At 70.7% G+C, this 53044-nt stretch carries 59 protein-coding genes and 7 pseudogenes (2 of these 66 cut by a window edge); 29 read left to right on the top strand and 37 right to left on the bottom strand.

Translation table 11 applies throughout. From position 1 onward, the window contains the following. Positions 1–45: the 3' portion of a DEAD/DEAH box helicase gene (locus AC0VX2_RS10810; RefSeq protein WP_020626546.1), read on the top strand. 3387 nt of this gene lie to the left of the window's left edge; the window shows 45 of its 3432 coding nt (coding positions 3388–3432); its start codon lies off the left edge, out of view; its stop codon occupies positions 43–45. 156 nt (positions 46–201) lie between these two features. Further along, complete coding sequence (locus tag AC0VX2_RS10805; RefSeq protein WP_134416922.1) at positions 202–1434, top strand: aminotransferase class I/II-fold pyridoxal phosphate-dependent enzyme; 1233 nt, start codon at positions 202–204, stop codon at positions 1432–1434. Between the two features lie 43 nt (positions 1435–1477). On the opposite strand, the pseudogene AC0VX2_RS10800 reads toward AC0VX2_RS10805, so the two are convergent. Further along, positions 1478–1648, bottom strand: a pseudogene (locus AC0VX2_RS10800) (acyl-CoA dehydrogenase family protein); the annotation flags it as partial. A 143-nt stretch (positions 1649–1791) separates the two neighbouring features. Between AC0VX2_RS10800 and AC0VX2_RS10795 the strand changes: the two are divergent. Beyond that, positions 1792–3273: an outer membrane protein assembly factor BamB family protein gene (locus tag AC0VX2_RS10795; protein ID WP_136940232.1), complete on the top strand. Its 1482-nt coding sequence runs from the start codon at positions 1792–1794 to the stop codon at positions 3271–3273. A 238-nt stretch (positions 3274–3511) separates the two neighbouring features. Here the strand turns inward: AC0VX2_RS10795 and AC0VX2_RS10790 are convergent, their stop codons facing one another. Beyond that, positions 3512–3958, bottom strand: coding sequence for a hypothetical protein (locus tag AC0VX2_RS10790; protein ID WP_098094159.1), 447 nt, complete (start codon positions 3956–3958; stop codon positions 3512–3514). Positions 3959–4466: 508 nt separating this feature from the next. Next, entirely contained in the window at positions 4467–5138 is a 672-nt protein-coding gene (locus tag AC0VX2_RS10785; RefSeq protein ID WP_010080009.1) for an SGNH/GDSL hydrolase family protein, read from the bottom strand. Positions 5139–5220: 82 nt separating this feature from the next. Between AC0VX2_RS10785 and AC0VX2_RS10780 the strand changes: the two genes are divergently transcribed. Further along, complete coding sequence (locus AC0VX2_RS10780; protein ID WP_036341245.1) at positions 5221–5682, top strand: DUF805 domain-containing protein; 462 nt, start codon at positions 5221–5223, stop codon at positions 5680–5682. On the opposite strand, the gene AC0VX2_RS10775 is transcribed toward AC0VX2_RS10780, so the two are convergent. Further along, on the bottom strand, positions 5664–6092 hold the full coding sequence (locus AC0VX2_RS10775) for an organic hydroperoxide resistance protein (RefSeq protein WP_036341242.1): 429 nt from the start codon (positions 6090–6092) through the stop codon (positions 5664–5666). The two genes, AC0VX2_RS10780 and AC0VX2_RS10775, sit on opposite strands and share 19 nt — an antisense overlap. Before the next feature lie 121 nt (positions 6093–6213). Here AC0VX2_RS10775 and AC0VX2_RS10770 point away from each other — a divergent pair, with 121 nt between their 5' ends. After that, positions 6214–6645, top strand: coding sequence for a MarR family winged helix-turn-helix transcriptional regulator (locus AC0VX2_RS10770; RefSeq protein ID WP_098094163.1), 432 nt, complete (start codon positions 6214–6216; stop codon positions 6643–6645). 97 nt (positions 6646–6742) lie between these two features. On the opposite strand, the gene AC0VX2_RS10765 is transcribed toward AC0VX2_RS10770, so the two are convergent. Further along, the gene (locus tag AC0VX2_RS10765) at positions 6743–7576 is read right to left on the bottom strand and encodes a cytochrome c oxidase assembly protein (RefSeq protein ID WP_010080013.1); all 834 of its coding nucleotides are present in this window, start codon (positions 7574–7576) and stop codon (positions 6743–6745) included. Beyond that, positions 7569–8105 (bottom strand): DUF2243 domain-containing protein, encoded by a 537-nt coding sequence (locus AC0VX2_RS10760; RefSeq protein WP_010080014.1) that lies wholly within the window; start codon positions 8103–8105, stop codon positions 7569–7571. The genes AC0VX2_RS10765 and AC0VX2_RS10760 overlap by 8 nt, the downstream gene beginning before the upstream one ends. A 99-nt stretch (positions 8106–8204) precedes the next feature. Here AC0VX2_RS10760 and AC0VX2_RS10755 point away from each other — a divergent pair, with 99 nt between their 5' ends. Next, a complete protein-coding gene (locus tag AC0VX2_RS10755; protein ID WP_136940231.1) occupies positions 8205–8669 on the top strand; it encodes an NUDIX hydrolase in 465 nt (154 codons plus the stop codon). Positions 8670–8700: 31 nt separating this feature from the next. Here AC0VX2_RS10755 and AC0VX2_RS10750 read toward each other — a convergent pair whose 3' ends face one another. The 3 genes and pseudogenes from AC0VX2_RS10750 to AC0VX2_RS10740 all read right to left on the bottom strand — a co-directional run bounded on the left by AC0VX2_RS10750 (position 8701) and on the right by AC0VX2_RS10740 (position 10048). Continuing rightward, on the bottom strand, positions 8701–8895 hold the full coding sequence (locus AC0VX2_RS10750) for a hypothetical protein (RefSeq protein WP_240756450.1): 195 nt from the start codon (positions 8893–8895) through the stop codon (positions 8701–8703). Between the two features lie 146 nt (positions 8896–9041). Then, positions 9042–9473, bottom strand: a pseudogene (locus AC0VX2_RS10745) (class I SAM-dependent methyltransferase); the annotation flags it as partial. Next, the gene (locus AC0VX2_RS10740) at positions 9470–10048 is read right to left on the bottom strand and encodes a hypothetical protein (protein ID WP_475432587.1); all 579 of its coding nucleotides are present in this window, start codon (positions 10046–10048) and stop codon (positions 9470–9472) included. The pseudogene AC0VX2_RS10745 and the gene AC0VX2_RS10740, both read right to left, overlap by 4 nt. 98 nt (positions 10049–10146) lie before the next feature. On the opposite strand from AC0VX2_RS10740, the gene AC0VX2_RS10735 reads away from it, so the two are divergent. The 3 genes from AC0VX2_RS10735 to AC0VX2_RS10725 all read left to right on the top strand — a co-directional run bounded on the left by AC0VX2_RS10735 (position 10147) and on the right by AC0VX2_RS10725 (position 11937). Further along, a complete protein-coding gene (locus AC0VX2_RS10735) occupies positions 10147–10716 on the top strand; it encodes a P-loop NTPase family protein (protein ID WP_049145716.1) in 570 nt (189 codons plus the stop codon). Between the two features lie 124 nt (positions 10717–10840). Next, complete coding sequence (locus tag AC0VX2_RS10730; RefSeq protein WP_010080019.1) at positions 10841–11281, top strand: hypothetical protein; 441 nt, start codon at positions 10841–10843, stop codon at positions 11279–11281. A 140-nt stretch (positions 11282–11421) separates the two neighbouring features. Continuing rightward, on the top strand, positions 11422–11937 hold the full coding sequence (locus tag AC0VX2_RS10725) for a GNAT family N-acetyltransferase (protein WP_049145708.1): 516 nt from the start codon (positions 11422–11424) through the stop codon (positions 11935–11937). A 52-nt stretch (positions 11938–11989) separates the two neighbouring features. Here the strand turns inward: AC0VX2_RS10725 and AC0VX2_RS10720 are convergent, their stop codons facing one another. From AC0VX2_RS10720 to AC0VX2_RS10680, 9 genes and pseudogenes are all read right to left on the bottom strand, one after another. Then, positions 11990–12526: a hypothetical protein gene (locus AC0VX2_RS10720; protein WP_136940230.1), complete on the bottom strand. Its 537-nt coding sequence runs from the start codon at positions 12524–12526 to the stop codon at positions 11990–11992. Beyond that, positions 12523–13095 (bottom strand): DUF2812 domain-containing protein, encoded by a 573-nt coding sequence (locus AC0VX2_RS10715; RefSeq protein ID WP_167754990.1) that lies wholly within the window; start codon positions 13093–13095, stop codon positions 12523–12525. The genes AC0VX2_RS10720 and AC0VX2_RS10715 overlap by 4 nt, the downstream gene beginning before the upstream one ends. Positions 13096–13156: 61 nt before the next feature. After that, a complete protein-coding gene (locus AC0VX2_RS10710; RefSeq protein WP_158184041.1) occupies positions 13157–13336 on the bottom strand; it encodes a hypothetical protein in 180 nt (59 codons plus the stop codon). A 121-nt stretch (positions 13337–13457) separates the two neighbouring features. After that, positions 13458–13619: a hypothetical protein gene (locus AC0VX2_RS10705; protein WP_153239435.1), complete on the bottom strand. Its 162-nt coding sequence runs from the start codon at positions 13617–13619 to the stop codon at positions 13458–13460. 286 nt (positions 13620–13905) lie between these two features. Continuing rightward, a pseudogene (locus tag AC0VX2_RS10700) lies at positions 13906–14040 on the bottom strand (GNAT family N-acetyltransferase); the annotation flags it as partial. A gap of 47 nt (positions 14041–14087) precedes the next feature. Then, a complete protein-coding gene (locus tag AC0VX2_RS10695) occupies positions 14088–14501 on the bottom strand; it encodes a VOC family protein (protein WP_136940229.1) in 414 nt (137 codons plus the stop codon). 45 nt (positions 14502–14546) lie between these two features. Beyond that, positions 14547–14834 (bottom strand): hypothetical protein, encoded by a 288-nt coding sequence (locus AC0VX2_RS10690; RefSeq protein ID WP_240756446.1) that lies wholly within the window; start codon positions 14832–14834, stop codon positions 14547–14549. 213 nt (positions 14835–15047) lie between these two features. Further along, the gene (locus AC0VX2_RS10685) at positions 15048–15893 is read right to left on the bottom strand and encodes a TIR domain-containing protein (protein ID WP_221844953.1); all 846 of its coding nucleotides are present in this window, start codon (positions 15891–15893) and stop codon (positions 15048–15050) included. Between the two features lie 608 nt (positions 15894–16501). Continuing rightward, a complete protein-coding gene (locus AC0VX2_RS10680) occupies positions 16502–17509 on the bottom strand; it encodes an IS481 family transposase (protein ID WP_043279157.1) in 1008 nt (335 codons plus the stop codon). A gap of 480 nt (positions 17510–17989) precedes the next feature. Here AC0VX2_RS10680 and AC0VX2_RS10675 point away from each other — a divergent pair, with 480 nt between their 5' ends. Next, complete coding sequence (locus tag AC0VX2_RS10675; protein WP_475432586.1) at positions 17990–18997, top strand: IS481 family transposase; 1008 nt, start codon at positions 17990–17992, stop codon at positions 18995–18997. 232 nt (positions 18998–19229) lie between these two features. On the opposite strand, the gene AC0VX2_RS10670 is transcribed toward AC0VX2_RS10675, so the two are convergent. Further along, entirely contained in the window at positions 19230–19958 is a 729-nt protein-coding gene (locus AC0VX2_RS10670) for a class I SAM-dependent methyltransferase (RefSeq protein WP_136940251.1), read from the bottom strand. A gap of 295 nt (positions 19959–20253) precedes the next feature. Here AC0VX2_RS10670 and AC0VX2_RS10665 point away from each other — a divergent pair, with 295 nt between their 5' ends. Genes AC0VX2_RS10665 through AC0VX2_RS10650 form a run of 4 tightly spaced genes read left to right on the top strand, consistent with a single transcriptional unit; the run spans position 20254 to position 24986 of the window. After that, the gene (locus AC0VX2_RS10665) at positions 20254–21603 is read left to right on the top strand and encodes an O-acetylhomoserine aminocarboxypropyltransferase/cysteine synthase family protein (RefSeq protein ID WP_144819249.1); all 1350 of its coding nucleotides are present in this window, start codon (positions 20254–20256) and stop codon (positions 21601–21603) included. Position 21604: 1 nt separating this feature from the next. Further along, entirely contained in the window at positions 21605–22915 is a 1311-nt protein-coding gene (locus AC0VX2_RS10660) for a cystathionine gamma-synthase (RefSeq protein ID WP_136940253.1), read from the top strand. Next, positions 22912–23958, top strand: a complete 1047-nt coding sequence (locus AC0VX2_RS10655; protein WP_127435210.1) for a putative oxygenase MesX — start codon at positions 22912–22914, stop codon at positions 23956–23958. The genes AC0VX2_RS10660 and AC0VX2_RS10655 overlap by 4 nt, the downstream gene beginning before the upstream one ends. Further along, the gene (locus tag AC0VX2_RS10650; RefSeq protein WP_127435211.1) at positions 23955–24986 is read left to right on the top strand and encodes a methionine synthase; all 1032 of its coding nucleotides are present in this window, start codon (positions 23955–23957) and stop codon (positions 24984–24986) included. Before AC0VX2_RS10655 ends, AC0VX2_RS10650 begins: the two co-directional genes overlap by 4 nt. A gap of 15 nt (positions 24987–25001) precedes the next feature. Here the strand turns inward: AC0VX2_RS10650 and lysE are convergent, their stop codons facing one another. Beyond that, positions 25002–25616: an L-lysine exporter gene (gene lysE / locus AC0VX2_RS10645; protein ID WP_101963159.1), complete on the bottom strand. Its 615-nt coding sequence runs from the start codon at positions 25614–25616 to the stop codon at positions 25002–25004. Positions 25617–25687: 71 nt separating this feature from the next. Here lysE and AC0VX2_RS10640 point away from each other — a divergent pair, with 71 nt between their 5' ends. Continuing rightward, positions 25688–26563, top strand: coding sequence for an ArgP/LysG family DNA-binding transcriptional regulator (locus tag AC0VX2_RS10640; RefSeq protein WP_036381376.1), 876 nt, complete (start codon positions 25688–25690; stop codon positions 26561–26563). 24 nt (positions 26564–26587) lie between these two features. Here the strand turns inward: AC0VX2_RS10640 and AC0VX2_RS10635 are convergent, their stop codons facing one another. From AC0VX2_RS10635 to AC0VX2_RS10625, 3 genes are all read right to left on the bottom strand, one after another. Beyond that, a complete protein-coding gene (locus AC0VX2_RS10635) occupies positions 26588–27658 on the bottom strand; it encodes a GNAT family N-acetyltransferase (protein ID WP_135101532.1) in 1071 nt (356 codons plus the stop codon). A 429-nt stretch (positions 27659–28087) separates the two neighbouring features. Further along, the gene (locus AC0VX2_RS10630; RefSeq protein WP_251393499.1) at positions 28088–29392 is read right to left on the bottom strand and encodes an MFS transporter; all 1305 of its coding nucleotides are present in this window, start codon (positions 29390–29392) and stop codon (positions 28088–28090) included. A gap of 414 nt (positions 29393–29806) precedes the next feature. Next, complete coding sequence (locus AC0VX2_RS10625) at positions 29807–30172, bottom strand: hypothetical protein (RefSeq protein ID WP_221844790.1); 366 nt, start codon at positions 30170–30172, stop codon at positions 29807–29809. 429 nt (positions 30173–30601) lie between these two features. On the opposite strand from AC0VX2_RS10625, the gene AC0VX2_RS10620 reads away from it, so the two are divergent. Then, positions 30602–31483 (top strand): manganese catalase, encoded by an 882-nt coding sequence (locus AC0VX2_RS10620; protein WP_119217726.1) that lies wholly within the window; start codon positions 30602–30604, stop codon positions 31481–31483. Between the two features lie 484 nt (positions 31484–31967). Here AC0VX2_RS10620 and AC0VX2_RS10615 read toward each other — a convergent pair whose 3' ends face one another. From AC0VX2_RS10615 to cmtR, 3 genes are all read right to left on the bottom strand, one after another. Beyond that, positions 31968–32573 carry a cadmium resistance transporter gene (locus AC0VX2_RS10615; protein ID WP_068398372.1) on the bottom strand — a complete coding sequence of 202 codons (606 nt, stop codon included), beginning with the start codon at positions 32571–32573 and terminating at the stop codon, positions 31968–31970. A gap of 66 nt (positions 32574–32639) precedes the next feature. Beyond that, complete coding sequence (locus AC0VX2_RS10610) at positions 32640–34544, bottom strand: heavy metal translocating P-type ATPase (RefSeq protein WP_475432585.1); 1905 nt, start codon at positions 34542–34544, stop codon at positions 32640–32642. Then, positions 34541–34900: a Cd(II)/Pb(II)-sensing metalloregulatory transcriptional regulator CmtR gene (gene cmtR, locus AC0VX2_RS10605; RefSeq protein ID WP_060774483.1), complete on the bottom strand. Its 360-nt coding sequence runs from the start codon at positions 34898–34900 to the stop codon at positions 34541–34543. Before cmtR ends, AC0VX2_RS10610 begins: the two co-directional genes overlap by 4 nt. An 86-nt stretch (positions 34901–34986) precedes the next feature. On the opposite strand from cmtR, the gene AC0VX2_RS10600 reads away from it, so the two are divergent. From AC0VX2_RS10600 to AC0VX2_RS10590, 3 genes are all read left to right on the top strand, one after another. Continuing rightward, complete coding sequence (locus AC0VX2_RS10600) at positions 34987–35361, top strand: ArsR/SmtB family transcription factor (RefSeq protein WP_041103922.1); 375 nt, start codon at positions 34987–34989, stop codon at positions 35359–35361. After that, positions 35361–36272: a cation diffusion facilitator family transporter gene (locus AC0VX2_RS10595; RefSeq protein WP_475432584.1), complete on the top strand. Its 912-nt coding sequence runs from the start codon at positions 35361–35363 to the stop codon at positions 36270–36272. Before AC0VX2_RS10600 ends, AC0VX2_RS10595 begins: the two co-directional genes overlap by 1 nt. 64 nt (positions 36273–36336) lie before the next feature. Further along, positions 36337–36477, top strand: coding sequence for a hypothetical protein (locus AC0VX2_RS10590; protein WP_165381393.1), 141 nt, complete (start codon positions 36337–36339; stop codon positions 36475–36477). Positions 36478–36748: 271 nt separating this feature from the next. On the opposite strand, the pseudogene AC0VX2_RS10585 reads toward AC0VX2_RS10590, so the two are convergent. Then, a pseudogene (locus AC0VX2_RS10585) lies at positions 36749–37186 on the bottom strand (mercury(II) reductase); the annotation flags it as partial. A 9-nt stretch (positions 37187–37195) separates the two neighbouring features. Here AC0VX2_RS10585 and AC0VX2_RS10580 point away from each other — a divergent pair. Next, a pseudogene (locus AC0VX2_RS10580) lies at positions 37196–37453 on the top strand (MerR family DNA-binding protein); the annotation flags it as partial. A gap of 450 nt (positions 37454–37903) precedes the next feature. Here AC0VX2_RS10580 and AC0VX2_RS10575 read toward each other — a convergent pair. Next, positions 37904–38473, bottom strand: a complete 570-nt coding sequence (locus AC0VX2_RS10575; protein WP_127435544.1) for a TetR/AcrR family transcriptional regulator — start codon at positions 38471–38473, stop codon at positions 37904–37906. Between the two features lie 17 nt (positions 38474–38490). Next, positions 38491–39957 carry an MFS transporter gene (locus AC0VX2_RS10570; RefSeq protein WP_260490940.1) on the bottom strand — a complete coding sequence of 489 codons (1467 nt, stop codon included), beginning with the start codon at positions 39955–39957 and terminating at the stop codon, positions 38491–38493. A gap of 304 nt (positions 39958–40261) precedes the next feature. Between AC0VX2_RS10570 and AC0VX2_RS10565 the strand changes: the two genes are divergently transcribed. Beyond that, entirely contained in the window at positions 40262–41071 is an 810-nt protein-coding gene (locus AC0VX2_RS10565; RefSeq protein WP_475432583.1) for a recombinase family protein, read from the top strand. On the opposite strand, the gene AC0VX2_RS10560 is transcribed toward AC0VX2_RS10565, so the two are convergent. Then, positions 40952–41461 carry a hypothetical protein gene (locus AC0VX2_RS10560; RefSeq protein ID WP_115165736.1) on the bottom strand — a complete coding sequence of 170 codons (510 nt, stop codon included), beginning with the start codon at positions 41459–41461 and terminating at the stop codon, positions 40952–40954. The two genes, AC0VX2_RS10565 and AC0VX2_RS10560, sit on opposite strands and share 120 nt — an antisense overlap. Before the next feature lie 519 nt (positions 41462–41980). Between AC0VX2_RS10560 and AC0VX2_RS10555 the strand changes: the two genes are divergently transcribed. Further along, positions 41981–42145, top strand: a complete 165-nt coding sequence (locus AC0VX2_RS10555) for a hypothetical protein (RefSeq protein WP_167754963.1) — start codon at positions 41981–41983, stop codon at positions 42143–42145. A 289-nt stretch (positions 42146–42434) separates the two neighbouring features. Here the strand turns inward: AC0VX2_RS10555 and AC0VX2_RS10550 are convergent, their stop codons facing one another. Genes AC0VX2_RS10550 through arsB form a run of 3 tightly spaced genes read right to left on the bottom strand, consistent with a single transcriptional unit; the run spans position 42435 to position 45344 of the window. Then, positions 42435–43772: an FAD-dependent oxidoreductase gene (locus tag AC0VX2_RS10550; protein ID WP_186303266.1), complete on the bottom strand. Its 1338-nt coding sequence runs from the start codon at positions 43770–43772 to the stop codon at positions 42435–42437. 28 nt (positions 43773–43800) lie between these two features. After that, on the bottom strand, positions 43801–44229 hold the full coding sequence (locus AC0VX2_RS10545) for an arsenate-mycothiol transferase ArsC (protein WP_002855764.1): 429 nt from the start codon (positions 44227–44229) through the stop codon (positions 43801–43803). A gap of 23 nt (positions 44230–44252) precedes the next feature. Next, positions 44253–45344, bottom strand: a complete 1092-nt coding sequence (arsB, locus tag AC0VX2_RS10540; protein ID WP_095347761.1) for an ACR3 family arsenite efflux transporter — start codon at positions 45342–45344, stop codon at positions 44253–44255. Between the two features lie 82 nt (positions 45345–45426). Between arsB and AC0VX2_RS10535 the strand changes: the two genes are divergently transcribed. Both AC0VX2_RS10535 and AC0VX2_RS10530 read left to right on the top strand, forming a co-directional pair. Next, positions 45427–45792, top strand: coding sequence for an ArsR/SmtB family transcription factor (locus AC0VX2_RS10535; RefSeq protein ID WP_036334534.1), 366 nt, complete (start codon positions 45427–45429; stop codon positions 45790–45792). Between the two features lie 84 nt (positions 45793–45876). After that, positions 45877–46113 (top strand): annotated as a pseudogene (locus AC0VX2_RS10530) (ISL3 family transposase); the annotation flags it as partial. Between the two features lie 97 nt (positions 46114–46210). On the opposite strand, the gene AC0VX2_RS10525 reads toward AC0VX2_RS10530, so the two are convergent. Both AC0VX2_RS10525 and AC0VX2_RS10520 read right to left on the bottom strand, forming a co-directional pair. Continuing rightward, positions 46211–47035: an aldo/keto reductase gene (locus AC0VX2_RS10525; protein ID WP_225348738.1), complete on the bottom strand. Its 825-nt coding sequence runs from the start codon at positions 47033–47035 to the stop codon at positions 46211–46213. Between the two features lie 237 nt (positions 47036–47272). After that, positions 47273–47404, bottom strand: a pseudogene (locus tag AC0VX2_RS10520) (DJ-1/PfpI family protein); the annotation flags it as partial. A 299-nt stretch (positions 47405–47703) separates the two neighbouring features. Between AC0VX2_RS10520 and AC0VX2_RS10515 the strand changes: the two are divergent. Genes AC0VX2_RS10515 through AC0VX2_RS10505 form a run of 3 tightly spaced genes read left to right on the top strand, consistent with a single transcriptional unit; the run spans position 47704 to position 49762 of the window. Further along, complete coding sequence (locus tag AC0VX2_RS10515; protein ID WP_119217728.1) at positions 47704–48369, top strand: biotin transporter BioY; 666 nt, start codon at positions 47704–47706, stop codon at positions 48367–48369. Further along, the gene (locus tag AC0VX2_RS10510; protein ID WP_119217729.1) at positions 48366–49127 is read left to right on the top strand and encodes an energy-coupling factor ABC transporter ATP-binding protein; all 762 of its coding nucleotides are present in this window, start codon (positions 48366–48368) and stop codon (positions 49125–49127) included. Before AC0VX2_RS10515 ends, AC0VX2_RS10510 begins: the two co-directional genes overlap by 4 nt. Further along, positions 49127–49762: an energy-coupling factor transporter transmembrane component T family protein gene (locus AC0VX2_RS10505; protein WP_073117262.1), complete on the top strand. Its 636-nt coding sequence runs from the start codon at positions 49127–49129 to the stop codon at positions 49760–49762. Before AC0VX2_RS10510 ends, AC0VX2_RS10505 begins: the two co-directional genes overlap by 1 nt. A gap of 39 nt (positions 49763–49801) precedes the next feature. Here AC0VX2_RS10505 and AC0VX2_RS10500 read toward each other — a convergent pair whose 3' ends face one another. Further along, positions 49802–50254: an acyl-CoA thioesterase gene (locus AC0VX2_RS10500; protein ID WP_049147545.1), complete on the bottom strand. Its 453-nt coding sequence runs from the start codon at positions 50252–50254 to the stop codon at positions 49802–49804. 125 nt (positions 50255–50379) lie between these two features. On the opposite strand from AC0VX2_RS10500, the gene AC0VX2_RS10495 reads away from it, so the two are divergent. Next, complete coding sequence (locus tag AC0VX2_RS10495) at positions 50380–51216, top strand: hypothetical protein (protein ID WP_144819868.1); 837 nt, start codon at positions 50380–50382, stop codon at positions 51214–51216. Here the strand turns inward: AC0VX2_RS10495 and AC0VX2_RS10490 are convergent. Next, on the bottom strand, positions 51104–52111 hold the full coding sequence (locus AC0VX2_RS10490) for a LysR family transcriptional regulator (RefSeq protein ID WP_119217731.1): 1008 nt from the start codon (positions 52109–52111) through the stop codon (positions 51104–51106). The genes AC0VX2_RS10495 and AC0VX2_RS10490 overlap by 113 nt on opposite strands. 78 nt (positions 52112–52189) lie before the next feature. Here AC0VX2_RS10490 and AC0VX2_RS10485 point away from each other — a divergent pair, with 78 nt between their 5' ends. Further along, positions 52190–53044, top strand: partial view of a cytochrome P450 gene (locus AC0VX2_RS10485; protein ID WP_136940116.1) — the 5' portion only. Its footprint extends 2322 nt past the window's final position; the window shows 855 of its 3177 coding nt (coding positions 1–855); its start codon is at positions 52190–52192; the stop codon falls past the right edge of the window.

Genomic DNA, 53044 nt, shown 5'->3' with positions numbered 1-53044 from the left:
CTCACCGCCGAGGACATCCGGGAGCTGCTCGGCGCCGAGGAGTGAGGGCCGCGCGAGGCGGGCCGGACGTTTTCGTTCACGAAACGGCGGCGTGTCGCGACGTTTTCGTTGATGAAACGGCGTCCCGCCCGCCCGTTTCGTCAACGAAAGTCGTCCCCGGGGCGCCGTTTCCCGAACGAAAGCGGGGGGTAGCCTCGGGCCATGCGTCGCCCGTCCCGTTCCAGCACCACCACCCCCACCTTCGTGCCGTCCGCCCGGTCGCAGGTGCCGCCGTTCACGGTGATGAGCATCCTTGGCCGGGTCGCCGCACTGCGCGCCGCCGGCCACGACGTCGTCAGCCTGTGCGCGGGGGAGCCGGGCGGGGGCGCCCCGCCCGCCGTCGACGCCGCGGCCGCCGCCGTCCACGCCTCCGGCCGTGCCCTCACCTACACCCCGGCGCTGGGCCTGCCGGAGCTGCGGGCCGCCGTCGCCGGCCACTACCGCCGCTGGTACGGGCTCGACGTGCGCCCCGAGCAGGTCGCGATCACCACGGGCTCCTCGGGGGCGTTCATGCTCGGCTTCCTCGCGGCGTTCCCCCCGGGGGACCGCGTGCTCCTGCCGCGCCCCGGCTATCCGGCGTACCGCAACATCCTCACGGCGCTCGGGGTGGAGGTGGTGGACGTGGACGTCGACGCCGGCACCCGCTACCAGCCCACGGTCGCCCACCTGGAGGCGGCGCTCGCGGAGGGCCCGGTCGCGGGGCTCGTGCTCGCCTCCCCGGCCAATCCCACGGGCACGATGGTCAGCGCCGCCGAGCTCGCCGAACTCGCCCGCTGGTGCGAGGAACGCGGTGTGCGGCTCGTCTCGGACGAGATCTACCACGGCATCGTGCACACGGACGGGGAGGGGCTCGGCGCCTGCGCATGGCGCACCTCCCGCACCGCGCTCGTGGTCAGCTCGTTCTCCAAGTACTGGGGCATGCCCGGCTGGCGGCTGGGCTGGATGCTCATGCCGGACGACCTCGCCGCCGCGGTCGACGGCCTCGCCGGCTCGGTCGCCCTCTGCCCGCCCGCCGCGGCCCAGGAGGCGGCCGTCCACGCGTTCAGCGAGGAGTCCTACGCGTTCTGTGCCGAGCAGGCCGGCGGCTTCACGGCGACGCGCGGCGTAGTGCTGGCCGCCCTGCCCCGGCTCGGCTGGGCCGACGCCGCCCCCGCCGACGGCGCCTTCTACCTCTGGGCCCGTCTCGCCCCGGGCATGCTGGCGGAGTTCGGCAGCGCCGTCGGCTACTGCGCCGCCCTGCTGGAGGAGGCCGGCGTCGCGCTGACCCCCGGCGACGACTTCGACGCCGTCCACGGGCCCGAGTCCGTCCGGCTCTCCTTCGCCGCCGGCCCGGACGCCGTCCACGAGGCGCTCGAGCGGATCGCCGCCTGGCATGCGGCGCGCGGCCTGGCCTGACGGGCTCCGCCACTCGCCGCACCGCCCGACGCCTCAGCCGCCCGACCGGCGTGTCCGTGACGGCCCGGTCGCCGAGCAGTCGGGCGCGGTAGATCAGCGGGTTGTGGCTGACCAGCACCCGCGCATTGCGCCCATGCCGGTCCAGCCCGCGTGTGCGCAGGGTCGCGGAGGCCCCGCCCACCTCGAACAGGCGGGTCGCCGCGCGCTCGAGGGCGTCACGTGCCGGTTCCCGCGACGGGGGCGCGCCGTCGGCGCCGCCGGGATGACGGGGTGAGGTCCACCGCAGTATTGCGAACCATCCGCAACAGTCCTTATTGTGAATCAGTCGCATCTTCTCGCCCTCGTGAAAGGCTCCCCGTGTCCCACTTCGCCCCGCAGCGCCGTTCCACGCGCACCGCCACCTTCTCCGCCACCCTCGCCGCCGCGGCCATCGCCCTGACGGCGTGCGGCGCGGACGCCGACCCGTCCGGCCCGACGTCGGCACCCGCCTCCGCCGCGGGCGGCGCCCAGTCGCCGGCGGGTGAGGCGACGGCGGCCTCCTCCGTCTCCGCGGAGGACCGCGTCGACCCGACCCAGACCACCGAGGTCTCCGCGGTGACGCCGCGCATCCTGCTCTCGCACGAGGACGGGCTCACGCTGCTCGACGCCGAGTCCGGTGAGGTGGTGAAGGAGCAGGACATCACGGGCTTCACGCGGCTGAGCAACGCCGGCAACGGCAAGGACGTCCTGGTGACCACCGGGAAGGGCTGGGAGGTGTTCTCCACCGGCATCCAGGCCAAGGCCCACGGCGATCACGTCCACAACTACGAGTCCGCGCCCGGCATGACCGGCGTAACGTTCCCGGGTGAGCATCCCGGCCACGTCGTCACCCACAACGGCAAGACCACCCTCTTCGCGGACGGCACGGGCGCGATCCGGACCTTCGACTCGACCCACCTGGACAAGGCGACCCCGGACCTCATGCCCGTCATGACGGAGGCCGAGACCGAGGACCCGCACCACGGCGTGGCGCTCGAGCTCTCCGACGGCACCCTCTTCACCACGCAGGGCACCGAGGACTCCCGGAACACGCTCCAGGTGATCGACCCGAAGACCGGCGAGGTCACGGCCGAGACCGACGACTGCCCCGGCAGCCACGGCGAGGCCGCGGCCCAGCCGACGGAGGCGGGCGACGTCGTCGTGATGGGCTGCGAGAACGGGCCCGTCGTGTACCGGGACGGCGAGTTCCACAAGGTGGAGGTCGAGACCGAGTACCAGCGCTCCGGGAACCTGTTCGGGTTGCATGACTCACCCATCGTCCTGGGTGATCACAAGGTCGAGGAGGAGCCGAAGGAAGCCGTCGAGCGGCCCACGGGGATCGCCCTCATCGACACCCGCACCGATGAGCTCACCACCGTGGACCTCGGCTCGTCCTACTGGTTCCGCTCGCTCGGCCGCGCTGAGGACGGCTCCGCGGTCGTGCTGACCTACGACGGCGAGGTCACCGTGATCGACGAGGAGACCGGTGAGGTCACCGCCGAGTACCCGGTGATCGAGCCGTGGAAGGAGAAGGACGAGTGGCAGGAGCCCGGTCCGATCCTGAAGGTCGCCGGGAACACCGCCTACGTGACGGACGCGGAGAACCGGAGGCTCGTGGCCGTGGACCTGGAGACCGGTGAGACCGTCCTGGAGAAGGACCTGGAGTTCGCCCCGGTCGAGATGGCCGTGGTCACCGGCCAGCCGGAGTCCGTGAAGCCCGAGGAGGGCGCGCACGGTGACGAGGACCACGACGACGACGGCCACGAGGGCCACGACCACGGCGCCGAGCCCTCGGAGGGCCACGAGGGGCACGACCATTGATCGTGTGACGAGACTCCGGCCGGGCGCCCTTCGTGGGGAGGGGTGCCCGGTCGGCGGCCGGGGGCGTCGTGGGGACGCTGACGGCCAGGGCCGGCACCTGCCGCCGGCCCGTGGATGGAGGAGGGCGGGGTCGCGTCGTGGGGACGCGGCCCCGCCCGCCTGTCCGCAGGCCCCGCTCCGGGAGGGCCTGCCGGATCCAGGAGGGCCTGCCGGAGAGGATGCCCCGGGGATGGTGGGGTCAGTTGGCCACCGGATCGTGGTCCGTGATCACGCTCAGGCGGTACCGGGTGCCCTCGGGGGCCTCGGCGCTCACCACCAGGTCCTCCGCGTCCGACTCCGGCACCATGACGACGTATCCGCCGCAGCGGTCCGACCACCCCAGGGGTTGGTAGGCGGCGAAGCCGTCCGCCCCGAGGATGCCCACCGAGGACGGGCCGGCGTCCGGGTCGTCGCACAGCAGCATCAGGCGCAGGGTGCCCTCGGGGCGTTCGCCGCCCATCGCCGCGCCCCCCTCCCCGGGGGTCTGGAGGCCCTGCAGCTCGGAGGCGATCACGTTGACGTCCGTCGTGGGCGTGCCGGGCAGCTCGACGCCCTCCAGGGCCCGGGCCAGGGGGTCCTCCGTCGGACTGCCCGCCCGGTGCGTGACGGCGGCCTCCGGGAGGGCGGCGAGGAAGCCCTCGCTCAACGGCAGAGCCCCGTTCCTGGCGGGATCGGCGCCCTCGGGCACGAACCCGGCACCGGCGGTGGAGCCGCCGCCCGAACCCTGCGTGGCGCTCCCGGAGGCCGGCGCCGGAGTGCTCGGCGCCGTGGTGCCGGAGGCTGGCCCGCCCGCGGACGGCGTGGTGGTCTCGGACGTGCTCGACGGGGACGGCGTCGTGTCGGAGGACGCCGCAGGGGAGGGTGTGGTGCCGGACGCCGTCGCTGGGCCCCCGCCGCCGGAGCAGCCGGCGAGCGTGAGGGCCAGGGTCAGGGCCGCCGTCGTGGCCGGGAGGGCATGGCGGGCGGAGCGGAGGGAAGGGGGTGAGGGGGTCAAGGCGGACCTCCGTCGGTCGGGGGAGCCCGTGCTCCCGGACGCCGGCCCGACCGGTCGTCGTGCAGTGCGTGAGGGGAGACTATGCATCGCATGGGTCCCCGTCTAGCCCCCGGTGTGAGGGACGCCGGATGTGCGCTTCGCGCGCGGCGGGGAGGAGTCCTCAGGCGGCCGGTGCCTGACCCCGCACCTGCCGCAGCACCTCGGGGGCGACCGCCGCGGCCCAGTCCTCGTAGCCGGCGCCGTTGGGGTGGAACAGGTCCCGGGCCAGGCGGCTGACCTGGTGCCTCAGATTCCGCCGCCACGTGGCCGCGTGCACGTCCGCCACGCCGAGGCCGTGCCGGGCGGCCACCCGCCGCACCACCGTGTTCGCCCGGCGCACGCGAGCCTCGAACGGCGGGATGCGGAACGTCGGGACCAGGCCCAGCGTGGCGCCGGCGGGCAGGGCGCGGGCGATCGCCTCGAGGGGCTCCTCGAAGGCGGCCTCGCGGAACCGCCAAGCCCAGGTGACGTCGTTGCCGCCGACGACGCACGTCACCGCGTCCACCCCGCTCGCCGGCATGAGGGGCAGCTGGTCGGCGAGCACGTCCTTCGCCATGGCCCCGCTGACGGCGAGGTTCACCACCCGCACGGGCCGGCCGGTCTCGGCGGCCACCCGCTCGGCCACCTGGGCCACGTACGTGCGCTCCACGCTCTCGGCCCCGATCCCGACGGCGGCCGAGTCGCCCAGCACCACCCACGTGAGCGCGTCGGGGTCCGCGCGGGCGGCGAGGGCGTGCCAGTGGGCGCGGTAGTCGGCGTCGTGCTGGGCCTGCCAGCCGGAGGGGGAGGGCATGCGCGCCAGGCTACCGGCGCCCTGACGTGCGGACACGCGGGAGGGCCTCGACTCGGGCCACCTCATGGGCCAGGATCCGGCCATGACGTTCCTCCGGGCCGTGGGCCGCTTCTACGGACGCTACGCGCAGTTCGGCGGCCGGGCCGGGCGCGCCGAGTTCTGGTGGGTGGTGCTGTACCTGTCCCTCGCGTCCCTCGGCATCACCCTCCTGTTCGGGGCCCTCGGGGCGGACACGACGACGGCCACCCCCTCCGCCGTCGTGTTCCCCGGCTTCGCGGTCAGCGGTCTCAGCGTCCCCGCCGTCGACTCGATGACCGAGGCCTACCAGGCCTTCTCGGGGGTCTGGGGCCTGCTCCATCTGGTGCCCGCCTGGGCGCTGACGGCCCGGCGCCTGCACGACGCCGGGCTCAGCCGCGCCTGGCTGCTCCTGGCGCTGCTGCCCGTGCTCGGTGCGATCGCCCTGCTGGTGATGGTGCTCCAGCCCTCGGATCCGCGGGTGGCCGCGGAGGCCGCCGCGCCGAGCGGTCAGTCGTCGACGACCTGAACGTCCACGCGGATGTTGCCGCGGGTGGCGTTGGAGTAGGGGCAGACCTGGTGGGCGGCGTCGGCGAGCTGCTGCGCCTCGTCCTGGGGCAGGTCCGGGATGACGACCTCGAGGGTGACGGCCAGGCCGAAGCCCTCGCCGGCCTTGCCGATCGAGACGCGGGCGCCCACGGAGGAGTCGCCGAGCTTCTTCTTGGCCTGGCGGGCGACGCTCTGCAGGGCGGAGTGGAAGCACGCGGCGTAGCCGGCGGCGAAGAGCTGCTCGGGGTTGGCGCCGTCGCCGCTGCCGCCCATCTCGGCGGGGATCGCCAGGTCCATGTCGACGCGGCCGTCCGCGGTCCGGACGTGGCCGTTGCGGCCGCCGCCCGTGGCGATGGCCTCGGTGGTGTAGAGGGGCTCGATCTCGATCACGGTGTGCTCCTTGACGGTGTCTGGCCCGGGGTGCCGGGGGCCGCTCGACGGCGGCCACGGTCCAAGGTAGTCCGCGATCAGGTTGTGTGCAATCCAGTTGTCTGCGGGGTAGGTTGTCCGGGTGGACGTCACCCCCCTCGACCTCGACCGCCAGCTGTGCTTCTCCCTCTACCGCGCCAGCCGGGCGGTGACCCGCGCCTACCGGCCCCTGCTCGAGGAGCTGGGCCTCACCTACCCCCAGTACCTCGTGATGCTGGTGCTCTGGCAGGAGGACGGGCCGGTGGGCGTGAACGACATCGGCGCGCGCCTGGGACTCGACAGCGGCACCCTCACCCCGCTGCTGCGCCGCCTCGACCACGCCGGCCTGCTCACCCGTGCCCGCAGCGCCGACGACGAGCGGCGTCGCCTCATCTCCCTCGCCCCCGCCGGCCGGGACCTGCGCGAGGCCGCCGCCGACATCCCCGCACGCATGGCCGACCTCTACCCCGGGCCGGCCGGACAGCGGGAGGAGCTCAAGGCCTTCCTGGACGAGCTGGCCGCGGGACTCGACTGAGCCGGGGCGCGGGCGGGGGCGCAGGATCCCCGCGACCGCCTGCTGTGCTCAGGACCGCGTCATGAGGACGCGGTCCTGAGCACATCGAGCGGTCTTCTCAGGACGCCGCCCGGGCCACCACACCGCCCCGCCCCGACCGCACCGGCGCGGTGCGGCGGTACCAGTCCAGGCAGAAGACGGCGATCAGCACGAGGTCGATCCAGTCGCCGCCGTAGTACATGAGCTGGGCGCCGGCCTGGGCCTCCGCCACGCCCACGCCCGCCGGCGGATGCGCGTAGACGTGCTTGGAGAGGATCGCGTGCAGCGCGAGGAACGCCACGAGCACACCTGCCCGCAGCGGGTGTCCGTGCGGGTGCGGTGCCGGGTCCACCTGCAGGATCGCGGCGGTGAACACCCACCCGGCCAGCAGCACGTGCACGTGCACCAGCAGATGCCCCACCGCGGAGGCATGCATCCAGGCGTGCAGGGGTGTGGTGTAGAGCAGCCACAGCCCGCCGATGTTCAGCAGCCCCGCCACCACCGGGTGCGAGACCACCCGCACGTACGGCGTGGACAGCACCCGGGACAGCCGCCGCGCCCACGCCACGGGCAGGCCCCGCAGGGCCACGGTCACCGGCGCGGACAGCACCAGCAGCAGCGGGGCGAGCATGCCCAGCAGCAGGTGCCCCCACATGTGGGCCGTGAAGTCGTGGTGGCCGAGCACCCCCAGCGGTCCCACCGCCACGACGCCGGCCACCACCCCCGCGGCCGCGCTCAGGGTGCGCGCGTCGGACCAGGCGCGGCCCCGGCGTCGTCCGGCGCGGACCAGCGCCGCATAGGCGACCAGGAACAGCAGGAGTCCGCCGCCGATGACGACGCCGGCCAGCGGGAACGGGGCGCTCGCCGCCTGGGCGCCGAGCTCCGCCCCGATCCCGCCGGGGTGCTCATGCACGGGCGGCCGCCCGGCGGGAGCCGCGCCGCCACGCCAGGGTGCCGATCACGAGGAAGGCGATCGCAATGGCCATCCACACGAGGTCGTACACGAGGATGTCGTCCACGGGCGCGTACGGGCCGGTGCCCTGCAGCTCCGTGGGGATGACCTCGTACCGGATCTGGTGGATCCTCATGAGCTTGTGCTGGACGGTGCCGTCCCACGCCTGGAACGCGCCCGCGCCGATCAGCACCGCCGGCCACCACCGGCCGACGCCGGGGCCGCCGCGGCGTCGCACGTCCGCGAAGAGGAACAGCCCGGCCACGGCGGCGAACCAGCCGAAGGCGTGGAAGAGTCCGTCGGAGACCAGGCCGACGGCCGCGGTGGACAGGTCGTAGAAGTGGTGCCAGTGCAGGAGCTGGTGCAGGACGACCTCGTCGACGAAGGCGGCCACGCCCACCCCGAAGAGGATCCCGGACAGCAGCAGGCGGCGGTGGAGGTCGGGGGCGGGGCGGCCGACGGGCCGAGCCGTGACGGAGGGGGAGGCCATGGCGCCCACGCTAGCGGCAGTTCCCAGCGAATGCCCAGGTCACGGGCGTCATCCACGCACCGGCCGCAGTGGCGGTCCCGTGAGGCGATGATGGTGCCCATGGCCGCCCACTCCTTCGCCCTCGTGCCCTCCTCCTACGTCCTCTTGCTGCGGGGACGGGAGGTGCTGCTGCAGCGCCGGCATCACACCGGGTACATGGACGGGTTCTGGGTGGCGGGCGCCGCCGGGCACGTGGAGCCGGGGGAGGCGGCCCGGCAGGGGGCGGTCCGGGAGACGGCGGAGGAGCTCGGCGTCGAGATCGAGCCTGCTTCCCTCGAGCTGCTGACCGTCATGCAGCGCACGGACGGCACGGACACCCCGCGCGAGCAGCGCGTGGACTGGTTCTGGGCCTGCCGGTCCTGGGCGGGTGAGCCGCGGATCTGCGAGCCCGGCAAAGCCTCCCACCTGGAGTGGTTCCCCCTGGATTCGTTGCCGAGCCCGATTCCGGACTACGAGCGGCTCGTGCTGGAGGGCCTGCGCGACGGCGACCTCACCCCGGACACGGCGGTCGGGTTCGGGGACTGAGGGGCATAGGGGCTCGCCGTCCACCGCCCGGTCAGTCCCGCACCGCCTCCACCACCATGAGCGGGTGCTCGGCGGGGTCGAAGGCCGTGCGGTGCCAGTCTCCGGAGAGCCGTTCCACCCGCAGCCCCGCTGCGGCCAGGTCCGCGCGCACCTGCTCCGCGGAGCGGAACTGCAGGTGCTGGTCCACCTCGGACACCTCCCCGGAGTCGAGGAACTCGGTGCGCACGCGCATCGTCCCACCCCGTGCCGGTCAGGGGCGGAGGTGCGCTCCGACTCGAGGACCCGCCCGGCCGGCATCGTGCGCTCCGTGGGGTCCTGCTGCCAGCCCTCCCACGCGCGCCGGACGGGGTTGCGCGTCTCGAAGACCAGGCGGCCGCCGGGCACGAGCCCCGCACCGATGCGCCGCAGCGACGCGTGCCAGTCGTCGTCGACCAGGTGCATGGCCACGTTGCCGCTCATCACCACCAGGTCGGCGGAGTCCGGCGCGATCAGCCCCGCATCCCCGTGTCGCCACTCGACGCCGTCCCCGCCCGGGCGCGCGCGGGCCGCCGCGAGCATGGCCTCGGCCGGGTCGATCCCGACAACGTCCCGCCCCGGGCCCGCGAGCGTCACCGTCAGGATGCCGGTGCCGCAGCCGAGGTCGACGATGCGGGTGCTGGCCCGCGCGGCCGAGACCTCGTCCGCGACCCGGCGGAAGAACGCGTGGTCCTCGCCCGCGGGGTTGTCCACGTCGTAGATCGCGGCGAGGCGGGCGTCGTCGTAGGTGCGCCGGTTGGCCTCGGCGCGGGAGGGGGCGTCGGTCATGCGCGCAGTCTGTCACCCGGGGCGGGCGCCCCCTGCCGCAGGGCCTGCCCCGCCACGATCAGCAGCATCGCCGCGCCGGCCGCCGCGGCCCCGGCCGGTCCCGCGGCGGGCACGCGGAGCATCGCCGCCAGGGCGCCGACCAGGCCCAGGACCAGCATCGACCCGCCGATCCACCGGAACACCGGCGCGCCGAACGCGCGCGCGAACGGCAGGAAGTGCGCGCCCACCACGGCCGCCACCAGGGCGATCTGCGCCGTCGGCGCGTCTGCGGCCCGGGCCACCAGACGGGTCACCGGGAACAGCAGCAGCATCACGACGACGGCGGCCCCGTACACCCGCAGCGCCCCGGGCGCCGGGGGCGGCAGGGCGGGCAGGGTCCGGCGGCGGAGCAGGACCGCCGCGAGGGCGAAGACGGCGAGGGCGACCGCCGCACTGCGGAGCATGCTCTGAGCGTCGCCGGGCAACCCGGCGATCCCGGCGAGCAGGAAGGCCATGCCGCCGACCACCCCGATCAGCCCGCCGAAGACCACCGGATGACCCGCCCGGCTGATCCCGCGGACGCGCTGGCCGTCCACGATCTGCCTGTGAGCGTTGCCTGTGTGCACCTGTGTTATCGTTTCCCTCCTGCTGTGTGCGACCGGGGCCATCGTGTCACGGCCGTTAGCCTCCTCCCATGCCCTCCGCCTCGATCGACCACGTGCGGCAGGCCCGCCGCGTCCTGTTCCACGGGGTCACGGGGGCCGGGAAGTCCACCGCGGCCGTGCGGCTCGGCGCTGTGCTCGGCCTGCCGGTCACCCTCGTGGACGAGGAGTTCGGCTGGCTGCCGGGCTGGGTCCCGCGGCCGGAGGCCGAGCAGACCGCCCTGGCGGACTCGGTCACGGCGGGGGAGGCCTGGGTGCTGGACTCCGCCTACGGCTTCTACCGGCCGATGGTCATGAAGCGGACCGACGTCGTCATCGCCCTGGACTACTCGCGGGCCCGGACCTTCACGCGCCTGGTGCGGCGCACGATCCGCCGGGTGGTGGGGCAGGGGGAGATGTGCAACGGCAACCGCGAGTCCTGGCGTCGGGTGCTCGGGGAGGAGTCGATCCTGCGCTGGCACGCCGCCACGTTCGACCGCAAGCGGGCATGGGCCCGGGAGCGGGAGGCCGCGGCGGAGGGGGCGCCGGTGCTGCGCCTGAGCACGCCGCGGCAGTGGGAGTGGGTGCTGGCCCGGCTGGAGGGCAGGCGGCAGGCTCCCTGAAGCACGCTGCTCCTCCGGACCTCACGTCGTGCTCAGGACCGCGTCCTCAGGACACGGTCCTGAGCAGAAGGGGAGGTCCTGCGGCCGCCTCGCCCTTCGTCCCGCGCTCTGACAGGGTGGGGCCATGGACGGGATGGAGCGGGAGAAGGTCTGGCACGTGCGGATCGCCGTCGCGGCGGCGCTCGTGGGATGCGCCGGCGTCGTGTCCGGACTGCGGCACGAGCTGGGGCTGGGATGGGCGGTCGGGCTGCTGACGGCGTGCCTCCTGGGCGTGGCCCTCGCCCTGCGCGACGTGCACCACCGGGTGGACCAGGAGGAGGCGGGGCGTCAGGTGTTCTACGCCGGCCGGGGGAGTACGGCGTGGTTCGCGGTGGTGATGGTGGGGGTCGCGATCGTGCCGGGCATGGTGATCCCCCTGCTCGCGGACGGGGCCGCCACGGCGCTGGGTGTGGGACTCTTCGCCGCCGTGCTGACCGCGGCGGCACACGGCGTGCTCGCGGCCACCACCACCGGGGAGCCTCAGCCCGAACCGGTCCCGGTGCCGTTGCGCCGCGAGGACGGCTGAGAATCCGCTGCGGAAGTGACCCTTCTGAGGGCGGTGGCGGTCGCCAGAAGGGTCAGTTCCGCAGTGGATTCGGCGACGCCGGAGCACTCAGGAGCACGTCGGGCGCCGGGCGTCGGACGCTCCCGTGGCACCATTGGCTCATGCCCGAGCGCCCCGCCCCCACGCCGCCCGCCGCCACACCCGGCCCCGCCCCTGCCGTCCATGCCGCGGGCTTCGACGAGCTCGACCGGACGACGGCCTACCGCCTCTGGCAGCTGCGGTCGCTGGTGTTCGTCGTCGAGCAGGACTGCCCCTACCTGGACCTGGACGGCCGCGACCTCGAGCCGGCCACCGTCCACCTGTGGGTCGAGGACGAGGCGGGCACGCCCGTCGCCACGCTGCGGCTGCTGGACGACGGCGACGTCGCCCGCATCGGCCGCGTCGTCACCCACCCCGACGCGCGGGGCCGGGCCCTGGCCGGGGCGCTGCTGGACGAGGCGGTCGCCCGGATCGGCGGGCGGCCGAGCGTGCTGGACGCCCAGGCCCACCTGGCGCACTGGTACGCCCGCTGGGGCTACGCGCCGGACGGGCCGGAGTTCCTCGAGGACGGCATCCCGCACGTGCCGATGCGGCGGGCGGGGGCGGGTGCGACGGACGGGCGTCGCGCGCACACCTGAGAATCGACTGCGGAAGTGACCCTTCTGGGGGTGTCAGCGGGCGTCAGAGGGGTCACTTCTGCAGTCGATTCCGGACGTCGCCGCCCGACGTCGCCTGCAGCTCCGCGGCCGTCTCTGGATCCGGGGTCACCACAGTGAACCGCTGTCCGTCGTGGGTGGCGAGGACCAGCCCGGCGGGGCCGCCGAGGTCCAGCCGCACGCCGCGGCGGGAGCGGGCCCGCCCCGTCACTGGCCAGTTGATGTAGGCGCCGCCCGGCCCGACGTCGTCCTGGACCTCCACCGTGGCCAGTGAGTCCAGGGGCAGCTCACGGGAGTACAGCGGGGCCCGGAGGCGGAGTACGCCGGCGGCGGGGTCCGCCGCGAGCTCGATGCGGGCGCGCAGGAACGCCACCTGGCTCAGCCACACGACCAGCCCGAGGCTCACCGCGGCGATCACGAGGATGCCCGCCGACCGTAGGGCCGGATCCAGCACGAGCAAGAGGACCAAGGGGAGCTCCGTGACGAACACCAACGCCCACCCCAGCACCGCGTAGCCGGGCGGCGGCTCGACGACGGCGGTGCGCGCCGCCTCGGCCGGCGCGGTGGTCATCGGCGCCGGTCCGGGTCCGACGGGGGCTTCAGCCCGAACCGGACGATGTGGAACGCCAGACCCAGCAGCAAGAGCCCCCAGCCGATGAGTCCTCGCCATTCGAGGTCCGTGAAGGAGAGGACGTAGAGGCCCGCGACGGTGGCGAGCACCGCCGCAAGAGGCCAGTCGGCGGCCGCCATCGCCAGCACCACCAGGAGCACGGCGGCGATCGTCACTGCGGTGTACCGCAGGAACAGGGCGCGGTTGCCGAGCGCCTCCTCGAGTCGTGACTCCGTGCCGGTGTGGACGGGGGTGGTACCGGGGGCGGCCTTGAGGAGGCGGATGTGGCCGTAGGTGAGCGCGGGCGTCCAGCCGGCGGCCCGGAAGAGATCGAAGTGGTGGTCGTCGGGGTCGGTCTCGTAGGACATGTCGAAGACGACGTCCTCGGGCTCGGCGTCCTCGAAGCGCCAGCCGTGGGCGGCCAGGGAGAACCCGGTCAGCCGCTGGCCGCGGCGGGCCGTGTCTTCGAACCTCGCGAGGTCCTTCTCCGGGGTGAAGGCCGGCCCACTGCTCATGCGTGTGGTGCTCATGTCGTCTCCATGATCTGGTCGGCCATCGCCAGGATTCCGCGCCGGCGCTCGATGTCGCTCATCAGGACGCCGCGTCCCCGGGGGTGAGGCGATGGACGCGTCGGGCGTCGTCGCCGTCGAACTCCTCGATGAACCCGGCATCCCTGAGCTTCTTCAACGTGGTGTGGAGATGCGGATCATCGGGGTCCCGCCACTCCCCGAGAATCATTGAGGGATATATCTCTGAGTGACACTCAGTCATCGACTGCCGGTGGGTGCAAGGGGATGGGGCATCGGATGCCGACCTTGACGCCCCCCCGGGCGCGACGACGCCCCGGATGCGCGCGGCACCCGGGGCGTCGTCGGTGGGACGAGGTGGTCGGTCAGTGGCCGTAGCCGCCCTCGTCGTTCTCCTCGGTCTCCTTCTCGGACTGCTCGGCCTTGGCCGCGAGGCCGTCGACCTCGGCGGGCGCCTGCTGCGCGGCCTGGTCCTGGTCGCCGGGGGCGTCGGAGTTCTTCGTCTCGGGGATCTGCTGATCAGCCATGGGTGCCCTCCTCAGGCGTGGTGGGAGGGGCGCCGGGTGAGCGCCCCCTGTCCGACGGCGCCCGGGGTGGGGTGGGCCGACGTCGTCGCAAGTCAACCAAGGGTCAGGCCGACACGCCCACCCCTGGCCCTCCTGCCGGAGGCCCCCGGGTCAGTCCTTGCCGGGCAGCAGGTCGCGGGCGGTCTCGGCGGCGCGCTGGAGCAGGGAGTCGTCCCCGCCGCCGGCCCAGGAGGGGTCGTGGGGCATCGGGCCCATCGGATCGGCCGCGTCCGGGTCGGGTCCACCGCTGCACCTCGTTGCGCGACTTGGCTCGCGGGTAGTAGCGCATGACCTCCGCGTCTCCGAGGAGCCGGCACATGTCGTCGAGGTCAGCGTCGGTCATGCACCGGAACGTGAGTCGATCGGTGGGTTGCGGGATCACCCGACGACCTTACCGACGGCACTGAGCCGTGCCGCGGTCTGCCGCGCTCACCCCACGAAGACGCAGAAGGGGTGGCCGGCCGGGTCCGCGAACACGTACAGGGGCTCGTCCTCGTCGTCGGAGCGGTCCAGGACGAGACGCCCGCCCAGGCGCAGCGCCTGGTCGTGGGCCGCGTCGAGGGAATCGCGGTCCGGCACGATGAAATCCAGGTGCAGCTGCATCGGCACCTCGGGTGACGGCCACGTGCTGGGCTTCAGTTCCTCGGTGCGCTGGAATGTCAGGACGCGGCGGCCGTCGTCGTCCAGCAGCACGAGCCAGTCCGCGCTGTCCGGCTCGCGGCCGTCCGCGAGCTCGTCGCCCGCGCGGTAGTGGAGGCCGAGGACCTCGCGGTAGAACTCCGCGACGGAACGGATGTCGACGGCGTCGACCACCGGCTGCTGGAGCACGGGACGGGTGACCATGGCCACACATTAAGCGACCTCGGTGTCCGCGTCAGCGTCTCGGCCTCAGCCGACGTCGTCGCGCCCCGCGTCCACCCACCGCGCGGCCGGCACGACGGCGGCCAGCGAGACCACCGCCAGGACCTGCCACCCCGCGAGCGCCCAGCCGACCCCGAGCGTCGCCCCGAGCGCACCTCCCGCGAGGCTCGCCAGCGGCACGCAGCCCCGGGTGAGGGTGCGGCGCATCGCGGTGACCCGCCCGAGCGTGCCCTCGGGGCAGGCGCGGGTGGTCACGGCGGCCTGGGTGATGTTCCCGAGCAGGACCATGAACCCCCAGAGGGCGGCGCCGGGCACCCAATGGCCTGAGGAGTCCCGCCGGCGAAGTACTTCGCGACGCGGCACCACAGGGCGCAAGTCCTTACGCTCGACCGAGCAAGAGTAGACGCGGGGCACATATTTCAATCCGGACTGACTCCACCCTCAATTGAATTCGGGGGAGATGCAGCCAGCTAGGTAAATAAAATAGATAGAATAAACGGTCAGGATAGGCTCGCAGCGGCGCGTCCGCTATAGGGCCCTGTCAAGAAACACATCGATTCCCGCTGCCTTCAGTTCACGAGCCAGTTCGATCTGCCAAGACTCTCCTTCAATTCCAATATAAGCGACCCCAGAAAAGTCGGTGGGAATCTCAATGGACGGCTCATTCAAAGCTGCTACGCGGTCTCGACCAAGGATCCCTACAAACATCCCCAGTTCGAAGACCACGTTCTGTCGAGCTCGGGAAGACCGTTCCCCGGAGCCAATCTTTCCGCCTTCGTCGTCAGGCGTAAGGAGGACTACAGCAAATGCGGCCTTCTGTGCATGTTCGAGCAGTTTACCGAGGAGGTCCTGGCCGCGGTTGGGCTGATCTGCCAGCACGACAACGTCGCGATCAGTGACCGTGGTCAGGAAGCGACGAACAACCTCGCGCCGCCCCAGGTCATGGCCATGGACTAGGAAGATTGGGGCATCAAGATCGAGGCGAGAGAGTCTAGTTTCCCCATGTCCATTTTGATATACCTCAAGGCGGTCAAGTATCGCATCAAGCACCCGCAACTTTTCTTGAATGTCCGTAAGGACCTCAGGAAGTCGACCCCAGGGTATTGTGGTGGACGATATTTTAAGATCTAGTAAAGTAACCGCCGTCCCGGAGAACTCTGCTTTCGGGCTGGTAGTCATGAATCCGGAGACGTGGAAAAAATTCTCCAAGATAGCTGAAGTCTTTCCTTCCCATGAGAGGTACCTCGCTCTGAATTCTTGTATCTCCGAGCTATCGGCAGGCTTGTCTTCCAGTAGGCTGACGCCCTCGGCTCGCGCCCTCTCGATAGCGGCACGAGCCTCATTGACGGGGCGCACCAACTCAACCTTGTTCATGATTGCTACTACACGCTCTCAATTACAGCGTCAAGCCACCCCTTGAGGGCCGCGAGTCGGGCATATGCGTTCGCTCCATCCTGGGCTTTCTCGATGACTCCTTGGGGGCCCCTGGCGCTTCCCTTGACCTCCGGTGCGAGACTCTCAACTTCCGAGCGAAGGCCCGCAGGAACAGCGCTGATGACTTGAGTGCGTAATGTGTTATAAGTGGGAGGTAATCCATGCGCGGACTTCTCAGGAACGCAAGCCAGGGTGTTACTAACAGCGGCACGCAGCCGCTTCAGCTTTGCCAAATCGAGATCAGTCATTTTGCCAAATCGAGATCAGTCATGTCTTTAGTGTCGCACAGCACACGGGTGACTGAGTAGGTGTGCAGGGGCGCGACGTTCTCGTTGTGGTTGTCTCTGCGCCGTCTCAGGCCGGCCGTGGGGACCATTATCAGACCTGGCGCGTGCCCCAGAGGGCCCATGAACGGCAGGCTCATGCCCGGCCCGATTGCCCTATCGGCAACCGATCTTCGTACTGTCTTGTGGTGTGTCCACCTGCGGGGCCGTCCTCTGCGACCGTGGCACCGGCGCCAGAACAACATCGTCGCTCCCGTGACAATGCTAGGTGTAGGAGGGCATGACGTTGTTGACTCGGGCCGGTGCCAACGAGGCCGGCGGGGCGTTCCCGCAGGAGGTATGAGGCCGATGGTAGTTGTAGTGGTTCACCCACACGGCCAGCGCCTCACGCCGAGCTGTCTCTGAGGTATACGGGCGGGCGTAGAGGACCTCATCGACCATCAGCCGGTTGTACCTCTCCACCTTCCCGTTATGGCGCGGGGTGTAGGGGCGGATCCGGTGGTGCCGGCCCCCGAGCGAGACCACCTTGGCGGTGAAGTCCGCAGCCCGGTAGTTGTTTCCGTTGTCCGTGATCACCCGGTCCACGGTGATGCCGTGGGCGGCGAAGAACGCCCTCGCCCGGCAGTAGAAGCTCACGGTCGTGGCCGCCCGCTCGTCCTCCAACGCCTCGGTGTAGGCCAGCCGGGTGAACCCGTCGATCGCCGAGTGCAGATAGGTGTACCCGACCCGCCGGCCAGGCCCGCGCTTGGAAGCACGGCCTGCTTCACTTTCACGTCCGTGGGTGCGCCAGCCGCCCCCGTCTGGGATCTTCCCGATCTTCTTCACGTCCAGGTGCACCATGTGCCCCGGCCCTCTCGCGGTGATCTTCTGGGGTCGTTGGCGCAGGTCTTCTCCGGCCGGGGTCAGGTCCCGTAGGCGGGAGATCCCGAGTCGGTGCAGCCACCGTCCCACGGTACGAAGACACACCCGGTGGCCCTCGGAGACGAGGTAGTGATGGATGCGCCGTGCGGACCACTTGCGCTCCCGCCGCAGGGCGTGGATCTGGGCGACCAAGACCGGATCGAGCTGGGCAGGTGAACGGTGCGGCCGGCTGGGCAGGTCCTGAAGGCCGGCTTCTCCCTGGGCGCGGTAGCGGGCGACCCAAGTGGCCACCGTGGGCCGGCTCACCCGGAACTCGGCGGCCACGTGCGCCTGCGGGATCCCGTCGTGCAGGTGGCGGTGGACCATCCTGAGACGGCCGGTGGGAGTCAGGGGTGCGTTAGCGTGAGTCATGAGCGGGTCTCTTCTGGCAGGTCGGTGGTGTAGGAACTTCCATCCTGCGGGAGAGGCCCACTCGTCTCATCTCAGCCCGGTACCCATGTCAAGAACCTCATGACCCACAACAGCTAGGTCGCTGTTCGTTGATCTCACGAGGATCTGGGCGGACACGACGCTAAGAAACAAGTGCGCTGAGTTTAGGGATACGCGCAGCCTGTCACAGGCCAGTTGACGCATGGCGAGTCTGGCTATCTTAAGACTGAGTGTCAACCGCCGGAATGGCATCGCCGAGTCTGGAGAGGGTGCAGTTAGGGCTCGTAGCTGGGCCGCGACCGCAGCGGGGCGGCTAGTTTTGATGTGGACCGGATGAACACCGGCCTAGATGTTGTGGGTCATGAGGTTCTTGCCACGGGGTACGGGCTGAGATGAGACGAGTGGGCCTCTCCCGCAGGATGGAAGTTCCTCAACAACCCACCTGCCCGAAAAGACCCACTCATGACTCACGCTAACGCACCCCTGACCCCGACCGGCCGTCTCAGGATGGTCCACCGCCACCTGCACGACGGGATCCCGCAGGCGCACGTGGCCGCCGAGTTCCGGGTGAGCCGGCCCACGGTGGCCACCTGGGTGGCCCGCTACCGCGCCGAGGGCGAGGCCGGCCTTCAGGACCTGCCCAGCCGGCCGCACCGTTCACCTGCCCAGCTCGATCCGGTCCTGGTCGCCCAGATCCACGCCCTGCGGCGGGAGCGCAAGTGGTCCGCACGGCGCATCCATCACCACCTCGTCTCCGAGGGCCACCGGGTGTGTCTTCGTACCGTGGGACGGTGGCTGCACCGACTCGGGATCTCCCGCCTACGGGACCTGACCCCGGCCGGAGAAGACCTGCGCCAACGACCACAGAAGATCACCGCGAGAGGGCCGGGGCACATGGTGCACCTGGATGTGAAGAAGATCGGGAAGATCCCAGACGGGGGCGGCTGGCGCACCCACGGACGTGAAAGTGAAGCAGGCCGTGCTTCCAAGCGCGGGCCTGGCCGGCGGGTTGGCTACACCTACCTGCACTCGGCGATCGACGGGTTCACCCGGCTGGCCTACACCGAGGCGTTGGAGGACGAGCGGGCGGCCACGACCGTGAGCTTCTACTGCCGGGCGCGGGCGTTCTTCGCCGCCCACGGCATCACCGTGGACCGGGTGATCACGGACAACGGAAACAACTACCGGGCTGCGGACTTCACCGCCAAGGTGGTCTCGCTCGGGGGCCGGCACCACCGGATCCGCCCCTACACCCCGCGCCATAACGGGAAGGTCGAACGCTACAACCGGCTGATGGTCGATGAGGTCCTCTACGCCCGCCCCTACACCTCAGAGCAAGCTCGGCGTGAGGCCCTGCAGGTGTGGGTGAACCACTACAACTACCATCGGCCTCATACCTCCTGCGGAGACGCTCCTCCGGCCTCGTTGGCCCCGGCCCGAGTCAACAACGTCATGCCCTCCTACACCTAGACGAGCTATACGAGTAGTACCAGAAGCAGAAGGGCCGCCATTATCTAGTTCCGGGAGCCTCGCGGGGGCAACTGCAGCCAGAAAGGCAGTACGGCGCTTGGCAACGAGCAGAGGCCCGTGACCGAATGCCGTGTTACCGACGGGCGGATCCACCGCGCCCGTCCTTCCGGCGGCGGGGGCGTCCCAGTGTCAGAGCCGCGGGGGGCAGGCGTCTGACGACGCGGGTCCGTGCTCACCGCCACACGTGGAGCAGGTAGCCGTAGCTCAGTGACGTCGCTGCGGGGTGCTCGGCGAGCCACGCGTCGGCGACCCCTCGCTCGAACTCCAGCCGCAGGACGGCCTCGAGGTCGGCGCGGGAGTCGAAGGTCCACGAGCTCATGACCTCACGGGTCTCGGCCCCGACGCCGGCCCACCACTCGCGGGCGTACGTGTCCTGGCCCTGCGCCGCGGCGTTCGTGCTCGCCCGCAGCAGCTCGGCGAACTGGCCGCGCTCGGTGTCGTTGTCGATCACCACGAGCGCGCCGCCGGGCCGCAGCACCCGGGTGACCTCGTCCAGGACGGGTCGGACGTCCCAGCGCGGGTGCGGGAAGAAGTACGCGAACCGGGCATGCACGACGTCGACGCTCGCCTCCGGCAGCGGGATCTGCTCGGCCGAGCCGTACAGCACGCGCGCCCCGCCGGGGCGGGCGCGAGCGGCCCCCAGCAGGCGCACGTCCGGCTCGACGGCGATCGTCTCGGCCGCGTCGGCGTAGCGGGGCAGCCAGAAGCCGGTGCCCGCACCGAGGTCGAGCAACGTCCGCCCGGCCCAAGGCGCCGCCTCCTGCAGCGCCGCCCAGAGGGCGCCCTCACGGTCCATGGCCGCGTTCTCTATCTCGTACAGCGCCGGGTCCACGCCCTGGTTGCCCGAGGGGCGGAAGTCGGGCAGGCCCGTGGCCGGTCCGCCCGGTGTGCTCTGCGTCATGCCCGGGAGTCTGACACACCCCCCCTCCACGCCGGTCCGTCACACGGGTCCGCCTCGGCCCGCCGCGCCCCGGAGAGGCTCCGGCCGGTCCTGGATGGCGCGGGGGCGGCTCATATGACGCGCGAGCCGGCCGCCCGCTGGACTCTCGGCGGCCCACCGCGTGGGATGGGCTCACCACCCATCCAGAGCGGCTGAGAGATCTGGCTCGACGACGCCGCAGCAACCCGCCCGCCGGACCCGGACCCCCGGGAACGGCAGGCCCGGTGCTACCGCCAGGACCGATGGAGGAGAGCAGATGCCCCGTCATGCCACACAGCAAGTCCACGCCGGCTACGAGCCCGCCGCGCCCCACCGGCCGGTCGTCCCGCCCATCCACCAGACCACGGCGTTCCGTTTCCCGGACCACGCCACGGCGGCATCGATGTTCCGGCTCGAGACCCCCGGCTTCACCTACAGCCGCACGGGCAACCCGACCGTCGCGGTGTTCGAGAACCGCCTCGCCGCGCTGGAGGGCGGCATCGGAGCGATCGCCACGGCCACCGGCCAGGCCGCCGTCGCGCTGTCCCTGCTGGCGCTGCTGCAGGGCGGCAAGCACCTGGTCGCCTCCAGCCAGCTGTACGGGGGCACCGTCGACCTGCTGACGGACACGTTCGCGGACTTCGGCATCGAGGTCACCTTCGCGGACCCGGCGGACCCGCCCGCGTGGGCCGCCGCGGTCCGGCCCGACACCCGCGCGTTCTTCCTCGAGGCCATCACCAACCCGCTCGCCACCCTCCCGGACCTGCCCGCGCTCGCGGACCTCGCCCACGCGGCCGGTGTGCCGGTGGTGGTGGACAGCACCCTCGCGACGCCGGCCCTCTACCGGCCGCTGGAGCACGGCGCCGACGTCGTCGTGCACTCGGCCACCAAGTTCCTCGGCGGACACGGCGCGGTGCTCGGCGGCGCGATCGTGGACGGCGGCACGTTCGACTACGGCGCGGCGCCGGACCGGTGGCCGCAGCTGGCCCGGCCCAAGGCCCGCTACGGCGGGCAGACGCTGGTCGAGCGGCACGGCCGTGGCGCCTACCTGACGCTGGCCCGCAGCAAGTTCCTGCACGACCTCGGCCCCACCCTCGCCCCCGCGAGCGCGGCGCAGTTCATCCAGGGGCTCGAGACGCTCGACCTGCGCGTGGCCCGCCACACCGCCACCGCGCTGGCCGTGGCCCAACACCTGGCCGGGCACCCCGCGGTCGCGCGGGTGCACCACCCCGGTGTGGCCGGGCATCCCAGCGCGGCGCTGGCCGCCCGCGACTTCCCGGACGGCGTCGGCTCGGTGTTCTCCTTCGACCTGGCCTGCGGCCCCGAGGCCGTGGCCCCGTTCCTCGACGCGCTCGAGCTGTTTCAGCTGGTGGTCAACGTCGGCGACGCCCGGTCCCTCGTCTCCCACCCGGCGACCATGACGCACTGTCGCCTGACGCGGCAGCAGCGCGAGGCCGCCGGGATCGCCGAGACCACCGTCCGGCTCTCCATCGGGCTGGAGTGTCCCGACGACCTGATCGCGGACCTGGACCATGCCCTGGCCGTGGTGACCGCCGCCGGGCCGGCCGTCCCCGCCACCACGCCCGCCGTCCCCGAGACCGCCGCCGTCACCCAGGAGGTGCGCTGAGATGACCGCCGTCCACCACACCACCCGCTCCGTCTCCCGTCCCACCGTCCGCGGCTTCACCACCACCGCCGTGCACGCCGGCCAGGAGCCCGACCCGCTGACCGGCGCCGTGGTGCCGCCGATCTACCAGACCAGCACCTTCGTGCAGGACGGCATCAACGTGCTGCGCGCCGGGCATGAGTACAGCCGCGGCTCCAACCCGACCCGGAACGGCTTCGAGACCCAGCTCGCCGCCCTCGAGCACGGCGACCGGGCGTTCGCGTTCGCCTCCGGGCTCGCCGCCGAGGACGCCCTCCTGCGGGCCGTGCTGCGCCCCGGCGACCACATCGTGCTGGGCGGCGACGGCTACGGCGGCACCCACCGCCTCATCACCACCGTCCTCGAGCCGTGGGGCGTGTCCAACACCCCCGTGGACATCACCGACCCGACGGCGGTCGCCGCGGCCGTCCGCCCCGGCCGCACCGCGCTACTGTGGGTGGAGACGCCCTCCAACCCGCTGCTCGGCATCGCGGACCTGGCCGCCTGGGCGCAGATCGCCCACGACGCCGGCGCGCTGCTGGTCGTGGACAACACGTTCGCCTCGCCCTACCTCCAGCGGCCCCTCGACCTCGGCGCGGACGTCGTGGTGCACTCCACCACCAAGTACATCGGCGGGCACTCGGACGTGCTCGGCGGCGCCGTGGTGGTGGCCGACCGCGAGTTCCGCGGCCGGGCGCTGGCCGAGGCGGTGGCCTACCAGCAGTTCGCCGCCGGCGCGGTCGCCGGCCCGCAGGACTCCTACCTCGCCGCCCGCGGCCTCAAGACGCTCGGCCTGCGCATGGACCGGCACGGCGCCAACGCCGCCGCGCTCGCGGGCTGGCTGCAGGGCCGCCCCGAGGTCGCCCAGGTCTTCTACCCCGGGCTGCCCGACCACCCGGGCCATGCACTCGCCGCGCGGCAGATGGACGGCTTCGGCGGGATCGTTTCCATCCGGTTGGCTGGGGGAGAGGCCGCGGCCCGCGCGTTCGCCGAGGCCACCGAGCTGTTCGCGCTCTCGGTCAGCCTCGGCGGGGTCGAATCGCTGCTCTGCTACTCCTCCGAGATGACCCACGCCTCCGTGCGGGGCACGCCCCTGGCCGTCCCCACGGACCTGGTCCGGCTCTCCGTCGGCATCGAGGACGTGGCCGACCTGCAGGCGGACCTCGAGGCCGGCCTCGAGTGCGCCGCACGCGTCGCCGCCGGCCGCGGGGCGCCGTCGTCGTCCGCGGTGCCCCGTCCCGCCCCCGCCCACCACCGCACCACCCACGCCCGCACCCCGGAGAGGACCCGATGAGCCACGCCACCCTTGTCCCGAGCACCGCGCCCACCCGCGTGGACGACCTGACGTTCAGCATCCACACCACGCCGTTCGACGAGGACTACACGCCCGCCGCCAGCACGCGCGCCACCACGAACTTCGCGAACCTCGCCCGCGGTGCGGACCGGCGGGAGAACCTGCGCGCCGCCCTGGCCATGATCGACGGGCGCCTCAACGACCTCGCCCCCTGGGACAACCCGGAGCGGGACCGCTACACGGCACGGATCGAGATCGTCTCGATCGACGTGCACTTCACCGCCGACGACGGCGCGGATGTCGACTTCCCGCTCATGGAGATGCTCGACGTGCGGGTGGTCGAGCGTGCGACGGGCGCTGTGCTCGGCCGCAGTGTGGGGAACAACTTCTCCTCCTACGTCCGCGACCACGACTTCTCCGTGGTGCTGCCCGCGCACGCGGCGACGTCGCCGGGGACCGAGGAGCCCGACGGCTTCGGCGACCTGCACGGGCGGCTGTTCCAGCACCTGCTCGACTCGCAGGCGTACCGGGAGCGGTTCCCGCAGCCGCCCGTGATCTGCATCAGCGTGTCCACGAGCCGCACCTACCGGCGGCTGACGAACGAGCACCCGGTGCTCGGGGTCGAGTACCGCCAGGACGAGCCCTCCCGCACGGACCGCTACTTCGGCCGGATGGGCCTGGGGATCCGGTGCTTCCTGCCGCGCGGGGCCGTGGCGCCGCTGGCGTTCTACTCGCGGGGAGACCTGCTCAACGACCACGCGAACCTCTCCCTGGCCGGGCTGATCGCCACCATGGAGACCTTCCAGCGGATCTACCGGCCGGAGATCTACAACGCGAACGCCGGGGCCGGCGAGGTCTACCGGCCGCGTCTGGACCACGGCGACTTCTCGCAGACCCGGATCGCCTACGACCGCGAGGAGCGGGCCCGCCTCGGCCGGGAGCAGGGGGAGTACACGCAGGCGCACTTCGTGGGCCCGCACCGCGACCTGCTGGAGCGCTGGGCCGCCGCCCACGCCGCACGAGACACCGAGGAGACCCGATGACCACCCTGATCCCCACCACCCTCGTCGGCAGCCTGCCGAAGCCCGGCTGGCTCGCCGAGGAGGAGACGCTCTGGTCGCCCTGGAAGCTCGAGGGGGAGCAGCTGCGCGAGGGCAAGCTCGACGCGCTCGCCCTCGCCGTGGCCGATCAGGAGCGTGCGGGCATCGACATCGTCTGCGACGGCGAGCAGACCCGCCAGCACTTCGTCACCACGTTCATCGAGCACCTCGGCGGTGTGGACTTCGACCGGCGCGAGACGGTGCGGATCCGCGACCGGTACGACGCGAGCGTGCCGACCGTCGTCGGGGAGGTGGGCCGGCCGGCGCCGGTGTTCGTGGACGACGCGAAGGCCCTGCGCGCGCGGACGGACCGGCCCATCAAGTGGACCCTGCCCGGGCCGATGACCATGATCGACACCCTCGCCGACCGCCACTACGGCAGCCGCGAGAAGCTCGCGTGGGAGTTCGCGCGCATCCTCAACGAGGAGGCGCGGGAGCTGGCGGCGGTGGGCGTCGACGTCGTGCAGTTCGACGAGCCCGCGTTCAACGTGTTCTTCGACGACGTCCGCGACTGGGGCGTGGCGACGCTCGAACGTGCGGCCGAGGGCCTGACGTGTGAGACGGCCGTGCACATCTGTTACGGCTACGGGATCAAGGCGAACAACGACTGGAAGGCCACGCTCGGGGAGGAGTGGCGCCAGTACGAGACGTCGTTCCCGCTGTTGCGCGAGTCCACGATCGACACGATCGCCCTGGAGCGGCACCACTCCCGGGTGCCGGCGGAGCTCATCGGCCTGCTGCGCGGCAAGAAGGTGATGGTCGGCGCGATCGACGTGGCGAGCGACGAGATCGAGACGCCCGAGGAGGTCGCGGCGACCCTCCGGGAGACCCTCGAGTTCGTGGACGCGGACAAGCTGATCGCGAGCACCAACTGCGGCATGGCGCCGCTGGCTCGCTCCGTGGCGCGGGACAAGACCGCCGCGCTCGTGGCCGGCGCGCGGATCCTCCGGGAGGAGCTGGGCGGGGAGTGAGGGGGCGGTGTCGGCTCACCCCCACACGCCGGACCCGGCGATGAGCCGGACCGCGAGCACCGCCATGACCACCGCGATCACCACGTCCACCACGCGCCACGCCTTCGGGTCGGCGAGCACCCGGGCCAACAGGCGCGCACCGTAGCCCAGCCCGGTGAACCACAGCACCGAGGCGGCGACGGCGCCGGCGGCGAAGACCCACCGCGCGTCGGGACCGTGCTGGTTGGCGAGGCTGCCCAGCAGCACCACGGTGTCCAGGTAGACGTGCGGGTTGAGCCAGGTCAGCGCGAGCGTGGTGGCGATGACCGAACCCGCGGTGCGCGGCGCCTGCTCGGCGACGAGCCCCTGCGGGCGCAGGGCGGCACGCAGGGAGGAGACCGCGAACCAGAGCAGGTACAGGGCGCCGCCCCAGCGCAGCACCTCGAGCAGCCACGGCACGGCCTGCACGAGCGCGCCCACCCCGGCGGTTCCGGCCAGGATCAGCACGGCGTCCGAGGCCATGCACACCAGCACGACGGCGCCCACATGCTCCCGGCGCACGCCCTGGCGGAGCACGAAGGCGTTCTGGGCGCCGATGGCGACGATGAGGGCGAGCCCGGTGAGCAGGCCGGTGCCGGCGAGGGTCCACATGGGTGAGGACGCTAGAGCCCGGCCGGGCCTGAGCCAAACGAAGAGAACTGCAGGTGCCTCAGCTCTGCTTCATGAACCTGGATCAGCTGCAGGCGCTGCGTGCGATCGCCGACGAGGGCTCGTTCGAAGCGGCCGCGTACGAGCTCGGCGTCAGCGCCTCCGCGGTCAGCCAGCGCATCCGCGCCCTGGAGCGGGAGGTGGGCCAGGTGCTGCTCCGGCGCGGCACACCCTGCGAGCCGACCGAGGCCGGCGTCGGCCTGGTGCGCGTGGCCCGGCACATGCGGGTGCTCGAACAGGAGGCGTGGGCCGGGCTGGGCCGCACGGCGGCCGGGCGCAGCGTCACCTCCCTGGCCGTGCCCGCCGACGTGCTGGGCACGTGGTTCGGGCCCGTCCTGGCCGAGGCCGCCGACTGGGACGACACGGTCCTGGACCTGCACGTCGAGGACCAGGACCACAGCGCCCGGCTGCTGCGCCGGGGCGAGGTGCTGGCCGCCGTCACCACGGAGCCGCAGCCGGTGCAGGGGTGTGCGGCGGAGCCGCTGGGGAGCATGCGCTACGTCCCGCTCGCCTCGCCCGCCCTGCTCGCCCGGCACGCGGCGGGCGACGTCGTCGACCTCGGCGCGATGCCCATGATGCGCTACAACGCGAAGGACGACCTGCAGCGCCTCGCGCTGAGCGGCGCCGGGCTGGACGTCGCCCCGCCCACGCACCTGGCGCCGTCGTTCGACGGGTTCCACCGGTCCGTCCGGGCCGGCCTGGGGTGGGGGATGCTCGTGGACGCCCAGGCCGTCGAGGACGTGCGCGCCGGCCGGCTGGTCCGCGTGCCCGGGCTCGACGACGTCCTCGTGCCCCTGTACTGGCAGGCGGCCACACTGCCCGTGACGCGCCTGGTGCGGCTCACGCGGGCGGTGCGGGAGGCGGCCCAGCGGACGCTCGAGCGGGGGTGAGGCGGCGCCGCGGGTCGCGGGCCGTCAGCGACGTCGCAGCGGTGCCGGCGCTTCCATGGACGCCTCGGCCAGCACGGGCCGGAAGCCCAGCGCCTCGTTGACGTCGAGCATGTGCCGGTTCTCCTCGGCGTTCCACGTGATGATCGCGCGGGCCCCGGGCAGCGCGTCGCGCACGGCGATGAGGTTCGCCGCCTTCACGCGCATGCCGAGGCGGTGGCCGCGGTGCTCGGGCAGCACGATGGTGTCCCACTGGTCGATGAGCCCGTCCGGGCGCGAGCGGGGCGCCACCAGCTCGCTCAGGGCGACGATCCGACCGGTGGCGCGGTGCCGCGCCACCGCGCGGAAGAGGCGCCCGGTCGTGAGGATCTGCTCGTCCATGCGACGCACGCGGGCCGCGTCCCACACCTGCTCCACCACGGTGCGTTCCCCGGAGGGCACGTCCGTGGCCATGCGGGCCTTGAGGACGGCAAGGTCGTCCTGCAGGGACGCGTCGGCCGCGCCCTCCCAGGCGTGGAGCTCGTAGTCCGACGAGACGCGTTCGGCCTCGGCCAGGGCGACGGCGGGGTCGATCCCCGGATCGGCGAAGTCATACCGGCTCACCCGCTCGATCTGGACGAGCGCGAAGCCGTAGGACTGGGCGAGACGCACACCCGGATGCTCGGCGGACACCGCGCCGGCGCCGTTGGGCGGGGTGAGCGTCCGTTTCCCGGCCACCGGCCGCGGCGTCAGCGGCCAGGTCTCGAAACGGGTGAGGCCGGCGGTGTCCTGGACGAGCCGCTCGGCCAGTACGCGGCCGTGGCCGCGTCCGCGGTGCCGCGGGTGGACGTAGACGTTGAGGGCGGCCGCGTCAGGGTCGTCGACGTGGTTGATCAGGACGCGGGCGTAGCCGACCGCCTCGCCGTCGATGTACGCCAGGTAGCGGCGCTGCGTGTGGTCGGTCTCGGCGGCGGCCTGGATGAGCGCGTCCGTGGGGGTCTCGTCCCACTCGGTCGTGCCGATCAGCTCGTGGTTGTACTCGTCTCCGAGGCGGCAGTAGGCCCGCCAGTGGGGGTCGTCCGACGAGGCGGGCAGGGGGAATTCGATGATGTCAGGCATGCGGTGACTGCTTTCTGAAGAAAGGGGTGGGCGCAGAGGCACCCGTCGAGCCGTGCTCGAGACGGGCGCGCCGGGAGGCCGGTGGTGGGTCGTCGGGCCCACGGGGTCACTGCTGCTGCATCATGGGGTGAACTGTGTCACGACGCGGATCGGTGGGCAAGGGCCTTTGTCGTCGAGATGCAGCGCGGATTTCACCTGACGCGCGGGGAACTCTTCGCATATCGGGCGGGATCCGGTCCGGGTGACACTGGGTGTCCAGGTGGGCGCCCCCGCGGGCCCAGGGATCGCCCGAAACGTAGGGGCGGTTGCCGCTCTAGCGGGTTGGTTGTGGCGAGCCGTGCGGCGGGCGGGCGGACAGGGCCGGAGGTGGCGCACACGACGCATGGCGGGACCCCTCGCCACAAACGACCGATTGTGCCCGTGGGTGGGTTACTGGGGGCGGCGCGCGAGACGGGTGGTGGCGATGGAGAAGGCGAGGGAGAGCAGGGCCATCGCCTGCCACCCGGCCAGTACCCATCCCGGGCCGAAGGCCGCGCCGAGCGCGCCGCCGGCCAGCGTGGCAAGGGGCACGGAGCCGCGGGTGAGGGTGCGACGCATCGCGGTGACCCTGCCCAGGGTGCCCTCGGGGCAGGAGCGGGCGAAGATCGCGCCGCTGGTGATATTGCCCAGCACGACCATGAACCCCCACAGGGCGGCGCCGGCCAGCAGCAGGGGTCCGGCGTGGGCGCGGTCGAAGAACGCGGCCAGGTGGAGTGCGACGGCGGCGGCGCAGCCGGCGGCGCCGGCCAGGATGCATCCCTTCTCGCCCAGGGTGTCGATGGCACGGGGGGCGAGGGCGGATACGGTCAGGGCGCCGAGGGCTCCGGCGGTGAGCTGGAAGCCGACGAACTCGGGACCGAGCTGCAGGTCGGTGAGCACCCACACGGCCTCGATGGGGGCGAACAGGGCCATGCCGATGTTGCCGGCCATGGAGTTCAGGGTGAGCAGCCACAGCACGGGGGTGCGTCGCAGGGTGGTCCACCCGTGGGCGGCCTCGCTCCAGAACCGTGACCAGCGGGTGAGGACTACAGCGGCGGCGGGAGTCTCCTCGTCCCGCGTGTCTTCAGTGACGGGGGCGGGGTTCATGCGCACTTTCAATGCGACGAGCGCGGCGGCGGCCAGGAAGGCGGCCGCGATCCCCAGCACGGGCCCGGCCCCGAGGGCGGCGACGAGCAGGCCGGCTGCGGCCGGGACGATCAGGCCCAGAGCCGCGTCGGCGGACTCGAGCCTGGCGGCCAGTCGGCTGACCGTGTCCGGGGCGACCACGCGGGGCACCAGGGTGGCCTGGGTGGTCTCGGCCAGGACCGTGAGCACCCCGAGCAGGGCCATGACCGCGGCGAGGTGGGCGAAGGTGAGCGCGTCCAAGGCCCAGGCGAGCACGAGGGTGCCCAGCAGGGCCGCTTTGGCCAGGCCGGTCGCCACGAGTAGGCGGGGGCCGAGGTGTCGGTCCACGAGGATGCCGATAGGGACCCCGAGGAGCAGGAAGCCCAGCCCCGAGAGGGTCATGAGTACGCCCATCTGGGCTGCGCCGACCCCGAGGACGAGGACGGCGAGCACGTCGATGGCCACGTCGGTGGCCGAGCGGCCGCCAGCGTCGAGCGCGTTGGATGCGACGAGCCAGCGGGCGCGCCCGAGCCTCTTCGCGGGCGCCGCGTTCTCGGGCGCGGTCGTGTCGTCGGTCAGGGGTGAGCTCACCACGGGAGTATCCCCTAGAGGTGAGGTGGATCACGTGAGGCGGGTGAGCTTGGGCGTGTCAGTTGCCGGCGGAAGGTCGAAGCAGCCTGGTGCTGTCCGGGGTGGAAAGGACGTTTGACCGGGTTCCGCCCTGGCGTCGCTGGGGGTAGGAGGCCGCGGGGCGGGAAGGGCTCCTCCACACTTAGCCTCATGGACGCGTGGATTGGACTCGGAGGCGTGGTGCTGGGCGCTTTGATCGCGGGAGGGGCGACGTTCCTGACGGGCAAGCTGGCGGATGATCGTGCTCGACAAGCCAAGAGGAAGGAAGCGGCCACGGCGGGCAGGCCAGCCCGATCGGTCGAGCCGGGCTGGACTGGCCCGGCTCTGCGCTGGCCAGAGTTGTGGCGCGATCAAGGACCGCCACAAACGACCGATTTAGCCGGATGAGCGTGCTTTGAGCGACCGGACATCCTCAACCAGGCGGCTCGCCTGGTCGTGATCGTCCACTACGACGTTGAAGAGCGACCCGTCACGGGTCCGGATCGTGACGCGGGCCCGACCGCCGTTGTTGATGCGGATCCCGTCGGGGGCTGAAGCGCGGCCCGTGACGAACCAGTTGAGGAGTCCGTGGTTCATGCCGTCATCACTGGCTGAAGTGATGTCGGAGATCTCCGAGACGGGAATCGCTCGCCTGTAGAACGGCGCGTGAATCCGCACCTCTGGCGTCGGAACCTCAGAGACGTCGACAGTGATTCGAGCCCCTAGGCTTGCCAAGCGGTTTCCACGGACTGTCACTCTCATGCGCCCACGATCCGGCATGATGCGGTTCCGACACCAGGGCGGAGGGCAACAACTCACCCGCCCCAACTTCTCCAGCTGAGGCTATGCCGGACCGCGATCTCTGCGAGATACCGGACATTCATCGGCGCCAGTCACACCGCCTGGAAGGCGACGTGGGGAGACTGCCGGAGACATCTGGGGCGCGTGCCACAAACGACCGTTTAAACCGCGTGCCGCTGGGAGTCACCTACCCGCCGCATCCGCAGGCGGAGGATGGCGAAAGCGCTCACCCCCGAGTGGGGCTGGCGTCCATGGCCCGGGTGGTGACCGACGCAGTTCTGGCGTGGGTCAGCTCTACGCGGGTCGGTCAGACCCGCGTAGCGTCGATGCTGTTCGGCGCGGCGGCCCCTCGGGCCTCCACGCATCCGACATGATCGAGGGGAGTCCTCCTTGTACATCCACAAGCAGAAGCTTCAGCACGTCTCCAGTCCTGAGAAGCCTGACGCGGTCTACGCCCGCAAGCTGCAGGAGGTGATCGGCGGGCAGTACGGCGAGATCACCGTGGCCATGCAGTACAGCTTCCAGGCATGGAACGCCCACATTCCGGGCAAGTACCGGGACCTGCTCTTCAGCACGGCGGCCGAGGAGTTCGGACACGTCGAGATGCTCGCCACCATGGTGGCCCAGCTGCTGGAGAAGGCCCCGGTGGGGATCACCACCGACGCCATCCAGGATGACCCGGCCGTGGCCGCCGTCATCGGGGGCACCGACCTGCAGCAGGCCATCGTGGCCGGTGCCGGTGCTCGCCCCGTGGACAGCATGGGGAATCCGTGGACGGCGGCCTACGTCACCGCCAGCGGCAACCTGTTGGCGGACATGACCGCCAACCTCAACGCCGAGATGCAGGGCCGCACCCAGGTGGCCCGGCTCTATCACATGACCGATGACCCGGGCATCCGGGAGCTGCTCTCCTTCCTTCTGGCCCGGGACACGATGCACCAGAACCAGTGGGCGGCGGCTGTGAAGGAGCTGCAGGAAGACGGCCTGGAGGAGATGCCGGTGCCGAGCAACTTCCCGCAGAAGAAGGAGGCCACGGAGCACTCGTACACGCACTATGAGTTCTCTGACGGTCAGGCCACTGCGGAGGGTTCGTGGGCTGCAGGCCCCACCCCGGACGGCAAGGGCGAGTTCTCCTACTCGTCCGAGCCGCCGGCGGGGGTCCCCATGCCCCCGCCCACCCACCCGGACTCCCGTTTCTACGGGACCACGGAGGTGCCCAACCGCCTCGAGAAGCTGGCGGGCACGGTGCAGGACAAGCTGCACCGCGAGTGACCCGACCTTCCCGATGAGGGGGTGCACGGGCCCGTCTGCCCCGGCAGGCGGGCCCGTGCCGTCTGTCCCTGTAAGAGGCCGCATCTCCATGGCGCGGATTGTGACGAGAATGCGTCTTACCACTCTTGAGGGGCTGCGGGCGCTTCGGACAGGGCTGCGGGGCGCGCGGGGTGCCCTTGACCCACGTCCACGCGGGTATATCCGACCTTCAGTGGGGACATGCTCCACAGTGTTTCATATAGCGCCCCATCACCGGACACTTCACCGGACGGGTCTTACGGGACGAGCCGCCAGGCGTGCCCGCGGCCGCAGCGCTCGAGCGCGGACGTGTCCGGTGAAGGTTCCACTTACGGGACGGTCAATGCTCATGCCGCAGACCTCCCCCTCCCGCCGCAGAAGAGGTAACAGCGTTTGCTCCCGAGGACCGCGACGTTCTGTCAGTCGTCGTTGAATTTCCAGTGATGTCGGGCGCCGCGGGCGTGAGCTACAAGCCGAAGGCGCCGCCCTCGAGGAGGATGACGATGCCGAGGCCGATGAGGACCAGCGGGAAGAGGATGTGTTCCCAGCGTTCGAGGATCTCGGCGATGGGCCGGCGGGTGGCGACGTACTTGGCTGCGAGGACGAGGAGGCCGACCAGGGCGAGGAAGACGAGGCAGTAGGCGATGATCGCGGTGGTGGACGCGGTGGCGAAGACGGGGACGTAGACCCCGATGTTGTCTCCGCCGTTGGCGAACGTCACGGCGGCCACGGTCAGGACTCCGACCTGCTTGTCGGCGACCTTGGCCTCGTCATCGTCGTCGTCACCGCGGTTGCGCCACGCTCGCCATGCCGCGTAGAGGCCCAGGGCGAGGGGGATGAGCCCGAAGTAGGGCAGGGCGTCCTCGGGCAGGAAGCTGCGGGCCCCGAGGGAGATCACCACGGCGGCGAGCAGGATGCCCCCGAAGCCGAGGTACTGGCCGAGCAGGATCTTGCGGGTGGTGCCCCGCTGGCCGGCGCCGCGGGCGTAGAAGAGGGACAGGACGATGATGTCGTCGATGTTCGTGGCCACGAACAGGCCGATCGCCTGCAGGATCGGGGTGAGCAGTTCCATCGGTGCCTTTCAGGGCGCGCCGGACCGCCGGCGGTGGGTCAGTGGGGCCGCGTTGGTCCGCGGGGGTCAGTGTCCGCGCGTGGGCTGGTGGGTGCGTGCGGCGCGCAGGCCGTTGAGGATGACCAGGACCTCGGCGACTTCGTGGATGAGTACGACGGCGGCCAGGCCCAGGACGCCGGTGATGGCCAGGGGTGGCAGCGCGGCGATGATGAGCAGTGACAGGACGATGTTCTGGTTGACGATGCGCCGTCCGCGTCGGGCGTGGGCGATGGCCTGGGGCAGCAGGCGCAGGTCCTGGCCGGTGAAGGCGATGTCGGCGGACTCGATCGCGGCGTCGGAGCCGGTGGCTCCCATCGCGATCCCGACGTCGGCCGCGGCCAGGGCGGGGGCGTCGTTGATGCCGTCACCGATCATCGCGGTGGGCCGGCGCACGCTGAGCTCGCCCACGGCGGCGGACTTGCCTTCGGGGCGCAGCTCGGCGCGCACGTCGCTGATGCCGGCCTGGGCCGCGAGGGCGCGGGCGGTGCGCTCGTTGTCTCCGGTCAGCATCGTGACGTCGATGCCCTGGCCCGCCAGGGTCGTGATGACCTCGGGGACCTCGGGACGGAGCTCGTCACGCACCCCGATCGCCCCGGCGACCGCGCCGTCGCGGTGGACGACGACGACCGTCATCCCCTGGGCCTCCAGGTCACGGACCCGGTAGGTGAGGTCGCCGGGGTCGACCCAGCGGGGGCTGCCGACCAGCACTACGGCGCCGTCGACGGTGCCGTGGATTCCGTGGCCGGCTTCCTCGGTGGTGCCCTGGGCGGCGGGGATTGTGGGGGCGGCGTGGGTGATGGCGGTGGCGAGGGGGTGGGTGCTGTGCTGCTCGAGCGCGGCGGCCCAGGCCAGGACCTGTTGCTCGGTGACGTCGGCGGCGGGGACGACGGCGGTGACGGTGGGCTGGTTGCGGGTCAGGGTCCCGGTCTTGTCGAAGGCGACGTGCCCGATGTCCCCGAATCGTTCGAAGATGGCACCGCTCTTGATGATGACGCCGAACTTGCTGGCCGAGCCGACCGCGGAGACCACGGTGATCGGCACCGCGATCGCCAGCGCACACGGGGAGGCGGCCACGAGCACCACCAGGGCGCGGGTGATCCAGGTCTGCGGGTCACCGGCGAGTGAGCCGATGAGCGCGACCAGCACGGCCAGGACCAGGACGCCGGGCACGAGCGGACGGGCGATGCGGTCGGCCAGCCGGGCGCGTTGCCCCTTCTCGGCCTGGGCGCGTTCGACCAGGCTCACGATCGTGGTCAGGGAGTTGTCGGTGCCGGGCGCGGTCGCCTCGACCTGCAGGGCTCCGGCGGCGTTGATCGCCCCGGCAGACACCTCATCACCGGGGCCGACCTCGACGGGGATGGACTCACCGGTGATCGCCGAGGTGTCCACGCTGCTGTGCCCGCTGCGGACGATGCCGTTGGTGGCGATGCGCTCACCGGGCCTGATCAGCATGACCTGCCCCGCGGCCAGGTCACGGGCCGGGACGCTCGCGCTATGGCCGTCGGTGAGGACGGTGGCGCTCTGGGGCACGAGCTTGAGCAGCGCGCGCAGCCCGGCACGCGCCCGGTCCATCGCCCGGTCCTCCAAGGCCTCGGCGATGGAGTAGAGGAAGGCCAGGGCCGCGGCCTCCTCCACGTGGCCGAGGATGACCGCGCCGGTGGCGCTCATCGTCATGAGGAGCGCGATGCCGAGCTTGCCCGTGGCGAGCTTGCGCAGCGCACCGGGGACGAACGTGGAGGCCCCGAGCAGCAGACCGACCCAGAACAGCACCAGCGCCGCGCTCTGGGCGCCGGACCACTCACAGGCCAGCCCGGCGACGAACGCGACCCCCGAGGCGATGGGGATCAGGACGGCGCGGTCAGCCCACCACGGGGTCTCGTGCTCGTCGTCGGTCTCGAGCTCCTCGACGGGGGTGTGGGTGGTCGCCCTCATGCCACGGTCCCGCTCGGGCAGCAGCCGGGCACCGTGCAGGTGGCATCCACGCACGGGGCGTTCTCATCGACGGCCAGCGTCACCTCGACCAGCGCGGTCATCGCCGCCCCCAGGTGGGGGTCGGCGATCTCGTACCGCGTCTGGCGCCCCTCGGGCTCGGCCACGACGATGCCGCAGTCCCGCAGGCAGGTGAGGTGGTTCGACACGTTCGACCGGGTCAGGCCTAGGTCGCGGGCGAGTACCGCCGGGTAGCTCGGGCCCTCGAGGAGTGTCATGAGGATGCGGGAGCGGGTCGGGTCGGCCATCGCCCGGCCCAGCCGGTTCATCACGTCCAGCCGCGAAGCAATAGTCAGCATGCGCTGATCATACAGAACCTGCTGACCTCTCGTGTGTGGCTCCCGCTGCTGATATCTGCACATCTGCATAGGTGTATGGTCGTGGCATGAGTGTGACGCCGTTGGATTCGTGTCAGGTCACCGCCGTCCATCCGGAGAAGGTGGCGCTGACCCGGGAGAGGATCCCCGACGAGCGCGAGGCCGGCAGGTTGGCCGGGCTGTTCAAGCTCCTGGGGGACCCGCGCCGTGCCCGGGTGCTGTATGCGTTGCTGGAGGCCGGCGAGCTGTGCGTGTGTGACCTGGCGGCGTCGGTCGATGTCGCGGAGGCGTCGGTGTCCCAGGTGCTGCGGGTGCTGCGTTCCGCTGGGGTGGTCGAGAACCGCCGGGAGGGGCGGATGGTGTACTACCGCCTCGCTGACGGGCATGTGCGGATGCTGCTGGACGTCTCCCGTGAGCACGCCCGCCACGAGGGGCAGGGCTGATGGGGGCGGGACACAGCCATGCCCCGGCGACCGGGCATGCCGGTGGCCGCTACCGTCGGCGGCTGGCGGGGGCGTTCGCCCTGACGGCGGGCTTCTTCCTGATCGAGCTGGTCGCGGGGCTGGTGTCGGGGTCGTTGGCGCTGCTGTCGGATGCCGGGCACATGGCTGCCGATGTGGTGGTGCTGGGTGCGGCGCTGCTGGCGACGCGCATCGCGAGCCGGCCGGACTCCACGGGGCGACGCACCTATGGCTCCTACCGGGCCGAGGTGTTCGCCTCGGCGTTGGCGGTGCTGGCGATGCTCGCGGTCGGGGTGTACGTGGTGGTCGAGGCCATCAGCCGGCTGGGCGACGCGCCGGAGGTGGCCTCCGGCGCCATGCTCGCGGTCGGCTTCGCCGGCCTGGTGATCAACATCATCTCCATGCTGCTGCTGCGCAGCGGGGCCAAGGACAGCCTGAACGTCAAGGGCGCCTACTACGAGGTGATCGCCGACGCCGCCGGGTCGGTGGGTGTCATGGTCGCCGGCGTGCTGATCATTCTCACCGGCCAGCCGATCTGGGACGTCGTGGTCGCGGCGCTCATCGCGGTCTTCGTCATCATCCGGGCGGTGGTTCTGGGCAGGCAGGTGATCGCGGTGCTGGGCCAGCACGCCCCGGAGGGGGTGGACCCGGAGGACGTCGCCGGTGACCTGGACGCGGTCGAGGGGGTGGAGGAGGTCCACGACCTGCACCTGTGGACCCTGACGTTGGGGATGAACGTGGCCACGGCCCACCTGGTCGCTGACCAGGGCGCGGACCACGGCGCCGTGCTTGCCGGCGCGCGCCGGGTGCTGCGCGACCGTTACGGTATCGCCCATGCCACCTTGCAGGTGGAGGGCGCCGGCAGCGACGGCTGTCACGACCTGAGCTGGTAGCACTCGGCACGGAAGCCCGCTCGCGAGAGCCGCACATGCTTGAGCAACGTCTTAGGAGCGCGCGATGGCCGCGAAGCACGGCAAGGGCCCCGGGCCGGACGAGGGCCAGCGGCCGGCCCGGCGCGGGGTGGTGCTCACCCTGCTGGGGATCGGTCTGGTCGCCGCGGCTTACGTGGTGACGATCGTGGTCATGGTGGTGCGGTGACGCGGCCCAAACGGACCGCGGCCTCATGGCGGCGCCGCAAGGCGGTCATCGCGTCGTCCAGTGCTGTCCTCGTCGGGTCGAGCACGTAGAGGTCGTGAAGACGTCCAGATATAGGCCTGGGACGGGAGTTCTTGCATCGACTGAACTCCCCGGTGGTTGCAGGTCCGATACGCAGGGGTGCCAGTAAGTAGGGCTGATCGGCGCCCATTTTCTTGTCTCGCGCCCCGGGGCGAGGCGGTCCCCTATCGGTGTCCCTGTGTGCGGGGCAGGTTCACGCCGCGCAGCAGGAGAGCTTGGCGATGTCGGTGGTGAAGGCCTGCGCGGTGAGCTTGAGGCCTTCGGCCATGGTCAGGTAGGGGCTCCAGAGGTTGGCGACCTGGCTGGTGGTCATGCCGGCCTCGAGCATGTAGACCCCGGCGGCGGCGAGGTCGCCGGCGTCCTGGGCCAGGGCGGTAATGCCGATGATGCGGCCGGTGTCGGCGTCGGTGACCATCTTGATGAACCCGCAGGTGTCGCGGTTGACGATCGCGCGTGGGACGTGCGCGAGTGACAGGACACGGCTGTCGTAGCGGATCCCGGCAGCGGAGGCCTGCCGTTCGGTCATCCCGACGGCGGCCAGGGCGGGGCTGGTGAACACGACCCGGGGCAGGTGGCGGTAGTCGACCTCGAGGCCGGCGCCGGTGAGGGCGTTGTCGGCGACGAGGGCGCCGAGGTGCTCGACCGGCTGGACTTCATCCGCCGGGGGCAAGCGGCCGGGCTGACCCTGGCCCAGATCGGTCAGGTGCTGGACATCCGCGACCGGGGGCAGGCCCCCTGCCGGCACGTCACCGACCTGCTCGACACCCGCCTTGATGTGATCGACCGGCAACTCGCCGAGCTCGCGCAGCTACGCACCACGATCGCCGACCTGCGCGAGGACGCCGCCGCCGGCGACCCGGCCACGTGCTCCCCCGAGGATGTCTGCCGCTACCTGTGACACCGAAGTTCACGGGCCCGTGGCAGCGCATGGCGGCCCACTCTGTTGCGTTGGGGTGTTAGACCTTTCGCAACGGTTCTGTTGCGCGGGGTGCACCCTATCGCGACGCCTATTCCTCCGGCCTGCCGTCGGCCGCTGTCCCGGTGAAGGATCGGCTTGCGGAACGTGAGCCTCACTCGCAGCGCCCTCTTGCCCGCGTGCTTGGAGGCCGCCACTGAGCTCCGACAGAACCCCGCCATATAGCGGCGCAAGCCACACCCTGGCGTCTGTCGGGCGAAGCGCCTCGGCGCTACAGTGTCCAATCAGGTATACCCACTAGGCGCATGTGTCAGAGCCAGTTGGGTGCTGCTGGACAGAGGTGCCAGGGTGCGATCTTGCTTGACAGGGTTGCCCATCATCGCGCTCGACGGATTCGTCGATCCGGCCTTCTCCAACCGCGCGCTGGCTCGCTTACCCGTTGGGCTTGGCCTCGGATTCATGGACGTCATTCTGGAGTAGCGCGATGATCTGCTTTGCGGTTTCACTCCGGTGGTCCTGTGAGATGGGCCTGCTTCCGATCAGGTCGTTGACCCAGAGCCCGTCAGCAGCGAGCAGGGCGAGCGAGGTCATCTGGTCGCGCTCAGCTTCGTCTCGTTCGCTACGTCCGGTCCATCGGGCGATGAGGTCTTCCCAGATCGCCTTGTGCTGGGTGTGCTGGCTGTCGAGAATCATCTGGAACTCGGCGCGGGAGGCGGCTGTCGAACAAGTGAGTATGTAGGCGGTCAGGCGCTCCATCGGCGTTGCCTCAGCGGTTGGCTTTCCACAGGCGATCTCTAACTGCCGCTCCCAGCGATCAGCGAGTCTCTGGTGGATCGCAGCGATCAAGTCGTCTCGTGACGGGAAGTGGTAGATGATCCCGGCCCTGGTGATCCCTGCAGCGGCCGCGACAGAGTCAAACGTGACTGCTGTGATCCCGTCTTCCTCGATCACTTGGATCGCGGCGTCGAGGATCATGGTCTTCTTGCTCTCACGCACCATCATGCGCCCCTCCGATTGGTTCAGTGGTTTTCGGCGTACTCCATTGCCTCGCTGCCGGGCCCGTAAGCGCGGAGCAGCCGATTGGTCAGAGCGGCTCCACTAGCCAGCATGACAGCGAGGACGATCATCGTGACCAAATAGGCCGTGTCGTAGGCGGAGGTGGCGGCTGCGATCACGTCGAGATCTCCGTCGGCGATCCCGAGGGCATCGGCAATGCTCTCCCCCGCTGCGGCGGGAGTGCCATCCGGGAGTCGGACGACTGTGGCGTAGACGAAGGTCAGGAGGCTCCCGAGGAGTGCTACAGCCGAGAGGGAGCCCATCTCATAGGAGACTTCTTCGATCGAGGCCGCCATGCCGGCCTTTCGCGGAGGCGCGTTGCCCATAATGGCGGCGGAAGCGACGGCGAAGGTGCCGCCCAGGCCGAAGCCGGTCACGATGAAGCTGACGACCAGCAGGGGTAGTGATCCGTTCGCAGAGGCCAGCACGGCGAGAGCTAGTCCTAGGGCGGCGATGGCGAGGCTGCCGGAGATAATGATCCGCAGGCCCACGATGTGCAGGATCGCGGCCCCTAGGACACCTGAGGGCAGGGCGCCAAGCGCGCTGGCTGCGACTAGCAGGCCTGCTTGCAGGGGGGTGAAGCCCTCGACGAGCTGGAAGCGCTGTGTGGTCGCGAGCTGGGCGCCAGCGATGGTGAACATCGCGAAGAAGGCTGCCAGAGAGCCGCCAGCGAAGGCGCGGTTGCGGAAGATGGAGAACTCGATGAGTGGTTCTTCCAATCGGCCCTGGCGTCGCACGAAGAGGACGAACCCGATGACTGCTGACGCCAGCGCCCCTGCGATCAGAACCCAGTTCTGTGGAATATGGGCCAGTTCCTTGATGACGAGCACGGTGCCCACCAGCCCGACCATCGCATAGAGGGATGAGACGAGATCCCACTTCTTCGACGGATCGGGATGGTTGTGCGGCGCGATGATTGCGGTCGCCACAAGTGCGATGGCAACAACGGGGACATTGATGAGGAAAACAGATCCCCACCAGAACCGTTCGAGAAGGGCGCCGCCGAGAATGGGTCCGAGCGCTGCCCCCGCGATCGACAGGCTCCCCCAGATGGCGATGGCGATGTTGCGCTCACGAGGATCGTCGAACGCGAGGCGGATCAGAGCAAGCGTGGCGGGCATCATCGCTGCGGCCCCCACAGCGAGGAGTGCCCTGGCGCCGATCAGGAAGGCAGGGTTGGGCGAGAATGCCGCTGCCAGTGATGCGGCACCGAAGATCCACAGGCCGACGACGAACATTCGGCGGTGGCCGATGCGATCGCCCAGTGTGCCTGCTCCCAAGAGGAGGCCAGCCATGACCAGGGGGTAGGCGTTGATGATCCACAGTGTCGAGGATCCGGACGCGCCGAGGTCTGCGGTCAACGTAGGCAAGGCGGTGTAGAGGATCGAATTGTCGAGGGTGATGAGTAGCAGGCCGGCCCCCACGGTCATGAGCAGCCACCACCGCCGCGGCGATGATCCAACGTCGTTCACTGTTGTACCCCTGTCCTCTGCCTGTAGTCGCATCAACGAAACTATACTAACAGGTTAGTAAAGTAAACGTCAACGCTCCGACAGAGGGATGCCTCACAATCCAGCTGGGTGTTCATTGCCCCATCCCGGCGTCAAGCCGGGTATACCCCTTTACACACCCCCCCGCCGCCACGAGAGGATCACGTCAGAGTGGGTCCATTTTGGACCCGTTGGACACATGCGACGGAGGGTCTTAAATGTGGTTGGACAGACTGTGGCCTACGTGCGGGTCAGCTCTGCCGAGCAGAACCTGGAGCGTCAGCTGGAGGCGGTGGGGGAGTGCGACCGCGTCTTCCAGGACAAGATCAGCGGCAGCTCGAGGGCCGAACGGACGGGGTTGGCGGAGCTGATGCGGTACGTGCGGGAGGGGGACCTGGTGAAGGTCGCCTCGATGGACCGGCTCGGCCGGGACACCCGGGACCTGTACGCGATCGTGGACGAACTGACCGACAAGGGGTGTGCGGTGCAGTTCGTGTCGGAGCGGATCACCGTGGACAAGTCCGGCACCTCTCCGGTGGATGGGCTGATGCTGGGCATCTTGGCCGCGTTCGCGGAGTTCGAGCGTCGGCGGATCAAGGAGCGCCAGGCTGAGGGCATCGCGTTGGCCAAGGCTCGGGGGAAGTACGTGCAGGCCCCGAAGATGTCAGATCAGGACGTGGAGCAGGCGCGCGTGATGATCGACATGGGGATCCCGAAGGCTGAGGTGGCGCGCACGTTCGGGGTGAGCCGGCAGACGCTGTACACCTCGTTGAAGCGCGCGGGCGAGGCTGCCAATGCGGGGTGTTTCAGTCAATCTGAAGCGGCCTGGGTTTCGTTCCGAGGTCAGGACGCAGCGGGCGCTGAATGGGACTGGTGCACCCTCACTCGGACGCCCGCTCGGGGAGGCACCTCACGTGGGCCGATCCGACGGGGTTCAGTCTGCTCGGGCCTCGGACACGGACTCCTCGAGCACGGCGAGCTCCGTCTGCGACAACTCTGTGCCCGTGACTGGCAGGACGTCATTTTGCTCGATCGCAAGCACGCCCTCTTGTAGGTTGACCGGCGTCGGGTACCACCCCGCGTCTACAAGGTTGAAGAGATACAGGTCTCCGGCCCCCGCGGTCAGCACCGGAGCGCCGCTCAGCTCGAACTTCTGGCCATCCTTGACCCCGCCTAGGATGCTGAACTCCAGGGTCTCACCCGGCTGCACATCACCCTTGACGACCGTTTCGACCTGCACGGTGTACACGGTTGAGGGAAGGGCCATTGGCTCCGGGTCCTTGGGGTTCGGCACCGCGCCAGGCTCCTTCATGAGGTCCCAGACTTCAACCCGAGATGCGATCACCCGGCCCACAAGCGAGTAGTCCGACGCCTGCTGAACGTCCTCGGCAGTGCTGTAGCTGACGTACCGCGCGTGAAGGGTTTGAGTCTCCTCCGCTGACATCTCTGGTGTGGCGGAGTGGGCCGTTGACTCCTTCCCGGCCTGAACCGAGGCAGTCATTGCAGCAGACGGCACTTGCGCTCCCTCCACCGCCTCCGGGGCACTGCAGCCCGCAAGCAGGAGGCCGGCCGCGACTATGCCTACACCGATGGGAAGGGAGGAACGAGGTGACCTCATCAGAGTGATCCCTTCAGGATGGAGGTGGGAATGGACACCGGGCACTGAGTGGTCGGGCTGCACAGCGACCCGTAATAGCGTCGGACCCCGTCAAAGTCGTATGCGTAGGGGGTCGTCCGGCTCAGACTTGTGGAGTACTTCATGATCGAAGCCGCCGAGGTGGTCGGGTTGTCAGCGAGGCTCAGAGCGTGGCCAAACTCGTGTGTAGCAGTGCCCTTGGCTATGAGATCGACCGCGACGCCGCTGCGAGCCGAGGCCTTTGAGATGGCCGTGCGGTTGACCTGAATGGTAAAGCTACGAGCCGCCCGGGTTCCGCTGGGGGTGTACAAGCCCAGCCAAGGCTGGGTGACCGCGACGTCCTTTGCCTTCTTCACATTCGACGAACTGGTCCTGCTGATCGATGAGACGCTCGACCATGCCGTTCGCCCAAAGTTCAGCCGGGAGGTCCACGTGCTATTTGATCCGATGATCTGCGTGGTGAAGTACGTGGAACCGTTCCCGTATGGATAGTAGTCAGCCGCGGCAGAGGGTGCGTGAGCGAGCACCAGGGCAGCCGCTGCACCGAGGCTAACCAATCCCCTCCGCAGGGTAGAGCGTCGGGTGGGGGCGTTGGACAAGAGCCTGTTCATGTGAACCACCTTGTGTGTGATATAGAACACACTCAACGTATTCCGCCCCTAACCCCCCGACAAGAGGTCGGCAAGATTCGCTAGGTACGAACCGGCCGGTGGCCATGGACGTGTTGTCCTGGTATACCCCAGCGGGACGGCACAGAACGTCGTGCCGTCCCGCTGTTTGCTCATCGGCCGACGGAGAGCTCGATCAGTTGCGGGCTGCTGCAGCAGGCGTCGCCGGCTGGGGCTGGGGCGTCGCAGCTGCCACCGAGGTCGGTGGTGCATACGCCGGTCTCGGGTAGTTCGAGGTGGACTGCGTCGGCTGCTTTGCGGTCGCCGGCCAGGGCTGCTGCGATGGAGCGGACCTGTTCGTAGCCGGTGGCCATGAGGAAGGTGGGGGCGCGGCCGTAGCTCTTCATCCCCACGATGTAGAAGTTCGTCTCCGGGTGGGCGAGGACTCGCTCACCGTGAGGCTCGACGGATCCGCAGGAGTGGAACTCGGGATCGATCAGCGGCTCCAGCTGGGACGGTGCTTCGACGGCCGGGTCCAGGGCCAGGCGGAGTTCGGAGAGCATTCCGAGATCAGGGCGGAACCCGGTGGCGGGCACCAGCACATCGACGCTCACTTCTCGCTCCCCGTCCGGGGTCACAGCGTGGACGGTCAACGTGTCGTCGGCTCTGAAGCGAGTGATGGTGAAGGAGGTGAGGACCGCGATGCGTCCGGAGTCGACCAGCTGGCGCAGTCGCGAGCCGAGCGCTCCTCGGGCTGCGAGTTCGTCCTGGTCGCCGCCCCCGTAGACGCGGGTGAGGTCTGCGGTGCGAGCGGCCCACATGATGGTGGTGTCGGCCTCCAGGTCCGCGAGGTCCAGCAGGGTATTGGCGGCTGAGTGGCCGGCACCGGTCACCATGACTCGCTTGCCGGCGAAGCGGTCACGGTCGCGGCCCTGCACGTCAGGCAGCGGCGCGGTGATGTGGCCCGCGGCGCGGGCCTGCTGCTCGCCGGGAGCAAGGAGCCCGGCCTGTCCGAGGGGGTTGGGCGTGGACCAGGTGCCGGAGGCGTCGATGACCGCGGAGGCGAGCACGTCTTCGCTGTGCCCGTCGGTGGTCTGGATCCGGACGAGGAAGGGGGTCTCCTCGCGGCGTGCGGTGCGGGTCTTGTCGATGCCGGCGCGGGAGACGGCGGTGACCCGCGCCCCGTAGCGGATCGACTCGGCGAGCTGGGGAAGCTGCGCGAGCGGTTCGAGGTAATGCTCGCGCAGTTCGTGACCGGTCGGGAGAACGTCGGCGTCGGGTGCGGTCCAGCCGGCAGCTTCGAGGAGACGCTGTGCGGCGGCGTCGAGGTTGTGCTGCCACGGCGAGAAGAGCCGCGTGTGCCCCCACTCGGCGATCGCGGCTCCTGCCGCGGTCCCGGCCTCGAGGATCAGGAACGGCAGGCCGCGCTCAGAGAGGTGGGCAGCGGCGGCAAGGCCGATGGGGCCAGCGCCGATGACGACAATGGGATGTGAGTTCGTTGCGGTGGTCAAGATGATGAGTCTCCTTGCTGCGGGGCGGTCAGTTCGCGGTGCCGGTGAGGTCGGTCAGGAGCTTGCGGACGTGGGTGTCGATGTCGTCGCGGACCAAGCGCATCCGCTCCATCCCTTCGATGCCGCGCTGAGAGGGCTCATCGGTGTGCCAGGTCGTGACCGGCGCGGTCATGCCCTCGACGGGTTTGATGACGGCTTCGTCGCCGATGACGATCACGTGGTCGACGCTTCGCAGCAGCTCGGGGGTGACCGGCTGCGGGACGGCGGAGGACATGTCCGCGCCGACCTCGGCGATCGCCTCCGCGGACTGGGCGTTGATGGCGGTGCCCGGGCGGGTGCCGGCGGAATGCACGTCGACCTCATCCCCGGCGTGATGGCGCATGAGGGCGGCGGCCATCTGGGACTTGCCGCCGTTCTTCACGCAGACGAACAGGACTGAAGGGCGCTTCGTGGTCATGGCGAGGGGATCCTTCTGTGGGGTCATCGGGTGGGGGCGGTGGTGTCGCCGGGGAACAGGCGCCGCCCCATAGCGAGGGCGACGTAGACGAGGGCGACGAGGACGGGGACTTCGATCAGCGGGCCGACGACGCCGGCGAGGGCCTGGCCGGAGGTGACTCCGAAGGTGCCGATGGCGACGGCGATGGCGAGCTCGAAGTTGTTGCCCGAGGCCGTGAACGCGACGGTCGTGGCCTTCGCGTAGTCGAGGCCGATCGCGCGGCCGAGCAGGAAGGACCCCAGGAACATGACGACGAAGTAGACCAGCAGCGGCAGGGCGATGCGGGCCACGTCCCCCGGTGCGGAGATGATCGCGTCGCCCTGGAGGGCGAACAGCAGCACGATGGTGAACAGCAGCCCGTACAGCGCCCAGGGGCCGATCTTCGGGAGGAACCGCTCCTCGTACCAGGTCCGACCCTTGGCTCGCTCACCGAGGATGCGGGTCAGGAACCCTGCGACCAGCGGGATCCCGAGGAAGATCAGCACGCTGAGGACGATCGCGCCGATCGAGAACTCGGCCGACGTGGTCGGCAGCCCCAGCCAGGATGGCAGCGCCTGGAGGTAGAACCAGCCCAGGGCACCGAAGGCGATCACCTGGAAGACGGAGTTGATCGCGACCAGCACCGCGGCTGCTTCTCGGTCACCGCAGGCGAGGTCGTTCCAGATGAGGACCATCGCGATGCAGCGTGCGAGTCCGACGATGATCAGGCCGGTGCGGTACTCTGGAAGGTCGGCCAGGAAGATCCAGGCCAGGGCGAACATGAGTGCCGGGCCGACGATCCAGTTCAGCACCAGCGAGGTCACCAGCAGGCGTCGGTCCGCGCCGATGCGCCGGGTCTCGTCGTAGCGGACCTTCGCCAGGACCGGGTACATCATCACCAACAGTCCGATCGCAATGGGCAGGGACACGGATCCGATCTTCACCGCTTCCAGCGCGGTGTTCAGGCCGGGGATGAACCGCCCCAGCAGGAGACCCACTGCCATGGCGGCCAGGATCCACACCGGGAGCCAGCGATCAAGGAAGGACATCTTCTTCATCACGCGGGGCTGCTCCACATCCTTGGTGGTCGTACTCATAAGGGGGGCTGAACCTTCCATCGACGGATATCGATGCGAACGCTATGCTTCACATCGATGACTGTCAATGTAAGGTGGGGGCATGTCCACGACGACCGCGATCACAGCTGCCGGGCTCGAGACGATGAACGGCCCTGAGGAGTGCTGCAGGCTCTCAGCGGGGCCCGTCGACAGCGTCGAGGCCGAGAGGATCGCGTTCTTGCTCAAGGCGCTTTCCGATCCGACCCGTCTCCGGCTTCTATCCCATGTCGCTGCTCAGGGCTGCAATTCGGTCTGCGCCTGTGATCTCACCGAGCCGCTGGGCATCAGCCAGCCGACCGTGAGTCACCACATGAAGAAGCTCGTCGACGCTGGCCTGCTCACGCGCGAGCAGAAGGGCCGCTGGGCGCACTACTCCGTTGTGCCGTCGGCCTTCGCCGAGCTCCGTTCCTTCCTCGACATCGCCTGAACCCCCGCCGCCGACTTTGGAGATCCTCCTGACCGCACGGCCCAGTGTCCTGTTCGTCTGCGTCCACGACGCCGGTCGCTCGCAGTCCGGTTAGCCGGCGACGCGTTGGTCCGCTGCCACCGCCGGGTCCAGCAGGACCTGCATGGCCACCGCGGCCGCACGGGCGACCCGCTCTACTCCGCCCGTCGAACCCTGCACGCCGGAACCGGGTTGCTCACCGACAAGCAGAGGGCCCGGCTCGAGGCCACTTGGGGGACCTGCCAGCGGATGATCAGCGCCTACCGCGAACCCGACAAGGCCCGAGGAAAGGAGTTGATGGATGGCGTGCACAGGTTCAGGAGGAGGTGACAGGCAGGTCCTTCGGAGACTTGCGCTGTCCGCACTGCCCGGAACGACCGGGCTGCGCCCTTGGGCAGGGTCACAGCATTTCCAGTGGTCGCGGTCCGCTCGGGGGCGGAAACGCACGGTCCAGAGCATCCAGGTCTTCGCGGGTCAGCTCCACGTCCAGTGCTGTGGCGTTGTCTCGCACGTGCTGCGGGCTGCTCGCCTTGGGGATCGTGCAGAGCGAGTCGCGGCGCAGCACCCAGGCGAGGGCCGCCGCCGCGGGGCTGACGCTGTGACGGGCCGCGACGTCGTTCAGCGTCGTGTCCTGAAGGATGCGGCCCTGCTCGATCGGCGAGTACGCCATGACCGGCAGCTGGTGGTCGGCGCACCACGGCAGCAGGTCGTACTCCGGTCCTCGCCGCGACAGGTTGTACAGCACCTGATCCGTGGCCAGCCCGCCGCTGCCCGGCACGTCCTGCAGGTCGGCGAGGGCCCGGTGGTCGAAGTTGCTGACGCCCCAGTATCGGATTTTCCCGTCCTCGACGAGATGGTGGAAGGCCGCGACGGTGTCCTGCAGCGGGTACCTGCCCTGCCAGTGCAGCAGGTAGAGGTCGATCCGATCGGTGCCCAGGCGTTTCAGGCTGCGTTCGCAGGCCGCGATCGTGCCGGAACGGGAGGCGTGGGACGGCATGACCTTGCTGACCACGAACGCCTCGTCGCGGCGACCCGCCAATGCTTCACCGACCACCTCCTCCGCGCCGCCGTCGGCGTACATCTCGGCGGTGTCGACCAGCGTCATGCCCAGCTCGAGGCCGGCGTGCAGCGCGGCGACCTCGTCGCCGCGGCGGCCGGGGTCCTCACCCCAGCCCCAGGTGCCCTGGCCCAGCACAGGGATGGACTCCCCGCTCGGCAGCGTCATCCGTCGCATCCGGGATCACTTCCTTCTGGTTGTCCTGAGGTGGGACGTGGGCTGAGATCCTCGAAGGGCCGACGCGTCCTCGACCGGTGCCGGCTTATAGGAGGGTGGCGGGTACCGAGGTGCCGGGTGTCGAGCTGGTCGTCAGCCCCGCCTGTGCCATGTGGCGTACCGGGCTGCTCACGAGCGGTTTCCGGCGCTGGTGGGCTGGACAGTACCACCACGGCGGAACAGAAGGCAGAGGTCATCGGGTGAGCGGCTGGTGGCCAGGTTCCCGTCTCGGGCGGCCTCTTGGTCCACCACGTTCACGCCGGCGTTGCGCAGGTCGGTGCGGATGCTGGGGAATGAGGTCAGGGCCCGGCCGGTCACGAGACGTCATGGCCCTGCCCGGACTGCCCGGCCACCCCGCCTTACGCCCCCGCTCGCCAGTACTGGCCGCGGTCCGCGAGATGCTCGGCGGGCCGCAGACCTCGTTCCTGCTGATCGCCGGTCAGCACAACGCCCAAGCCGACCGCTGCCTCGGTGTCGCCCCGGGAACGCACCCCGGCCGCCCACACCCTCGCCCCTGCAGTAGACTCCTGAACACTGTTCAACTCGTCGGGCACTCGCCATGCGCCCCGCGCCTCGGCTGAGCGCCCCCTCGCACTCGCTTCCGCACCAGGAGTCCCTCCATGAGCACTTCCGTGCCCTCGTCCCACGACGGCCACGTCCGCCCCGCGGCCACCACGACGACGGACCGCCCCGCCGACGCCGGCCGCCCCCGTCGCGCTTCCGCCGGCGGCAGCCTCGCGCGCATCGCCGTCATGACCGCGCTGATGGCCGTCCTCGGTCTGGTGCCACCGATCGCGGTCGCCGGTGTGCCCGCCCCGATCGTGCTGCAGAACATCGCCGTGATCCTGGCCGGTGTGATCCTCGGCCCGTGGCGCGGGGCCGCCTCGATGGCGCTGTTCGCCGGCCTCGTGGCCCTCGGCCTGCCGCTGCTCAGTGGCGGCCGCGGCGGCCTGGGCGTGTTCGCCGGCCCGACGGCCGGCTTCATCCTCGGCTGGATCCCGTCCGCGCTGATCGTCGGCCTGATCTTCTGGGCCCTCACCTCCCGGGCCCGCCCCGGCCTCGGCGCCGGACGGGTCGCGCTCGGCGCGGCCGTCGCCGGGCTGATCGGCGGCGTCGTGATGGTCTACTTCTTCGGCGTGCTCGGCTTCGTCGGGATCGCCGGGATGGAGTTCGGCGCCGCCGTCCTCTCCATGGCCCCGTTCGTGCCCGGTGACCTGATCAAGCTCGTCGTGGCCGTCATCCTCATCGTCGGCCTGTGGAAGGCCTACCCCCGCGCCTTCCGATGAGCCCGGACCGTTCCGTCACCCTCACGGGCGTCCGCGTCGAGGCCGACGGCCCCGAGGGCGTCGTCGTGCTCCTCGACGGCGTGGACCTCACCCTCACGGCCCCGCGTGTGGCGGTGATCGGGGAGAACGGCTCCGGCAAGTCCACGCTGGCCCGCGCGATCGCCGGGCTGGCCGACGTCGTCGCCGGGGAGGTGACCGTGCACGGGGTGGACGCCGTCCGGGACGTGAAGGCGCTGCGCCGCACCGTCGGCTTCGTGTTCGCGAACCCGGCCGCGCAGATGGTCATGCCCACCGTCCGGGAGGACGTGGAGCTTACCGTGAAGTCGCTCAGGGGCGACGCCGGCCGCCGCCTGACCAAGGACGACGTCGCCGCGCGCGTGGCCGCGGCGCTCCAGGAGCACCGGCTCACCGCGCTCGCGGACCGGGCGTGCCTGTCCCTGTCCTCGGGGCAGGCGCAGCGGCTGGCGATGTGCTCGGTGATGACCGCCGGGCCGTCCCTGGTGATCGCCGACGAGCCGACCTCCCTGCTGGACGGCCGGCACCGGCGGATCGTGGCCGACCGGCTGCTGGCCGCCGACCCCTCGGCCCCGGACGGGTTCCAGCTGCTGCTGGTGACCCACGACCTCGAGCTGGCCCGTGCGTGCGACGAGGCGGTGTGGATCCACGGCGGCCGTGTGGAGCGGACCGGCCCGGCCGAGGACGTGGTCGAGGCGTACGAGCGCTTTCTGGACCACGCCGTGGCGGCGGAGCTGCGCTGATGCTCTCCCTGTACATCCACGGCGACTCGCCCCTGCACCACGCCCGCGCCGGCCTCAAGACGGGCCTGTTCGCGGTGTGGGTGCTGGCCCTGACCCTGCTGCCGCTGTCCCTGTGGACCGCGGGCGCCGCCGTGGTGGGTGCCGTGACCGCGTATCTCGTGGGCTTCGGGCTGCGGCGCGGTGCGGCGATGATCGCCTCCGACCTGCGCGCTCTGTGGCTGTTCTACGTGGTCCTGTTCGCGGCGCAGTGGATCTTCACCGACGCGTTCGCCGCCGGACTCATGGTGGCGCGCGTGCTCGGGCTCGTGCTCACCGCGCAGGTGTTGACGCGCACCACCCGGATCGCGGACATGACCGGGGTGGCCGAGGCGGTGCTGCGGCCGGTCGAGCGGATCCCGTGGGCGGGGCCGCGCCTGGTGCGGGCGGGGTTCCGCGCGGACCGCGTGGGCCTGGCGATGGGCCTGGTGCTCTCCTCGATCGGCCACCTGCGCGCCCTGGCCGAGCAGATCCGGCATGCGCAGGCCGCCCGCGGGGTGCGGATGGCGCCGTGGGCCTGGGCGCTGCCGCTGCTGGTGCTCAGCTTCAAGCACGCCGACGACGTCGGGGACGCCCTGGCCGCCCGCGGCATCGACTAGAGCCGCCCGCCCCCGGACCGCGTGGGGCGGCGGGCCGGCTCAGAGGGGGTTGTCCAGGGGCAGACGGTCGCGGTCGTAGGTGATCTCGGTGAAGCCGTGGGGCACGGGCTTGCCGTCCTCGCCCAGGGACACGAACACGATCTTGTCGATGGTCAGGATCATCTCGCCGGTCACGATGTTCCGCACCTTCGCCCGCATGGTCAGGGACGTGCGCCCGAACTCGGTGGCGCGCAGGCCCATCTCGATCATGTCGCCCTGCTTCGCAGAGGCCAGGAAGTTGATCTCCGAGATCAGCTTCGTCACGCACCGCGGATTGCCCAGCTGCAGGGTCGCGTAGATGGCCGCCTCCTCGTCGACCCAGCGCAGCAGCGAGCCGCCGAAGAGGGTGTTGTTCGCGTTGAGGTCCTCCGGCTTGACCCACTTGCGGGTGCGGAAGTTGACGTCGTCGTGGGCGGCGCGGTCGGCCGAACGGGTGAAGAGCGTGGAGTCCATGGCCCCACGGTAGAGCGACGCCGACGCCGGCACGAGGGAGGGCGCCCGATGCGGAGACGTGCTCGACCGGGCCGTAGGGTCGCCGGCAGGGATCCGCAACGGACCACACAGGAGGGACCCGACCGATGACCATCCGCCCCCACCCCGACCCCGCCACACCCGACGCCACCTGGCGCGATGTGCCGGTGGTCGGCTTCACGGTCGCCGCCGGCATCGCCGTCCTGTTCTGCCTGGTCTGGCTCCTCCGGGACGGGCTCACCACCGACTACACGTGGGGGCTGCTGCTGGCCCCGGTGCTCATGGGCGTGGCCGGGGTGGCGGTGATGGTCCTCTGGGAGCGGCTCCTCGTCCGCGTCCCGCGGCTGGCCGCCACGCTGGTGGTCGGCGGCGCCCTCCTGGCCTTCGTGCTGGTGCTCGCCTGGTGGCTCGTGGAGGTGAACGCGCAGACGCACCTGTTCACCGGGAGCACGTTCTGGCTGCTCGCCGTCGCCCCGGTCTGCGCGGGCCTCGCCTGGCTCGCACACCGGCTGCTCCCGGCGGCCCGCCGGCCCGTGGAAGAGCCCCCCGCCGCCCTCGACGACGACGCCTGGGCCCGCCGCCTCGCCGGCGTCCTGCGGCTGCGCAAGGACCTGCCCGACGCACGGGTGGCCGAGATCGTCCGTGACGCGCGGGCACGCGGCGCCGCGGCCGGGCGCCCGCTGGCCGAGGAGCTCGGCTCCCCGGAGTCGTACGCCGCGGGCTTCCGGAAGGACCTGGTCATCGCGCCCCGCCGGCGGGCCTGGGCGGTCACCGCGCTCGTGCTGCTCATCCTGGCCACCCGTCTCCCGGGCGTGGTGGCCGGGGAGGGGCTCAGCGCGTGGGACGTCGCGTACCTGCTGCTCGCCGTCGTCGTGCTGGTGTCGGAGTGGCGCGACTATCGGGCGGCGGTGCGCCGGGAAGACCCGGAGACTGGGGGTCGCTGAACTCCTCCTGACACAGTTGCATCACGGCCCGCACCCGCTCGCTGGGCGGGAATGCGGGGTGCCACGCGAGGACCACCGGCTCCACTTCCGTCGCCGGTGCAACGGGCAGGCTCACCACCGGCAGCCCCTCCCGGCTTGTGGTGGACTCCACGGCCGTGAAATGCAGGCCGTACCCGGCGCCCTGGGCGACGAAGGAACGCATGAGCTCCAGATCGCCCACACGCTGGATCACGCGCGGGGTCTGCCCTCGCCGGCGCAGGATGTTGAGGGAGTTCGCGCCGCTGGGCGACCGGTCCAGAAGTACCAGGGGCTCGCCCTGGAGATCGGCGAGGTCCACGGTCCGGCCGTGCGCCAACGGGTGGTCTCCTGGCAGGCAGACCTTCACGCCGAGGCGCAGCAGTGGGGCCGTGGCCATCTCCACCGGCAGGTTGACGGCGTACGTCACTGCCACGTCCACCTCGCCCCGCGTCAGTCGGTCGGCCAGGGTGTGACCGTCGCCCTGGGAAACGGTCAACCGGACACCGGGCAGGGAGTCGACGGTGCGCCGCCACACGCGGGGCAGTAGTGCTGAGGCGAGGGGGCCATAGCAGCCGAGTGAGACCGGCCCGTGCACCGCGGCGTCCTCCGCCGCCGACTCGACCACCTGGGCTGCCTGGCGGAGCAGCGCCCGGGCGCGGGCTACCACGCGCTCGCCGGCCGGGGTCAGCCTCGCCCCCGTGGCGCGCTTACGCTCGGTAAGAGCCGTGCCGCTGATCCTTTCGAGCGCGTCGATATTCTGCTTGACGGCGTTCGGGGTGACGTGCAACCGCCGCGCACTCTCCACGAACGTGCCGGCGTCGGCCAGAGCCACCAGGTGTTCGAGCTGGCGCAGCGTGAGTCGTGGATCCAGAGTCATGGCAGACCCCCTCTTCTGCGTTTTGGTGGAAGAATAATTCAGTTGAGCTGTTGGTGAGGCATGAATCACAGTAGCAGCATGACCCTCACCGTCCCCCGCCGCCTGACCCCCGCCTCCGCCAGGCCCGCCCCCGTCGCCGACTGGGTGTCCATCCCGCAGCTTTACACGGATCCGTTCCCGACCTTCGAGCGCCTGCGCGCGGAAGGCGGCGTGCACTGGGTGCCGGCAGTGAACCGCTACCTCATCACCACCTACTCCGCAGTGCACACCACCGAACTCGACCAGGAGACCTTCTCCGCGAACGAGGACGGCTCGCTCATGAAGCGTGCGATGGGCCACCCCATGCTCCGCAAGGACGACCCCGAGCACCACCCGGAACGCCGCGCGTACATGCCCACCCTCAAGCCGGCCACGGTGAAGAAGGTCTGGACGCAAATCTTTCACCGCCAGGCGGACCGCTTCGTGGCGGAACTGCGGGAGAAGGGCCCGGGCGCCGACCTGGTGTGGGACTTCGCCGCCCCCTTCACTGCCGAGTCGCTGCGCGCCGTCACCGGTCTCCACAACGTCACGCAGGCGGACCTACAGCGCTGGTCCCAGTGCCTCATCGATGCCACCGGCAACTATGCGGACGACCCGGAGGTGTGGGCACGCGGGGCCCAGGCCTCCGAGGAGGTGGATGCGGCACTCGACGAGATGATCGAGTGGCACCTGCGGCACCCGGACCACTCCCTCATCTCGGGGCTGCTCTCCTTCCCGGACTACCAGATGCCCCTCGAATCGATCCGCTCGAACCTGAAGATGACGATCGGGGGCGGGTTGAACGAGCCGCGGGACGCGATCGGCGTCGCCACCTGGGCCCTGCTCCGTGACCCGGCCCAGCGCGCGCTCGTGGCCGAGGACGACTCGCGCTGGCACGCCGTGTTCGACGAGGCG

This window comes from Micrococcus sp. iso_239, from assembly GCF_056173395.1.
Note: the sequence above shows the minus strand (reverse complement) of the source record. Positions and strands in the feature narration are given on the sequence as shown.

Excerpts from the sequence above, each read along its gene's own strand:
- AC0VX2_RS10805 (WP_134416922.1), top strand. The coding sequence starts at position 202 with ATGCGTCGCCCGTCCCGTTCCAGCACCACCACCCCCACCTTCGTGCCG.
- AC0VX2_RS10785 (WP_010080009.1), bottom strand. The coding sequence starts at position 5,138 with ATGCCCTCCCCCTCCGGCTGGCAGGCCCAGCACGACGCCGACTACCGC.
- AC0VX2_RS10780 (WP_036341245.1), top strand. The coding sequence starts at position 5,221 with ATGACGTTCCTCCGGGCCGTGGGCCGCTTCTACGGACGCTACGCGCAG.
- AC0VX2_RS10760 (WP_010080014.1), bottom strand. The coding sequence starts at position 8,105 with ATGGCCTCCCCCTCCGTCACGGCTCGGCCCGTCGGCCGCCCCGCCCCC.
- AC0VX2_RS10755 (WP_136940231.1), top strand. The coding sequence starts at position 8,205 with ATGGCCGCCCACTCCTTCGCCCTCGTGCCCTCCTCCTACGTCCTCTTG.
- AC0VX2_RS10735 (WP_049145716.1), top strand. The coding sequence starts at position 10,147 with ATGCCCTCCGCCTCGATCGACCACGTGCGGCAGGCCCGCCGCGTCCTG.
- AC0VX2_RS10730 (WP_010080019.1), top strand. The coding sequence starts at position 10,841 with ATGGACGGGATGGAGCGGGAGAAGGTCTGGCACGTGCGGATCGCCGTC.
- AC0VX2_RS10725 (WP_049145708.1), top strand. The coding sequence starts at position 11,422 with ATGCCCGAGCGCCCCGCCCCCACGCCGCCCGCCGCCACACCCGGCCCC.
- AC0VX2_RS10720 (WP_136940230.1), bottom strand. The coding sequence starts at position 12,526 with ATGACCACCGCGCCGGCCGAGGCGGCGCGCACCGCCGTCGTCGAGCCG.
- AC0VX2_RS10715 (WP_167754990.1), bottom strand. The coding sequence starts at position 13,095 with ATGAGCACCACACGCATGAGCAGTGGGCCGGCCTTCACCCCGGAGAAG.
- AC0VX2_RS10710 (WP_158184041.1), bottom strand. The coding sequence starts at position 13,336 with ATGACTGAGTGTCACTCAGAGATATATCCCTCAATGATTCTCGGGGAG.
- AC0VX2_RS10705 (WP_153239435.1), bottom strand. The coding sequence starts at position 13,619 with ATGGCTGATCAGCAGATCCCCGAGACGAAGAACTCCGACGCCCCCGGC.
- AC0VX2_RS10695 (WP_136940229.1), bottom strand. The coding sequence starts at position 14,501 with ATGGTCACCCGTCCCGTGCTCCAGCAGCCGGTGGTCGACGCCGTCGAC.
- AC0VX2_RS10685 (WP_221844953.1), bottom strand. The coding sequence starts at position 15,893 with ATGAACAAGGTTGAGTTGGTGCGCCCCGTCAATGAGGCTCGTGCCGCT.
- AC0VX2_RS10680 (WP_043279157.1), bottom strand. The coding sequence starts at position 17,509 with ATGACTCACGCTAACGCACCCCTGACTCCCACCGGCCGTCTCAGGATG.
- AC0VX2_RS10675 (WP_475432586.1), top strand. The coding sequence starts at position 17,990 with ATGACTCACGCTAACGCACCCCTGACCCCGACCGGCCGTCTCAGGATG.
- AC0VX2_RS10670 (WP_136940251.1), bottom strand. The coding sequence starts at position 19,958 with ATGACGCAGAGCACACCGGGCGGACCGGCCACGGGCCTGCCCGACTTC.
- AC0VX2_RS10665 (WP_144819249.1), top strand. The coding sequence starts at position 20,254 with ATGCCCCGTCATGCCACACAGCAAGTCCACGCCGGCTACGAGCCCGCC.
- AC0VX2_RS10660 (WP_136940253.1), top strand. The coding sequence starts at position 21,605 with ATGACCGCCGTCCACCACACCACCCGCTCCGTCTCCCGTCCCACCGTC.
- AC0VX2_RS10655 (WP_127435210.1), top strand. The coding sequence starts at position 22,912 with ATGAGCCACGCCACCCTTGTCCCGAGCACCGCGCCCACCCGCGTGGAC.
- AC0VX2_RS10650 (WP_127435211.1), top strand. The coding sequence starts at position 23,955 with ATGACCACCCTGATCCCCACCACCCTCGTCGGCAGCCTGCCGAAGCCC.
- lysE (WP_101963159.1), bottom strand. The coding sequence starts at position 25,616 with ATGTGGACCCTCGCCGGCACCGGCCTGCTCACCGGGCTCGCCCTCATC.
- AC0VX2_RS10640 (WP_036381376.1), top strand. The coding sequence starts at position 25,688 with ATGAACCTGGATCAGCTGCAGGCGCTGCGTGCGATCGCCGACGAGGGC.
- AC0VX2_RS10635 (WP_135101532.1), bottom strand. The coding sequence starts at position 27,658 with ATGCCTGACATCATCGAATTCCCCCTGCCCGCCTCGTCGGACGACCCC.
- AC0VX2_RS10625 (WP_221844790.1), bottom strand. The coding sequence starts at position 30,172 with ATGAGAGTGACAGTCCGTGGAAACCGCTTGGCAAGCCTAGGGGCTCGA.
- AC0VX2_RS10615 (WP_068398372.1), bottom strand. The coding sequence starts at position 32,573 with ATGGAACTGCTCACCCCGATCCTGCAGGCGATCGGCCTGTTCGTGGCC.
- AC0VX2_RS10610 (WP_475432585.1), bottom strand. The coding sequence starts at position 34,544 with ATGAGGGCGACCACCCACACCCCCGTCGAGGAGCTCGAGACCGACGAC.
- cmtR (WP_060774483.1), bottom strand. The coding sequence starts at position 34,900 with ATGCTGACTATTGCTTCGCGGCTGGACGTGATGAACCGGCTGGGCCGG.
- AC0VX2_RS10600 (WP_041103922.1), top strand. The coding sequence starts at position 34,987 with ATGAGTGTGACGCCGTTGGATTCGTGTCAGGTCACCGCCGTCCATCCG.
- AC0VX2_RS10595 (WP_475432584.1), top strand. The coding sequence starts at position 35,361 with ATGGGGGCGGGACACAGCCATGCCCCGGCGACCGGGCATGCCGGTGGC.
- AC0VX2_RS10590 (WP_165381393.1), top strand. The coding sequence starts at position 36,337 with ATGGCCGCGAAGCACGGCAAGGGCCCCGGGCCGGACGAGGGCCAGCGG.
- AC0VX2_RS10575 (WP_127435544.1), bottom strand. The coding sequence starts at position 38,473 with ATGATGGTGCGTGAGAGCAAGAAGACCATGATCCTCGACGCCGCGATC.
- AC0VX2_RS10570 (WP_260490940.1), bottom strand. The coding sequence starts at position 39,957 with ATGACCGTGGGGGCCGGCCTGCTACTCATCACCCTCGACAATTCGATC.
- AC0VX2_RS10560 (WP_115165736.1), bottom strand. The coding sequence starts at position 41,461 with ATGTCAGCGGAGGAGACTCAAACCCTTCACGCGCGGTACGTCAGCTAC.
- AC0VX2_RS10545 (WP_002855764.1), bottom strand. The coding sequence starts at position 44,229 with ATGACCACGAAGCGCCCTTCAGTCCTGTTCGTCTGCGTGAAGAACGGC.
- arsB (WP_095347761.1), bottom strand. The coding sequence starts at position 45,344 with ATGAGTACGACCACCAAGGATGTGGAGCAGCCCCGCGTGATGAAGAAG.
- AC0VX2_RS10535 (WP_036334534.1), top strand. The coding sequence starts at position 45,427 with ATGTCCACGACGACCGCGATCACAGCTGCCGGGCTCGAGACGATGAAC.
- AC0VX2_RS10525 (WP_225348738.1), bottom strand. The coding sequence starts at position 47,035 with ATGACGCTGCCGAGCGGGGAGTCCATCCCTGTGCTGGGCCAGGGCACC.
- AC0VX2_RS10515 (WP_119217728.1), top strand. The coding sequence starts at position 47,704 with ATGAGCACTTCCGTGCCCTCGTCCCACGACGGCCACGTCCGCCCCGCG.
- AC0VX2_RS10510 (WP_119217729.1), top strand. The coding sequence starts at position 48,366 with ATGAGCCCGGACCGTTCCGTCACCCTCACGGGCGTCCGCGTCGAGGCC.
- AC0VX2_RS10505 (WP_073117262.1), top strand. The coding sequence starts at position 49,127 with ATGCTCTCCCTGTACATCCACGGCGACTCGCCCCTGCACCACGCCCGC.
- AC0VX2_RS10500 (WP_049147545.1), bottom strand. The coding sequence starts at position 50,254 with ATGGACTCCACGCTCTTCACCCGTTCGGCCGACCGCGCCGCCCACGAC.
- AC0VX2_RS10495 (WP_144819868.1), top strand. The coding sequence starts at position 50,380 with ATGACCATCCGCCCCCACCCCGACCCCGCCACACCCGACGCCACCTGG.
- AC0VX2_RS10490 (WP_119217731.1), bottom strand. The coding sequence starts at position 52,111 with ATGACTCTGGATCCACGACTCACGCTGCGCCAGCTCGAACACCTGGTG.